The organism is Pseudomonas sp. F220, from assembly GCF_057813935.1.
Genome location: NZ_JBVASJ010000004.1, coordinates 226,674 through 283,213, shown reverse-complemented (window position 1 = coordinate 283,213; position 56,540 = coordinate 226,674). Strand labels below are relative to the sequence as shown.

At 59.2% G+C, this 56,540-nt stretch carries 53 protein-coding genes and 2 pseudogenes (2 of these 55 cut by a window edge); 31 read left to right on the top strand and 24 right to left on the bottom strand.

Annotated elements, in window-relative coordinates:
- The 3 genes and pseudogenes from glcE to ACZYSM_RS06555 all read right to left on the bottom strand — a co-directional run.
- Window positions 1–1,050: the 5' portion of a glycolate oxidase subunit GlcE gene (gene glcE / locus ACZYSM_RS06565; protein WP_489070021.1), read on the bottom strand. It extends 9 nt beyond the left edge of the window; 1,050 of the gene's 1,059 nt are visible here — the first part of the coding sequence; its start codon is at window positions 1,048–1,050; its stop codon lies off the left edge, out of view.
- Entirely contained in the window at window positions 1,050–2,549 is a 1,500-nt protein-coding gene (gene glcD / locus ACZYSM_RS06560; RefSeq protein ID WP_489070020.1) for a glycolate oxidase subunit GlcD, read from the bottom strand. Before glcD ends, glcE begins: the two co-directional genes overlap by 1 nt.
- Before the next feature lie 64 nt (window positions 2,550–2,613).
- Window positions 2,614–2,952, bottom strand: a pseudogene (locus ACZYSM_RS06555) (NAD(P)-binding protein); the annotation flags it as partial.
- Between the two features lie 222 nt (window positions 2,953–3,174).
- Between ACZYSM_RS06555 and ACZYSM_RS06550 the strand changes: the two are divergent.
- Window positions 3,175–4,248 (top strand): diguanylate cyclase, encoded by a 1,074-nt coding sequence (locus tag ACZYSM_RS06550; protein WP_489070019.1) that lies wholly within the window; start codon window positions 3,175–3,177, stop codon window positions 4,246–4,248.
- A 171-nt stretch (window positions 4,249–4,419) separates the two neighbouring features.
- Here ACZYSM_RS06550 and astA read toward each other — a convergent pair whose 3' ends face one another.
- The 3 genes from astA to ACZYSM_RS06535 form a co-directional block, all read right to left on the bottom strand.
- A complete protein-coding gene (gene astA, locus ACZYSM_RS06545) occupies window positions 4,420–5,454 on the bottom strand; it encodes an arginine N-succinyltransferase (RefSeq protein WP_489070018.1) in 1,035 nt (344 codons plus the stop codon).
- A 61-nt stretch (window positions 5,455–5,515) separates the two neighbouring features.
- Window positions 5,516–6,532, bottom strand: a complete 1,017-nt coding sequence (locus ACZYSM_RS06540) for an arginine N-succinyltransferase (protein WP_489070017.1) — start codon at window positions 6,530–6,532, stop codon at window positions 5,516–5,518.
- 156 nt (window positions 6,533–6,688) lie between these two features.
- Window positions 6,689–7,543: a MurR/RpiR family transcriptional regulator gene (locus ACZYSM_RS06535; protein WP_489070016.1), complete on the bottom strand. Its 855-nt coding sequence runs from the start codon at window positions 7,541–7,543 to the stop codon at window positions 6,689–6,691.
- Window positions 7,544–7,845: 302 nt separating this feature from the next.
- Here ACZYSM_RS06535 and ACZYSM_RS06530 point away from each other — a divergent pair, with 302 nt between their 5' ends.
- From ACZYSM_RS06530 to ACZYSM_RS06520, 3 genes are all read left to right on the top strand, one after another.
- Window positions 7,846–8,433: a histidine phosphatase family protein gene (locus ACZYSM_RS06530; protein ID WP_489070015.1), complete on the top strand. Its 588-nt coding sequence runs from the start codon at window positions 7,846–7,848 to the stop codon at window positions 8,431–8,433.
- Window positions 8,430–9,200: a precorrin-6A synthase (deacetylating) gene (cobF, locus tag ACZYSM_RS06525; protein WP_489070014.1), complete on the top strand. Its 771-nt coding sequence runs from the start codon at window positions 8,430–8,432 to the stop codon at window positions 9,198–9,200. Before ACZYSM_RS06530 ends, cobF begins: the two co-directional genes overlap by 4 nt.
- A gap of 186 nt (window positions 9,201–9,386) precedes the next feature.
- Entirely contained in the window at window positions 9,387–9,671 is a 285-nt protein-coding gene (locus ACZYSM_RS06520; protein ID WP_489070013.1) for a hypothetical protein, read from the top strand.
- Here ACZYSM_RS06520 and ACZYSM_RS06515 read toward each other — a convergent pair.
- Window positions 9,665–9,819 (bottom strand): annotated as a pseudogene (locus tag ACZYSM_RS06515) (LysR family transcriptional regulator); the annotation flags it as partial. The gene ACZYSM_RS06520 and the pseudogene ACZYSM_RS06515 sit on opposite strands and share 7 nt — an antisense overlap.
- 70 nt (window positions 9,820–9,889) lie before the next feature.
- Between ACZYSM_RS06515 and ACZYSM_RS06510 the strand changes: the two are divergent.
- Window positions 9,890–10,306, top strand: a complete 417-nt coding sequence (locus ACZYSM_RS06510) for an SRPBCC family protein (protein WP_489070011.1) — start codon at window positions 9,890–9,892, stop codon at window positions 10,304–10,306.
- A 93-nt stretch (window positions 10,307–10,399) separates the two neighbouring features.
- Here ACZYSM_RS06510 and ACZYSM_RS06505 read toward each other — a convergent pair whose 3' ends face one another.
- The 7 genes from ACZYSM_RS06505 to ACZYSM_RS06475 all read right to left on the bottom strand — a co-directional run bounded on the left by ACZYSM_RS06505 (window position 10,400) and on the right by ACZYSM_RS06475 (window position 19,631).
- Complete coding sequence (locus tag ACZYSM_RS06505) at window positions 10,400–13,519, bottom strand: efflux RND transporter permease subunit (protein WP_489070009.1); 3,120 nt, start codon at window positions 13,517–13,519, stop codon at window positions 10,400–10,402.
- The gene (locus ACZYSM_RS06500; RefSeq protein ID WP_489070007.1) at window positions 13,516–14,775 is read right to left on the bottom strand and encodes an efflux RND transporter periplasmic adaptor subunit; all 1,260 of its coding nucleotides are present in this window, start codon (window positions 14,773–14,775) and stop codon (window positions 13,516–13,518) included. The genes ACZYSM_RS06505 and ACZYSM_RS06500 overlap by 4 nt, the downstream gene beginning before the upstream one ends.
- Complete coding sequence (locus ACZYSM_RS06495; protein ID WP_489070005.1) at window positions 14,772–16,034, bottom strand: TolC family protein; 1,263 nt, start codon at window positions 16,032–16,034, stop codon at window positions 14,772–14,774. The genes ACZYSM_RS06500 and ACZYSM_RS06495 overlap by 4 nt, the downstream gene beginning before the upstream one ends.
- 103 nt (window positions 16,035–16,137) lie before the next feature.
- Window positions 16,138–16,464 (bottom strand): hypothetical protein, encoded by a 327-nt coding sequence (locus ACZYSM_RS06490; protein ID WP_489070003.1) that lies wholly within the window; start codon window positions 16,462–16,464, stop codon window positions 16,138–16,140.
- A gap of 245 nt (window positions 16,465–16,709) precedes the next feature.
- A complete protein-coding gene (locus tag ACZYSM_RS06485; RefSeq protein ID WP_489070001.1) occupies window positions 16,710–18,104 on the bottom strand; it encodes a sensor histidine kinase in 1,395 nt (464 codons plus the stop codon).
- Window positions 18,082–18,765: a response regulator transcription factor gene (locus ACZYSM_RS06480; protein ID WP_489069999.1), complete on the bottom strand. Its 684-nt coding sequence runs from the start codon at window positions 18,763–18,765 to the stop codon at window positions 18,082–18,084. The genes ACZYSM_RS06485 and ACZYSM_RS06480 overlap by 23 nt, the downstream gene beginning before the upstream one ends.
- 254 nt (window positions 18,766–19,019) lie before the next feature.
- Window positions 19,020–19,631, bottom strand: a complete 612-nt coding sequence (locus tag ACZYSM_RS06475; protein ID WP_489069997.1) for a glutathione S-transferase — start codon at window positions 19,629–19,631, stop codon at window positions 19,020–19,022.
- A gap of 179 nt (window positions 19,632–19,810) precedes the next feature.
- Between ACZYSM_RS06475 and ACZYSM_RS06470 the strand changes: the two genes are divergently transcribed.
- Entirely contained in the window at window positions 19,811–20,668 is an 858-nt protein-coding gene (locus ACZYSM_RS06470) for a patatin-like phospholipase family protein (protein ID WP_489069995.1), read from the top strand.
- Window positions 20,669–20,686: 18 nt separating this feature from the next.
- Here the strand turns inward: ACZYSM_RS06470 and ACZYSM_RS06465 are convergent, their stop codons facing one another.
- The gene (locus ACZYSM_RS06465; protein ID WP_489069993.1) at window positions 20,687–21,607 is read right to left on the bottom strand and encodes a MurR/RpiR family transcriptional regulator; all 921 of its coding nucleotides are present in this window, start codon (window positions 21,605–21,607) and stop codon (window positions 20,687–20,689) included.
- Window positions 21,608–21,903: 296 nt separating this feature from the next.
- Here ACZYSM_RS06465 and ACZYSM_RS06460 point away from each other — a divergent pair, with 296 nt between their 5' ends.
- The 17 genes from ACZYSM_RS06460 (at window position 21,904) to ACZYSM_RS06380 (ending at window position 41,941) form a co-directional block, all read left to right on the top strand.
- Window positions 21,904–23,841 (top strand): bifunctional 5-dehydro-2-deoxygluconokinase/5-dehydro-2-deoxyphosphogluconate aldolase, encoded by a 1,938-nt coding sequence (locus tag ACZYSM_RS06460; protein WP_489069991.1) that lies wholly within the window; start codon window positions 21,904–21,906, stop codon window positions 23,839–23,841.
- 150 nt (window positions 23,842–23,991) lie between these two features.
- Entirely contained in the window at window positions 23,992–24,900 is a 909-nt protein-coding gene (iolE, locus tag ACZYSM_RS06455; RefSeq protein WP_489069989.1) for a myo-inosose-2 dehydratase, read from the top strand.
- Window positions 24,897–25,706 (top strand): 5-deoxy-glucuronate isomerase, encoded by an 810-nt coding sequence (iolB, locus tag ACZYSM_RS06450; protein WP_489069987.1) that lies wholly within the window; start codon window positions 24,897–24,899, stop codon window positions 25,704–25,706. Before iolE ends, iolB begins: the two co-directional genes overlap by 4 nt.
- A gap of 42 nt (window positions 25,707–25,748) precedes the next feature.
- On the top strand, window positions 25,749–27,251 hold the full coding sequence (locus ACZYSM_RS06445; RefSeq protein WP_489069985.1) for a CoA-acylating methylmalonate-semialdehyde dehydrogenase: 1,503 nt from the start codon (window positions 25,749–25,751) through the stop codon (window positions 27,249–27,251).
- 41 nt (window positions 27,252–27,292) lie between these two features.
- Entirely contained in the window at window positions 27,293–28,114 is an 822-nt protein-coding gene (locus tag ACZYSM_RS06440; protein ID WP_489069983.1) for a TIM barrel protein, read from the top strand.
- Between the two features lie 174 nt (window positions 28,115–28,288).
- Window positions 28,289–30,226, top strand: a complete 1,938-nt coding sequence (iolD, locus tag ACZYSM_RS06435) for a 3D-(3,5/4)-trihydroxycyclohexane-1,2-dione acylhydrolase (decyclizing) (RefSeq protein ID WP_489069981.1) — start codon at window positions 28,289–28,291, stop codon at window positions 30,224–30,226.
- A gap of 43 nt (window positions 30,227–30,269) precedes the next feature.
- Window positions 30,270–31,295 carry a bifunctional inositol 2-dehydrogenase/D-chiro-inositol 1-dehydrogenase gene (gene iolG, locus ACZYSM_RS06430; RefSeq protein WP_489069979.1) on the top strand — a complete coding sequence of 342 codons (1,026 nt, stop codon included), beginning with the start codon at window positions 30,270–30,272 and terminating at the stop codon, window positions 31,293–31,295.
- Between the two features lie 142 nt (window positions 31,296–31,437).
- Window positions 31,438–32,298, top strand: coding sequence for a sugar phosphate isomerase/epimerase family protein (locus ACZYSM_RS06425; protein WP_489069977.1), 861 nt, complete (start codon window positions 31,438–31,440; stop codon window positions 32,296–32,298).
- 149 nt (window positions 32,299–32,447) lie between these two features.
- Window positions 32,448–33,500, top strand: coding sequence for a Gfo/Idh/MocA family protein (locus ACZYSM_RS06420; protein WP_489069975.1), 1,053 nt, complete (start codon window positions 32,448–32,450; stop codon window positions 33,498–33,500).
- Window positions 33,501–33,635: 135 nt separating this feature from the next.
- On the top strand, window positions 33,636–33,818 hold the full coding sequence (locus ACZYSM_RS06415; RefSeq protein ID WP_489069973.1) for a hypothetical protein: 183 nt from the start codon (window positions 33,636–33,638) through the stop codon (window positions 33,816–33,818).
- Window positions 33,819–33,872: 54 nt separating this feature from the next.
- Window positions 33,873–34,799, top strand: a complete 927-nt coding sequence (locus ACZYSM_RS06410; RefSeq protein ID WP_489069971.1) for a sugar ABC transporter substrate-binding protein — start codon at window positions 33,873–33,875, stop codon at window positions 34,797–34,799.
- A gap of 70 nt (window positions 34,800–34,869) precedes the next feature.
- On the top strand, window positions 34,870–36,435 hold the full coding sequence (locus ACZYSM_RS06405; RefSeq protein ID WP_489069969.1) for a sugar ABC transporter ATP-binding protein: 1,566 nt from the start codon (window positions 34,870–34,872) through the stop codon (window positions 36,433–36,435).
- 79 nt (window positions 36,436–36,514) lie between these two features.
- Complete coding sequence (locus ACZYSM_RS06400) at window positions 36,515–37,537, top strand: ABC transporter permease (protein WP_489069967.1); 1,023 nt, start codon at window positions 36,515–36,517, stop codon at window positions 37,535–37,537.
- A 209-nt stretch (window positions 37,538–37,746) separates the two neighbouring features.
- On the top strand, window positions 37,747–39,093 hold the full coding sequence (locus ACZYSM_RS06395) for a carbohydrate porin (protein ID WP_489069965.1): 1,347 nt from the start codon (window positions 37,747–37,749) through the stop codon (window positions 39,091–39,093).
- Between the two features lie 326 nt (window positions 39,094–39,419).
- Window positions 39,420–39,824 carry a TraR/DksA family transcriptional regulator gene (locus tag ACZYSM_RS06390; protein ID WP_489069963.1) on the top strand — a complete coding sequence of 135 codons (405 nt, stop codon included), beginning with the start codon at window positions 39,420–39,422 and terminating at the stop codon, window positions 39,822–39,824.
- A 176-nt stretch (window positions 39,825–40,000) separates the two neighbouring features.
- Window positions 40,001–41,617 (top strand): methyl-accepting chemotaxis protein, encoded by a 1,617-nt coding sequence (locus ACZYSM_RS06385; RefSeq protein ID WP_489069961.1) that lies wholly within the window; start codon window positions 40,001–40,003, stop codon window positions 41,615–41,617.
- Between the two features lie 120 nt (window positions 41,618–41,737).
- Window positions 41,738–41,941: a hypothetical protein gene (locus ACZYSM_RS06380; RefSeq protein ID WP_489069959.1), complete on the top strand. Its 204-nt coding sequence runs from the start codon at window positions 41,738–41,740 to the stop codon at window positions 41,939–41,941.
- 10 nt (window positions 41,942–41,951) lie between these two features.
- Here the strand turns inward: ACZYSM_RS06380 and ACZYSM_RS06375 are convergent, their stop codons facing one another.
- Together ACZYSM_RS06375 and ACZYSM_RS06370 are read right to left on the bottom strand one after the other, a co-directional pair.
- Window positions 41,952–42,191: a DUF2789 domain-containing protein gene (locus tag ACZYSM_RS06375; protein WP_489069957.1), complete on the bottom strand. Its 240-nt coding sequence runs from the start codon at window positions 42,189–42,191 to the stop codon at window positions 41,952–41,954.
- A gap of 270 nt (window positions 42,192–42,461) precedes the next feature.
- Entirely contained in the window at window positions 42,462–42,692 is a 231-nt protein-coding gene (locus ACZYSM_RS06370) for a hypothetical protein (protein ID WP_489070051.1), read from the bottom strand.
- Between the two features lie 835 nt (window positions 42,693–43,527).
- Here ACZYSM_RS06370 and ACZYSM_RS06365 point away from each other — a divergent pair.
- The 4 genes from ACZYSM_RS06365 (at window position 43,528) to ACZYSM_RS06350 (ending at window position 45,912) form a co-directional block, all read left to right on the top strand.
- On the top strand, window positions 43,528–43,974 hold the full coding sequence (locus ACZYSM_RS06365; protein ID WP_489070050.1) for a hypothetical protein: 447 nt from the start codon (window positions 43,528–43,530) through the stop codon (window positions 43,972–43,974).
- Entirely contained in the window at window positions 43,974–44,177 is a 204-nt protein-coding gene (locus ACZYSM_RS06360) for a hypothetical protein (protein WP_489069955.1), read from the top strand. The genes ACZYSM_RS06365 and ACZYSM_RS06360 overlap by 1 nt, the downstream gene beginning before the upstream one ends.
- 117 nt (window positions 44,178–44,294) lie before the next feature.
- On the top strand, window positions 44,295–45,311 hold the full coding sequence (locus ACZYSM_RS06355; RefSeq protein ID WP_489069953.1) for an ABC transporter substrate-binding protein: 1,017 nt from the start codon (window positions 44,295–44,297) through the stop codon (window positions 45,309–45,311).
- A 163-nt stretch (window positions 45,312–45,474) separates the two neighbouring features.
- On the top strand, window positions 45,475–45,912 hold the full coding sequence (locus ACZYSM_RS06350) for a DUF3995 domain-containing protein (protein ID WP_489069951.1): 438 nt from the start codon (window positions 45,475–45,477) through the stop codon (window positions 45,910–45,912).
- Between the two features lie 146 nt (window positions 45,913–46,058).
- Here ACZYSM_RS06350 and ACZYSM_RS06345 read toward each other — a convergent pair whose 3' ends face one another.
- The 7 genes from ACZYSM_RS06345 to ACZYSM_RS06315 form a co-directional block, all read right to left on the bottom strand.
- Complete coding sequence (locus ACZYSM_RS06345; RefSeq protein WP_489069949.1) at window positions 46,059–46,427, bottom strand: Na+/H+ antiporter subunit G; 369 nt, start codon at window positions 46,425–46,427, stop codon at window positions 46,059–46,061.
- On the bottom strand, window positions 46,424–46,702 hold the full coding sequence (locus tag ACZYSM_RS06340) for a K+/H+ antiporter subunit F (RefSeq protein WP_489069947.1): 279 nt from the start codon (window positions 46,700–46,702) through the stop codon (window positions 46,424–46,426). The genes ACZYSM_RS06345 and ACZYSM_RS06340 overlap by 4 nt, the downstream gene beginning before the upstream one ends.
- A complete protein-coding gene (locus ACZYSM_RS06335) occupies window positions 46,699–47,187 on the bottom strand; it encodes a Na+/H+ antiporter subunit E (RefSeq protein ID WP_489069945.1) in 489 nt (162 codons plus the stop codon). The genes ACZYSM_RS06340 and ACZYSM_RS06335 overlap by 4 nt, the downstream gene beginning before the upstream one ends.
- Window positions 47,184–48,869, bottom strand: coding sequence for a monovalent cation/H+ antiporter subunit D (locus ACZYSM_RS06330; protein WP_489069943.1), 1,686 nt, complete (start codon window positions 48,867–48,869; stop codon window positions 47,184–47,186). The genes ACZYSM_RS06335 and ACZYSM_RS06330 overlap by 4 nt, the downstream gene beginning before the upstream one ends.
- The gene (locus ACZYSM_RS06325; protein ID WP_003202835.1) at window positions 48,866–49,210 is read right to left on the bottom strand and encodes a Na+/H+ antiporter subunit C; all 345 of its coding nucleotides are present in this window, start codon (window positions 49,208–49,210) and stop codon (window positions 48,866–48,868) included. Before ACZYSM_RS06325 ends, ACZYSM_RS06330 begins: the two co-directional genes overlap by 4 nt.
- On the bottom strand, window positions 49,210–52,128 hold the full coding sequence (locus tag ACZYSM_RS06320) for a monovalent cation/H+ antiporter subunit A (RefSeq protein ID WP_489069936.1): 2,919 nt from the start codon (window positions 52,126–52,128) through the stop codon (window positions 49,210–49,212). The genes ACZYSM_RS06325 and ACZYSM_RS06320 overlap by 1 nt, the downstream gene beginning before the upstream one ends.
- A gap of 267 nt (window positions 52,129–52,395) precedes the next feature.
- On the bottom strand, window positions 52,396–53,424 hold the full coding sequence (locus tag ACZYSM_RS06315) for a DMT family transporter (protein WP_489069934.1): 1,029 nt from the start codon (window positions 53,422–53,424) through the stop codon (window positions 52,396–52,398).
- Between ACZYSM_RS06315 and ACZYSM_RS06310 the strand changes: the two genes are divergently transcribed.
- From ACZYSM_RS06310 to ACZYSM_RS06295, 4 genes are all read left to right on the top strand, one after another.
- Window positions 53,419–53,982, top strand: a complete 564-nt coding sequence (locus tag ACZYSM_RS06310; RefSeq protein WP_489069932.1) for a helix-turn-helix domain-containing protein — start codon at window positions 53,419–53,421, stop codon at window positions 53,980–53,982. The genes ACZYSM_RS06315 and ACZYSM_RS06310 overlap by 6 nt on opposite strands.
- 187 nt (window positions 53,983–54,169) lie before the next feature.
- Window positions 54,170–55,372, top strand: a complete 1,203-nt coding sequence (locus ACZYSM_RS06305; protein ID WP_489069930.1) for an SfnB family sulfur acquisition oxidoreductase — start codon at window positions 54,170–54,172, stop codon at window positions 55,370–55,372.
- 10 nt (window positions 55,373–55,382) lie between these two features.
- Window positions 55,383–55,847 (top strand): acyl-CoA dehydrogenase, encoded by a 465-nt coding sequence (locus ACZYSM_RS06300; RefSeq protein WP_489069928.1) that lies wholly within the window; start codon window positions 55,383–55,385, stop codon window positions 55,845–55,847.
- Window positions 55,847–56,540, top strand: the 5' portion of a protein-coding gene (locus ACZYSM_RS06295) for an LLM class flavin-dependent oxidoreductase (protein ID WP_489069926.1). 710 nt of this gene lie beyond the right edge of the window; the window shows 694 of its 1,404 coding nt (coding positions 1–694); its start codon is at window positions 55,847–55,849; its stop codon lies beyond the right edge, outside the window. The genes ACZYSM_RS06300 and ACZYSM_RS06295 overlap by 1 nt, the downstream gene beginning before the upstream one ends.

The window sequence follows — 56,540 nt, the reverse complement described above, 5'->3', positions numbered from 1 at the left end:
CGCGTACATCCGGCCCGGGTTGAACAGCCCTTGTGGGTCGAGTTGCGCCTTGAGTTGCTGGTGGTAGCGTAGAAGTGCGGGAGACAACGGCTGAAAAGGGCTGTCGGTAACGCCGTGGCTGTAACAGGTCGCGTGGCCGCCCAGCTCGTGGGCCAGGGATTGAATGCCAGCCGCATCGGATTTCAACCAGCGCTGGGCGCCACCCCAATCGATCAACTGCTCGCCGGGGAGGTTCAGCGGGCCGATGTTGTTGGGTAGCGACAGACGCCACAACGGCAGACCTTCATCAAAAAACCCTAGACGCTGCTCGTTCAGGTCTTGCCAATAGGCCGGATCAAGCCGCTCGCCGCCCAGCCGTTGATGGGCGGCGGTCACCGAACCTTCGCCGCCTTCAAGACGCAGGTGCAACAGGCGTCCGTCATGGCTGGCAGCGCTGATGGGCAAGGGTTGCTGGCCCCATTCGGCGAGTTTGAGCAAGGCTCGGGCGCTGTCCATTTCAAGAGCGATGCTCAGGCACTGGCGCGGTTTTGGCAGGACCTTCAGAGACACCTCGGTCAGCACCCCGAGGCAGCCGTAACTGCCCACCAGCAACCGCGAAAGGTCGTAACCGGCGACGTTCTTCATCACCTCGCCGCCGAAACGCAGTGGGTTGCCGGAGCCGGTGATCAACCGCGTGCCGAGCACAAAGTCGCGCACCGAGCCGGACCAGGGTCGACGCGGCCCGGACAACCCGACGGCGATCATCCCGCCCACGGTCGCGCCGTCGCCGAAGGAGGGTGGTTCGCAGGGCAGCATCTGCCCGGCCGCCTCCAGCGCCGCTGATAGCTCGCTGAGCGGTGTGCCAGCGCGGACGGTGATCACCAGTTCAGTTGGGTCATAATTGACGATGCCACGGTGGGTGCGGGTATCGAGCACTTCACCGGCCACTTCGCGGCCAAGAAAGGCCTTGCTGTTTGAGCCCTGGATCCGCAATGGAGTGGCGTTCTCGCGGGCCTTGTTAACCTGCTCCAGCAGCGTCGCGCTGGCGTCGAGGTCGTGTTCGGCAACCATCAGAAACGCTCCAGGTCAGGGAACGGCAACTGGCCGAGGTGCACATGCATCGCGCCAAATTCGGCGCAGCGTTGCAGGGTCGGAATGTTCTTGCCAGGGTTGAGCAAACCGTTCGGGTCGAACGCGGCTTTTACCCCGTGAAACACCTTCAATTCATCGCTGTTGAACTGCGCGCACATCTGATTGATTTTCTCCCGGCCGACGCCGTGTTCGCCGGTGATGCTGCCGCCGACTTTCACGCAAAGCTCCAGAATCTTCCCGCCCAAGGCCTCGGCGCGATCCAGTTCCTCAGGTTGATTGGCGTCAAACAGGATCAGCGGGTGCATGTTGCCGTCTCCGGCGTGGAACACGTTGGCCACCCGCAAACCGTATTCGCCGGCCAGTGTGGCGATGCCTTTGAGCACCCCTGGCAACTCACGACGGGGGATGGTGCCGTCCATGCAGTAGTAATCCGGCGCCAGGCGCCCGATCGCCGGGAAGGCGTTTTTGCGTCCGGCCCAGAACTTCACCCGTTCGGCTTCGTCGCGGGCCTGACGTACCTCACTGGCACCGGCCTGTTGCAGCACGGCGCGGACCCGCTGACAGTCGGCGTGCACATCGGCTTCAACGCCATCGAGTTCGCAGAGCAGGATGGCCTCGGCGTCCACCGGGTAACCGGCGTGGATGAAATCTTCGGCGGCGCGAATCGCCAGGTTGTCCATCATCTCCAGGCCGCTGGGGATGATGCCGGCGGCAATGATGTCGCCGACCGCACGACCGGCCTTTTCCACGGAATCGAAACTGGCCAGCAGGACTTTGGCCACCTGCGGTTTTGGCAGCAGCTTGACCGTGACTTCGGTGATGATCCCCAGCAAACCTTCGGAGCCGGTGAACAGCGCCAGCAGGTCGAAACCCGGTGAGTCGAGCGCGTCTGAACCGAGGGTCAGGCGTTCACCTTCGATGCTGAGAACCTCGACCTTGAGCAGGTTGTGCACGGTCAGACCGTATTTCAGACAGTGCACGCCACCGGCATTCTCGGCGACATTGCCACCGATGGAGCAGGCGATTTGCGAAGAGGGGTCTGGCGCGTAATACAAACCAAAGGGCGCTGCCGCTTGGGAGATTGCCAGATTGCGCACCCCGGGCTGGACCCGTGCCGTGCGTGCAGCGGGGTCGATCTGGAGGATTTTGTTGAAGCGCGCCATCACCAGCAGTACGCCTTTTTCCAAGGGCAAGGCACCACCGGAAAGCCCGGTGCCGGCACCGCGAGCGACCACGGGCACGTGACGCTCATGGCAGACCTTGAGCAGCTCTTGGACCTGCTTGAGGTGCTTGGGCAACACCACCAGCATCGGCGTGGTGCGGTAAGCGGACAGTCCGTCGCACTCGTAGGGCTTGAGCTCCTCCTGGTGATGCAGTATTTCAAGCTCGGGCAGTCGCTCTTGCAATGCCTTGAGCAGAGCGTCCTTGTCGACGGAGGGTAGGGCACCGTCGACCCGTTCGTCATAGAGGATATTCATCGGGGCTGACCCTCCAGAAACTCACAGTACAGCTGCGCGGTTTTAGCCGGTCGCTCGGCCATCGGCATATGGCCGCTTCGTCCCATTGCACTCGCTCGACATTCGCCTCCCGCTCGACTTTGTTGCGCAGCGCGTAGTCATCCACCACCTGCTGGGTGTAGCGGTGCAGTTCGTCCTGCTCGGCGAACATCTGTGTCCATGGGTACGAGGCAAACGACAGCGAGTACAGCGGCGAGGGCACATCGACCGCGGCGCCCGGGTAGGTGTTCTGGCACCAGGTGCCGCCGAAAAAGTCCCGCCGTTCAAGCAGGCGGAAGTCGCTGATGCCTTCCTTGAGCAAATTGACCGCCGCGCATTGGCCACCAAAGCCACTGCCGATGATCAGTACCTGGTAGGTGTGCATGCGCCCCCTCTCTTGATTTTTTGACTCGCGCGACCGCCGACATCGCGATTGGCTCCCTGTCATTTATAGTCAAACATTCACTTGGGAGGGCTCGCAGGCGCCTTTTTGAGGCGCTGACCGGTGATGGCTATTTGCCGTTGCCCTGATAAACTCCCAGCAAACCCGCACGTAAAAACCGGCGTCTCAGGGTCTGTTCAGCAGCAAAGAGGAGCTTTGGCCCCCATGCGACACACTGGAGGAAAGGGACTTTCACTGGCCAGGAGGCTGTACACCTCGCGAATTTTGGGCTTGGCGCTGGGATTCTTTTGCGTGGACGCTGCCATGTCTCCGCTCGATCCGCCGCGCTGGGTCTGGGTATTCATGGTTTTCAACGGCTTTCTCTGGCCGCATCTGGCCTTCCAATGGGCCCGTTTGTCGAAAGTCCCGTTTCACGCTGAGCACCGCAATCTGTTGATTGATTCGTTTCTCGGCGGTTTCTGGGTCGCCGCCATGCACTTCAATCCATTACCCACGGCGACCACGTTGTCGATGATGGCGATGAACAACGTTGCTATCGGCGGCCTGCGCTTTCTGCTGGCCGGTTGTGTCGCTCAGGTATTGGGTATCGCCACCGCACTGCTGATTTTTTCTCCGGCATTCATCCCCCAAACCAGCCCTCTGCAATTGTACGCCTGCCTGCCGCTATTGACGTTGTACCCCTTGGCACTGGGCTGGATCTGCTTTCGACAAGCACATACTCTGGGGCGGCACAAGCGTGAGTTACTGGCGCTGAGTCGTACCGACAGCCTGACCGGCCTGATGAACCATGGCGCCTGGAAGGATCAACTGGAAGTCGAATTCCAGCGTTGTCAGCGCCGGCAGCAAGGTGGGGCCATCGCACTGATTGACATCGATCACTTCAAATCCATCAACGACACCCACGGCCATGTCGCAGGGGACATCGTGCTGCGCCAGCTGAGCAAGATCCTCAGGCAAAACCTGCGCGCCAGCGATCTGGCCGGGCGTTACGGCGGCGACGAATTCTGTGTGATTCTGCCGGAGGTGCCGCTGGCCAACGCCGCTCAGGCCATGGACGCCCTGCGTGATCGATTCTCCTCGTTGGGCTATGAGCAAAGCCCGACGCTCAAGGTCAGCCTGAGTATTGGTCTGGCCGCATTCAACCCGGCGCACACCGATGCGACCCTTTGGCTCAATGACGCCGACCAGGCGTTGTACGAAGCGAAAACCACCGGCCGTAATCGGGTCATTTGCCGGGCGGATGGGGTGCCGTCTCAGGTCACGTTCGACCCGGTGTGAAGCGGTTTTCGGTTGCCGTATCCGCTGTAGAATTGGCTGGCAAGAAGTCACTCAATAGATCAAAAGATCGTCCGAACGCGGTCATTCTGGAAAATCGCGGTGTGACTTTCACGACAGCTTTGCGATCGAACGCAGGCTTCGCCAGCTGCTACAGGAGCGGCGGTGAGCCTTTTAGGCAACGACAGCCTGCTGCTGATGCGCCGCCAAGCGTACGGCACGGACCGAGTTACCCGGCTGCAGTTGCAGGCGCTTGGCGGTGAGGCGATCCATCACCAGGCTGTTGCCCACTAGCCGGGCCTTGGCGGCGGTGATGCGGCAGTTCTCCAGCCGGCGGTTGTGGATCAGCCAGATCGGCGCCCCGTCGTCCGGTGTGCCGATGGCCAGGGTCAGCGGCTGGCTGTCACGCACTGTTCGGATCTTCGCGACTTGCGCTTCGATGACCGGCCCGCCGTCGAAGATGTCGATATAGCCTTGATGGGAAAAACCTTCGGTGCGCAGGATGTGCAGCGCCCGTTCGGTGTTCTTGTGCACCTTACCGATCACTGCCTGCGCTTGCTCGGTGAGCAGGCAGGTGTAGAGCGGTTGACGCGGCATCAGCTCGGCGATGAAGGACTTGTGGCCCATCCCGGAAAGGTGATCGGCCTGGCTGAAACCCATCTTGAAGAAGTGCCGTCCCAGGCTGTCCCAGAACGGCGAGCAGCCGTATTCGTCGGCGCTGCCGCGCAACTCGGCGATGAGTTTTTCGCCGAACAGGTGCGCAAACTCCGCGACGAACAGCAGGCGTGAGATGGATAACAGCCGACCGTTGTAACCCTTACGCTGATCGGATCGCAGAAACAGCGAGCACACTTCCGATTGGCCGGTCATTTCATTGTTGAGAAACAGCGTCGGTATCTGCCGTTGGATGCCAAGCTCTGGAGCCGAATTGACGGTCAGACCGACCCGGTAGTTGTACCAGGGCTCACGCAGGCCGACGGCGCCGGTCAGCGCGCTGATGCCCACCACTTGCTGATCGTCGTCTTCGAGCACGAACAGGTAATCCGCATCGGCGCGCTCGACCTGTTCGGCAAAGGTTCGCTGTGCCCAGCGCACGCGGTGGGCCAGGCGCTCCTTGTTGGCCGGCAGGGTGGTGAAGCCTGGGCCTGCGCGTTGCGCCAGGTCCAGCAATGCGGGCAGATCGGTGACACGAACCGGGCGTACGATCATGATGCAGCTCCTTCGTCGCGCCGATCCTGGCGCGGTGGTGTTGCACGGGGTAGGGCGCGGCTCAAAGCGCAATCAGCCGGACCTGGCCGCCTTCGCCAAGCTTCAAGGCGGTGAGCATTTCTGTGCTCAGGCTGACCGGCAGACCGAGGGTCCAGTCCAGTTCGGCAACAATCGCCCGATAGTTTTCCAGTGAGTCATTGCTCACCAGGTACTCAGCTCCAATACCCGCTTGCGGGCCCGGGCGAGCGGTTGCCGTTTGGCTGCAGGCGATAGAGCGAATACTTGAGGTCCGGGCATAAAGTGTGGGACCGCCGTCGAAAATATCGACGTAGCTGTTGGGCTCGAAACCCTCGCGCAGGAGCCTATCCATCGCATCCTGGCTCGCCGGGTGAGCCCTGCCAATGCAGTCCTGGGCGCTCTGCGAAAGCATGGGGACATAGATTGGGTATTGCGGCATCAGCCGGGCAAGAAAGGTTCGGCTCTGTAGACCGCAGAGGCGCTCAGCCTCCGCATAGGGCAGCTCGAAAAAAGGCTTGCCGATGGCGTCCCAAAACGGTGATTCACCGTGATCATTGCTGTAACCGACGATCTCGGTAATGGTCGCCTCGGCGAAGCGCCGGGAATGGGCCGCCATGAATAAAAGGCGTCCGCGTGAGCTCAACTCGGCGAAAGGCGTTTGCGCCAACGTCGGATCAACATGAAAACCACGCAGCAAGGTATGCCCGCTCAAGTCATGACACATCGACAGGGTGGGAACTGCGTGCTGGATATTCAGTTCATGTGAGGTACTGGTGAACATCCGGTTGCGCAAGCTGTAAAACGGCTCCGGCAAACCGGTGGTTGCGACGATTTCCGAGCAACCCATCAGGCGCTCGTTGGCCGTGTCCTCCAGAACGAAGAAGTAGCTCTCGTCACCGTGGGTCTGAACATCGCTGGCGAACGAGGTGCAGGACGCGAGAATTTTCTCGTGCAGGCGCTGCGTGTCGTCCGGCAGCGACGTCACACCCACCAGGCTGTCACGTGCGAGCAGTTGCAAGCGAGGCAGGTCGGTTAACTCGACTGGACGTAAGACCAGCATGGATGCACTCCTGTATCAAAGGGTTCATCGAAGTCCCACCCGAGGGCGACGGATTTCGATGAACTTGACTATCACTGTCGGTTTCCACGCGTTACACGGACAGCCGCTGGAACACTTCCTGCGACTGCGCGAGGTGTTTTTGCGCTCCTGCCGGCGCTATTTTCCCTCCAGCCAATGAGTGGTGAATTCGGCCCGTAGCGCATCAATGCCCTCCAGACGATCGCCGAGTTGGGGGCTGCGCAATGTCAGGCAAGCGATCAGTGCCTCAACCTGGGCCAGCGCTGGTACCAGCGTATCGAATGCAGAAACCGACTCCACGGGAGAGGTGATCACCAGGTCGACCATTTCGCGTAACGGTGAGGCGTAAATGTCGGTGAACAGCACCACCCGGGCATGCCGGCTCTTGGCCGCGCTGGCGACGCGTAGCGCCTGGGACTGATAGCGACGGTAGTCGAAGACCAGCACGATGTCCTGACGTTGCACATCGAACAGTCGGTCGGGGAGCTGAGCGTTGTCTTCCAGGGCGAAGCAACCGGAACGCAGCAGGTGCAGGTGGTTGAGCAGGTAGTTGGCCAGGAAACTGCTGAAGCGTCCGCCAAAGCAATGCACGTGATGACGCGAATCGAGCAGCCATTCGACCAGGATACGCACGTCCTCAGGTTGGGTCAGTGCCTGGGTTTCGAGCAAGGCGCGGTGGCTGTCCAGCAGATAATGGGTCCAGGCATCGCCCTGTTTGATGTGTGAGCGGGGTTGCAACAGGGCACTGGGGGAGCGCAGGCGATCATCCATGTCGCTGAGCAAGGCGTCCTGGAACTCGGCATAACTGTTGAAACCCAACTTTTTGACCAGGCGCACAATGGTCGGGTCACTGACGCCGGCATGCTCCGCCAGGCGTGACATCGGACCCAACCCATTACGCGGGTATTGGTCCAGCAATGCGCGAATGACCTTGCGCTCCGAGGGCGTCAGATCAAGGGCGGGATAGGTGATCAACTCTCTGAGAGAGGGCATCCGGGCTCCTGCTGGAAGGGTGTGTTGTTTTTCTTTCATAATCCTTTAAAACAGTATTTGTGTGGCTCACGTTACATGTCTAGTGAATTTTTTTTATGCGTCGAGCAGGCCCGGAAATTGGGCGCAAACCATATCCGAACGGGCCTGCGGACGTTTCGCTTTCTGTTGTAGGTCAGTTCCCTAAAGCCCTACGCACAGCCCGCGATAGGCGTTGCTCAGTTCGACAAAATAGGAAAGTGTCTGCGACAAGTGATACAAACACTTCGATAGCGTATCGATTGTCATAACCCGAGTGATATCCCTTGCAAGCCACCCGCTTGACCCTGATCTGCCATGCCCGAACCGTCGCACAGAAGCTGGCGCGTTTTCCGTTGGACGAATCACTCGAAATGGATTGGCAAGCGGCGAGGGGCGCGCGGGCCGGTGCTTTCAAACGCATACCGCAATTGCTCAGCGCACCGGAGACCCGGACCAGGCAAACCGCCGAGCTGTTTGGGGCACAGATACAGATCGTGTCTGCGCTGCGTGATTACGATGTCGGCCGTTGGCAAGGCCTGCGCATTGATGACCTGCAAAAGAATGAGCCCGAAACACTTCAGGCCTGGCTGACCGATAACACCTGCGCACCCCACGGCGGCGAGTCAGTGGCGCAACTGTGCGAGCGGGTCGCCGATTGGCTCGAGACGTTATGCGGTACCCCAGGGCACGTTGTAGCGATCACTCATCCCTTCGTCATTCGCGCAGCGATTGTGCATGTCATGCAGTGCCCACCTGCGGCCTTTAATGTGATCGATGTCGAGCCGTTGTCGGCGACTGAGTTGCGGTTTAATGGTCGGTGGCGGCTGCGCTTGCAGGAAAACGGGTCAGATGCGGAGACGATCACCCCATGAAAAAGATCCTGATCATCGGCATCGGCGCCGGTAACCCTGAATACATCACCATTCAGGCGGTCAACGCGCTGAATCGGGTCGACGTGTTTTTCATCATGGACAAGGGCCAGAGCAAAGAGAAACTCACCGACCTGCGCCATGATATCTGTGAGCGCTACATCAACGATCACGACTACCGCTTCGTCGAGGCCCACAGCCCAGAACGAGCCCGTGGCGACGTGGATTACAGCGCAAGCGTCCATGATCTGAACCGCGACAAGCAGCAGACCTTCGAGCGGTTGATCACCTTTGAGATGGCGGACGACGAATGTGCGGCGTTTCTGGTGTGGGGCGATCCTGCTCTGTACGACAGCACCATCAGAATTTTGCAGGCGATCCTCGCGAGCGGTCGTTGCTCCTTCGACTTCGAGGTCATACCCGGCATCAGCAGCGTCCAGGCACTGGCGGCGCAGCACAAGGTGCCGTTGAACAGCATCGGCCGATCGGTCGAAATCACCACCGGGCGCAGGCTTGCTGCCGGGTTGGTCAGCGATGCCGATAGCGTCGTGGTGATGCTCGATGCCGAAGATTCCTATCAGCAGGTGACTGATCAGGACCTGGATATCTATTGGGGCGCTTACCTGGGTACGCCGGATGAAATCCTGATTGCCGGCAAGCTGAAGGATGTTGCCGACGAGATCGAGCGGGTGCGTAAAGCGGCGCGTCAGGCCAATGGCTGGATTATGGATACCTATTTGTTGCGTAAGCCTGAGGGGCCGCAGGACTGAGCGGTGTCTAGCCTCGCCGGTGGCGGGTGTGTTGTTGCCTGGCCATGTCATTTGGGCAACTGGCATTGCTCAGTGGCTGAACTATAAGAAATACCAGGGAAAGTTTTTGATGCGACGGGCCCGCAGGCAGGCGGTGCCTTCCAAACGCCGCTTAATCCAGCTCGACACCCATACGCAGGTATCACCATGCAAACCCGTCTCGGATTCGCTCTCGCGCCGTTTCTGCTCGGTCTTTGCGCAGCCGCCACTCTGGGAGGCTGCGCCAGCTCCCAGGATCAATCCGCCAACAGACAAATCGAGCAAAAGGCGCAAAAGGAGCAAAAGGCGCCGTCTGACGCCGAGCCCGCGGTTGCAATCCCGGCCCCGGTCTCGAAAGGGTGCCAGACCACCAAGAGCCCGGAAGTCAAAGGCGTTGCAACACAGGAGGGGCAGACCACCAGCACCTCCTCGACAGTGTGTGTCACTCAGTGACGGTACTGATCACCCTCATAGGGCAGCAGCTTCCTGAAGGTTTCCACCAGCGGCCGCAATTGATCCGATGCCGGGCCGCCCATAATGGCGTGGTAAACGAAATCCACGGCACTTCCCGCAGCACCACGCCGGGTGCATCCTTGCGGGTCGACGATGGTATGGTCGACAGCATGGCGATCTGAAACCTTTATTCTTTTTGATTTTCTGGAGAGCGGTTCATGGCTAACGCATCGGAATTCATCGATATCCCGGCTTCGGCCGAACAGGTTTGGCGATTGATTGGCGGCTTCAATTCGCTGCCGGACTGGTTACCCTTCATCCCGAAAAGTGAACTCAGCGATGGCGGCCGCGTGCGCAGCCTGCAAACGCTGGACGGTTTGGTGATCGTCGAGCGTCTTGAGACCTTCGACAATGCGGCGCGTTCCTACAGCTATTCGATCAGTCAGGCACCGTTTCCGGTAACTGATTACCTGGCCACATTGCGCGTCGAAAACCTGGAAAGCGGGCAGACCTCGCGAGTCACCTGGTCGGGGCGCTTCACACCGGTCGGTGTGAGCGATGCGGCGGCGGTGGAGTTGTTTACCGGCATCTACCGTGAAGGCCTGGAGGCGTTGCGGGCCAATTTTCCGGACTGAACTGTGTGGGGCAGGGCCCCAAAAGATCGAAGGCTGCGCCTACAGGGGCACAGCGTTCGCTTAACTGACTGGCATTAGGCTATAGGCCCGGATTTATTTCTTATGTTTCATTAGCCAGTAAGCAGCAGGCAACACCAGCATCGATAGCAACGGCGCGGTGATCATCCCGCCGACCATTGGCGCGGCGATGCGCTTCATGACTTCTGAACCGGCCCCGCTTCCCCACAAAATTGGCAGTAAACCCGCGATGATCACGGCCACGGTCATCACTTTGGGTCTGACACGCAGCACCGCCCCCTCACGTATTGATTCCAGCAGGCTCTGGTTATCGTCTTGCCCCGCATCCAGTCGCGACATCCAGGCATTTTTCAAATAGAGCAGCATGATCACGCCAAATTCGGCAGAAACCCCGGCCAACGCAATAAAGCCCACCCCGGTGGCAACCGATAGATTGAAGCCAAGTGCGTAGAGCAGCCACACACCGCCTGACAGGGCAAACGGCAACGTGACCATGATCAACAGCGCCTCACTGAATCGACTGAAGGTTAAATAGAGCAACACGAAAATAATCAGCACAGTCGCCGGTACAACCCACGCCAGGCGGGCGTTGGCCCGTTCCAGAAACTCATACTGGCCGGAGTAGGAAACCGTCATGCCGGGTTTGAGGGTTATCTTGCGGGCCACTTGCTGCTGTAAGTCCCGGGCGGTAGACGCCAGATCTCGTCCTCGCACGTCGATGTACACCCAGCCGGAAAGGCGACCGTTTTCACTGCGCAGCATAGGTGGCCCCTCGCTCAAACCGATATCGGCCACCGTTCCCAGCGTCAGTTGCTGACCACTGGCGGTCAATATCGGCAGTTGCCTCAGGGCTTCAGGATTGTCCCGCCATTCCCGGGGATAACGAACGTTGATCGGGAAGCGTGCGACGCCCTCGACCGTCTCCCCAACATTGCTGCCGCCAATCGCGCTGGACACCACTGCCTGTACATCGGCAATGCTCAAGCCATAACGAGCAGCCGCCAGACGGTTGATCTGGATATCCACGTAACTCCCGCCCGTCAGGCGTTCAGCCAAGGCTGAACTGACACCAGGCACTTGTTTGGCCATGGCTTCAATTTCACGAGAAATGCCGTCGATGTCTGACAGCGATGCTCCCGTGACCTTCACCCCAATCGGGCTCTTGATTCCGGTGGCTAGCATGTCGATGCGGTTACGAATGGGGGGTACCCAAAGATTGGAAAGCCCCGGAACCTTGACGGCTCGATCCAGCTCCTCGATCAGCTTTTGCGGCGTCATGCCCGCTCGCCATTGATCGCGCGGCTTGAACCGGACCGTGGTCTCGAACATTTCCAGTGGCGCCGGGTCGGTGGCACTTTCAGCACGGCCAGCCTTGCCGAAGACATGCTCGACCTCCGGCACACTGCGGATCATCCGGTTGGTTTGTTGCAACAGCTGGCCGGCTTTACTGGCAGGTAATCCGGGAAGCGCCGAGGGCATGTACAACACATCGCCTTCGTCCATGGCGGGCATGAACTCGCCGCCCAGCTGACTCAATGGCCAGGCGCTGGACAGAAAAATCAACGCGGCCAGTGCCAGCGTCAATTTTGGCCAGCTCAATACGCGCTCAAGTACTGGCCGGTAAGCGGCAATCAACCAGCGATTCAGTGGGTTCTGCTGCTCATTGGGGATATGCCCGCGAATCCAGTAGCCCATGAGTACCGGCACCAGCGTCACGGACAAACCGGCAGCCGCAGCCATCGCATAGGACTTGGTAAACGCCAGTGGGCCGAACAGGCGCCCCTCCTGAGCTTCAAGGGTGAACACCGGCAGAAAGGACAGCGTAATGATCAGCAGACTGAAGAACAGCGCCGGGCCTACCTCGGCGGCGGCGTCACCGATCACCCGCCAGTGCGCTTCTCCTTGCAGCGGCTGCTGGGGATGTTCGTGCTGCCAGGCTTCAATATGTTTATGGGCATTTTCAATCATGACCACGGCCGCATCGACCATCGCACCGATCGCAATGGCAATGCCGCCCAGCGACATGATGTTGGCGTTGACCCCCTCGATGCGCATGACAATGAACGCCACCAGCACGCCCAGCGGCAGTGTGATGATCGCGACCAGCGATGAGCGCAAATGCCAGAGAAAGATCAGGCACACCAAGGCCACCACGCCGAACTCTTCCAGCAGCTTGAAGCTCAGGTTGTGGATAGCCCGATCGATCAGCTGCGATCGATCATAGGTGGTGACCAGTTCAACCCCGGCAGGCAAGCCTTTGCGTAAGACCTCGAGGCGATCCTTCACCGCCTGAATCGTCTCGCGGGCGTTTTTTCCGGAGCGCAGAATCACCACGCCGCCGACCACTTCACCGTCACCGTCCAGTTCAGCGATCCCGCGGCGCATTTCAGGCCCGATCTGGACTGTCGCAACCTGCCCGAGCAGAACCGGAACGCCTTGTCCGGAAGCCTTCAAGGGGATTGCGCGGAAGTCGTCCAGGGTCTTCAGATAACCTGAAGTGCGGACCATGTACTCACGTTCGGCCAACTCCAGAACCGCTCCGCCGGTTTCCTGATTGGCGCTCTTCAGCGCCTCGATTACCTGTTGCGCGGTGACCCCGTAAGCCACCAGCTTCTGTGGGTCGAGTAGCACTTGATACTGCTTGACCATGCCGCCAATAGTTGCCACTTCCGCGACGTTGGGCACGCTTTTCAATTCGTACTTGAGGAACCAGTCCTGGATCGTCCGCAGTTGCGAAAGGTCATGTTGGCCGCTGCGATCCACTAATGCGTACTGATAGATCCAGCCGACCCCGGTGGCATCCGGGCCCAATGTGCTGGTGACGCCCTTGGGCAAACGCTCCTGAGCCTGATTCAGATACTCCAGTACCCGTGAGCGGGCCCAGTACAGGTCTGTACCGTCCTCAAACAGCACATAGACAAACGAATCACCGAAGAACGAATAGCCGCGAACGGTCTTGGCCCCCGGCACCGAAAGCATGGTGCTGGCCAACGGGTAAGTCACCTGGTTTTCGATGATCTGCGGGGCTTGCCCCGGGAAGCTGGTGCGAATGATCACCTGGGTGTCGGACAGGTCCGGCAGTGCGTCAATTGGCGTGCTGCGCAGCGACCAGATCCCCCAGGCGGTAATGAACAGTGTTGCCAGCAGCACCAGAAAGCGGTTGCCGATGGACCAGTGGATCAGACGCTTGATCATTTCGCCTCTCCCTGCGATGAGGGCGTCGTGGTCATCGGCGGCATCTCCTCAGTACGGCCGGTTATTCCTTGCAAGCTTGCCTCGGAGTCGAGTAGAAACTGCCCTGAAGTCACCACCTGTTGCCCTTCGGTGAGACCGGCAAGCACTTCTGCGCGTCCATCGGACTCGCGTCCCACCTGGATTTCCCTGGGCTGATAACGACCTTCGCTTTCAGCCAGCATCACCAATGTCCGTTTCCCTGTTCTGATGACCGCCTCGCTGGGGATCAGCAGCACCGGCGGTTGATCGGAACCGTTCAGCCGCACGGAGGCGAACATGCCAGGGCGAAGCCTGCCTTGTGGGTTGGGCAGTTCACTGCGCAGCGTCAGCGTGCGGGTTTGTGTATCGGCACTGGGTAGCAGGGCAATGACTCGCCCGCGCAGGGGCTGTCCTGGATAGGCAGAAAGTGTCGCCGTGATGTCTGCGCCGACCGCTACTGATGCGGCCTGGGTTTCGGGTATGGAGGTGTCCAGCCAAACGCTGGACAGCCCATTGATACGAGCGAGGTTCTGCCCCGCGACAACGGCCATGCCAGCGCGTACCTCAAGCGATTGAAGTTCACCGGCAATAGGGGTGACAAGTGTTTGCACCGGTTGGGCTTTGCGGGTTTTTGCCACCTGATCGATCGTCCCTTCGGGCATGCCCAGAAGGCGCAAGCGCTCACGTGTTGCGTCGATCAATCGCGCGTCGCCGCTGTTTAATATGGCGATAAATTCCAGCTGCGCGGCAGACCATTCGGGGATCAGCATATCAACCAACGCTGTGCCTGCCGGGAGCACATCGCCCGGTGCACGCGCATAAACGCGCTCTACGAAGCCCGCTGCGCGCGCTTGAAGGTTTGCCACCTCTCGCTGGTTGTAAGCCAGAGAACCCACAGCTTCGAGCCGATCGGGTAGGCGATCGCGAACCACGTTGCTGGTGCGCATTCCCAGGTTTTGAGTTGCTTGGGCTGAAACCTGGATAGACGACACGTCCTGAGTGGGTTCCGCATATTTGGCCACTAGCGCCATGTCCATGAACGGTGACTTGCCGGGGCTATCGAAATGCTGGGTCGGGTACATCGGGTCGAACCAGTAAAGAACCGCGCGATCATCCTTCATGGCACCTTGCGGTGTGGGCATCGCGGATGATTGATGCCCGAACCAGTAACCACCGACGGTGCCCGCGCCAGCCAACACCACAGTCAGCGCCGTGTATCCCATGATCGAGGTTTTCATTTGAGGCCCTCCACATAGGCGTAGTAGAGGCTGGCTTCGACCTGACTGAGTTTGTTTTGCTGTTCGATCTGACGCAGTTGCGCCTCGATCACGTCGCGCCGCGCCGTAATGACTGAGCTCAATTGGCTCTTTCCGGCCTTGTAGGAAGCCAGTTCCAGCTCACTGCGCTGAGTGGTCAGCGGAATCAGCGAGCGCTCGGTGCGATCCAGAGACTTCTTGAGTTGATCACGTTGTGCCAATCCGCTTTCGAGCTCTGCCTGATGCTCACGCGTCATGACTTCTTTCTCGGCTTCCATCTGTTCGACGCTGTGCTGTCTGGCGTTAATCCGTGGTCCTTGTCGTGAGCCGACGAACATCGGCAGGTCGAAGGTGAACTGCACCGTCACCATGTCGCCAAATTGGCTGTCGCGATTGTTGTAAGCCAGTTCGACGCCCCAATCGGGTGTCTTCTCGGCCACCGCTTCGGCAAGTTCCGCGTTGGCCTCACTGACTCTGGCTGAAGCCGCTTGCAGGTCCGGATGCTGACCCAGTCCATGTTGCGAATGAGGTAACGCCAGACTCAGTGCAGGTGGCCCGCCTGAGAGTGATTCGTTGGCATCATTGCCAATCCAGCGCCGCAGTTTCGCCCTCGCCATGGCGACATCGCGGGTCAGCTCATCGCGCCGATCCTCCAGCGTCAAAGCCTCCTGGTCAGCCATTAGCACATCATTAGCCTGTGCACCGCCACCGGCGATGCGGGACGCCGCCGAGCGGCGAAGCAATGCGATCTGCCGGTCCAACTGATCGAAGAGCGCCACCCTGCGTTCGGCGTAATACACCTCAAGCCAACCCAGAGCGGTCTGGCGCCGGGTCTCCAGCAGGGCCGCCCGCTGCTCTGCTTCTGCACGGCTGGCGGTCGCCTGGGCCAGTGTTTTACGCGCCAGACGTTTATCGCTATTGGGCACTTCTTGCATGATTCCGACCCGGCGCATGGTCATCGAGTCGCGGTTCAGCGAATAGCGGTCCCGACCCTCGATAGGCAGGTTTTCAATGCCGAGTATCAACTTTGGATCAGGCAGGGCATCAGCCGGCCCTATGGAGGCCTGCGCCGATTCAACTTGCGCCATCAGCGCCAGGTTTTCAGGCGCGGTTTTTTCAGCGAGTGCTTGAGCGCGTTCGAAACTCAGCGGCTCAGCCTGTACCGCAAGCACCGGGCTTGCGCCCAGCACGACGACGAACACACCGCAAAACACGCGGGGTGTGGGAAGGAAAGCGAACATGCTTTCGTCTCCAATGCAGATGATCAGCGTCGCCGTCCGAAAATCCGGACAGCAACGATTGCCACGCATCCTGAAAAGGCGCGTGAGTGTTCAGATCACAGCATCAGATGTAACGAGGAGGGCGCCAGAGATTGGCAGGTTCGCGCTTGAGGACCGAAGGTGGGGTCAGGGCTTGGGCAAGAGGGTGCGAAGGCACTTGGGTTTTGACCACCAGGGTTTGCAGTGCGCCCCCGGTCTTGCATTCCTGTCCGGACTTGCAGGGGGATTTAGAGCCTAGGTCGGATTTATGGTCCATATCCTTGCAGCACGGTGCTTGCATCATTTGCCGGTCATGTTGCGACATCGAGAGCATCGGGCACGGTTCAGACGGCGCCACGCCAGAGGCCATGCTGCCGAACGCCGGGAGCATCAGGCTCAGGATGAGCAGCATTATGAAAGGGAGCCTTGGCATGGCGATCGTCGACGATTGAAGTATGCGGTGAACAATAGCAGAAAATATTTATTCACAAACAGACAGCATTGATCGCGGGCAAGCCCTGATGCCAGTCAGTAAAGGAAATTGTAGGAGCGAGCTTGCTCGCGATGGACTCAAGAGCGCCGCGTTTAGCCAGTAAACACGCGTTATCGTTAACGACCATCGCGAGCAAGCTCGCTCCTACAGTGGACCACATTCGCTTAGCTGACTGGCATTATGCTTGGCCTGCAATCAAGCACCAGCCGGGCGCCGCCGCGTTCGCTGGTGCCCACCTCCAGTTTGAATCCGTGCAGATTGACGATCGCCGCGACGATCGATAAACCCAGCCCAAAACCGTTGTGCTGACTGCTGTCATCCAGGCGATAAAAGCGCTGGAACACTGCCGCGCGTTTGTCCGGTGGGATACCGGGGCCGGAGTCGAGCACTTCGATTCGCGTGCTGCCGGCGTCGTTGACCGCCCGCAGGGTGACTTCGCCACCAGGCGGGGTGAATTTGATCGAATTGCTCAACAGGTTCGCCAGCGCTTCGAACAACAATGCCCGGTCGCCGGTCAGGCGTGGCAGCGAGTTGGGTACTTGCAGGCTCAAGCTAAGCTGGCCTTCTTCGGCCAGCGGCAGGTAGAAGTCGTGCAGCTCATGCAGCAGTGGCAGCGGATCAAGTAACACGAACCCGGAGCGGCGTTGATGATCTTCCAGCTCGGAAATCCGCAGCAGTCCGCGAAAACGTGCCATCAAGGTGTCGGCCTCGGCAATCACTTGATCCATTTGCGAGGCTTCGGGCGAACCCTCGCTGGCTTGCTGTTGAATCCGGTACAGCTGCGCTCGCAACCGGGTCAACGGTGTGCGCAGATCATGGGCAATGTTGTCGCAAACACCTTTGACCTCGTTCATCAGCCGCTCGATGCGGTCGAGCATGGCGTTGACAATGGCGGCCAACATGTCCAGCTCGTCTCGGCGATTCGACAGCGGCAGACGATGGGTCAGGTCACCGGCGACGATGGCTTCGGCGCTGGCCTGAATACTGCGCAGTCGCCGCAAGGGTCGCCTGCGCAACAGGTACCAACCGACGACACCGGGAATGATGGTCAAGGAAACGCCCCAGAACAGCGCATGCAGAATGATCCGGGTGACGGCGAACAACGAGCCGTTGTCGCGCACCAAAACCAGCCAGCGACCATTCTGGGTGTGGGTCGCCACGGCGTCACAGCTGTTGCTTGGTAACGCGGGGTCGTCGGGATCGATGCAGTCGCCCAACTCATGGATTTGTCCGTCCAGTGGCAGGTCTGCCGGGATCTCGCGGAGGGGGCCGCTGAGGTGCCGGTGTTGCTCGTCGAACAGCCCGTAAGCGTCAATGCCGCGGATGTCGTAAGTCATGCTGGTGGTCAGTGCTTCCACCAGTTGATCGCCCTCAAAGCGCGAGAACAGGTGCTGACGCTGCATCAGCGAGTGCTTGGCCAGGTTGTCCAGATAACTGGAAACTTCGTAATAGAGGCCTCCCAGGAGGATGCAGCTCCAGATCACGAACAGCGCGCTGTACAGCGCCAGAAAGCGGCTGCTGGAGGAGCGCCAGCCCTTAGAGGGGTTCAGCAATGACATAGCCCGAGCCTCGCACGGTCCGAATCAGCGGCGCCAGGCCCGGCGGGTCGACCTTCTTGCGCAGGCGGCCGATGTGCACGTCGATCAGGTTGGTGCCTGGGTCGAAGTGGTAACCCCAGACTTCCTCGAAAATCATCATCCGCGAAAGAATCTGCCCGGTATTGCGCATCAAGAATTCCAGCAGCTTGTACTCGGTGGGCAGCAGGTTCAGCAACTGCTCGGCGCGAGTCGCTTCGCGGCTGATCAGGTTGAGCTCCAGATCGGCCACCCGCAGGGAGGTTTCGAATGCCTTGAGCGTATTTTTGCGCCGCAGCAGCACTTCGACCCGGGCGGACATTTCATCAGAGGCGAAAGGTTTGGTCAGGTAATCGTCGCCGCCGGCGCGCAGGCCGCGGACTCGCTCGTCGACATCGGAAAGGGCGCTGATCATCAGAATCGGTGTGGACACGCCAATGGTCCGTAGCGTGGTGACAATCGCCAGGCCATCCAGCTCGGGGAGCATGCGGTCGAGGGTGATCAGGTCGTAGTTGCCACTCACCGCTCGCTCCAGGCCTTCGCGGCCATTGTCGACCCAGTCCACTACCAGCCCGCGACTGCTCAGCTCGGCGACGATTTCCCGGGCCGTTACGGCATCGTCTTCGATGGTCAAAATGCGGGGCATAGGGGCTTACCTGAAAAAGAGTTCATGTCACAGGACCGCATTTTGCTCACAAAAGTGCATGGGGTTTCTAAAAAATTTCATGTTGGGCAAAGGTGGGTGTGGGAAATCGTGGGTAAACCGGGCTCCCACAAGGACCGCGCAAAGCCTGTAGGAGCAGCCGGTCGACGCTCGATTGCTCGCGATGAACGATGGCGCGGTGGGCCTGATGCGCCGCGTCGCCTGCATCGCGAGCAAGCTCGGCTCCTACATCTGACTTATGTTGCTGGTGTCGAAGCGAACGCCTCTAGCTGTTCGGCGTAGGCAGTAAAGGCTCTGATCAGTGGGTACTGCGCAGCATCGACCTGATCGGCGATCACCAGTTGGGTAAAGCTCCAGGCGACGGCGAGGGTGATGCCGTCCTGGGCGATCGAGCCGTCCATTGTCAGCGGCTGTCTGGCCAACTCTCGTTCCAGCTCCGAATACGCCGCCAGCAACTGCCCGTGAACACGCTCCAGCCACGGTGCATGTTGTTTCTCGGCAGGTCGCAGGTTCCTTTCGTAATAGATCTGAACCGACTTTTCGTTGGCCGCCATTGCCAGCCCGATCAGCCGCAGGGAGCGCACGCGCTGATTCAGCTCGACGGGCATCAGGCTTTTTTCAGGGCCGGCCAACGCCTCCAGATACTCGATGATCAAGTTCGAGTCCATCAGCACTTCGCCGTCGTCCAGGACCAACGTCGGAGCCTTCACCACCGGGTTGATCTGCTGGAATTCTTCGAACCCCCGGAACACCGAAATCGACGCATGTTCGAAAGGGATATCCAGGCATTTCAGGGAAATGGCAACACGTCGAACGTAAGGTGAATCCAGCATTCCGATCAGCTTCATGTACAACTCCTTGTGATAAGCAACGGGGCGTTGATGGGGACTGGCAGTGCGCTGCTAATTTAGCGGTAAAGGTTTGGGGTTGACCATCCTCTTGAGCGCGATACTCATGCCCGGCTTGGGCACCCATCCGCCAGCTATGCTTGTTAGTCCAAGGGTCGAGTTGAAGCCGGAGGCCTGAAATGCCCGTCGTTAAAACTGCACTGGTGCTGGCCGGTGGTGGCAGTCTCGGCGCTGTTCAGGTCGGTATGTTGCGGGCGCTGGTCGAGGCCGGTGTGGCGTTCGATCTGGTGATCGGCGCGTCGGTGGGGGCCATCAATGGCGCGTATTTCGCGGCCAAACCCAATGCCCAGGGCGTCGCCGAGCTGGCAGACTTCTGGCGAGGCTTGCGCAAGGCGGACGTGTTCCCGTTTTCGCTGATCGACACCGTGGCCGCGATCCTGCGACGTCGAGGTTTTTTGCTGCAGTCTTCGGCGCTGGAGCATTTGGTGCGCCGCGCGCTGCCGGTCAAGTTGATCGAAGACACCGAACTGCCGCTGTACATCGTCACCACCAACTTGCTCACCGGCGCCGAAGAGTTGTTATCGAGCGGCAGTGCCGAACAGGCCTTGCTGGCCAGCGCGGCTATCCCGTTGGTGTTTCCTTGCGTGCAAATCGGCGACAAATGGCTGGTTGATGGCGGCGTGGCTAGCAACACACCGATTGCCAGTGCGGTAGCTCTTGGGTCGACCCGTGTTGTGGTGGTGCCGACCGGGTTCGGTTGCGCCTGCCCATGCCCGCCGGCCGGTTTGGCGTTACACACCCTGAATCTGATGAGCATGGGGCAACTGGTGCGGGACATTGAACTGTATTCGTCGCGGGCCGACATCCATGTGGTCGCGCCGCTGTGTCCTTTGGGGATTTCGGTGTTCGACTTCAGCCAGACTGATCAGCTGCTGCAACGGGCCTATCAGCAAACCCTGTCCTGGATCGAGAAGGGCGGGCTGGTGCGCACCGGGGTTCCGGGTTCATTGCAGGCTCACACCCACCACGCAACGTAAGACATCTTGGGTTCAGGCCTAATCCTCAAACCCCACCTGCTCGTGAATCTCATCCACCTTCAATTCCAGTCGATACGCCACGGCGATAAACAGCGCCTGGCACAAGCACAAGGTCGCACTCAACGAACGGAAGGCGAACGAGCTGCCCTCGTTGACCAGCAGCACCGTATTGGCCCGCTTGGCCAGGGGCGAAAGGTTGCTGTCGGTGATGATCAGGGTTTTCGCTTGATGCAGTTGGGCGATACGCAGGCAGTGTTGGGTTTCCTTGCCGTACGGCGTGAAGCTGATGGCGATCACCAGATCGTTGGCGCGCACGCTGCGCATCTGTTCGCGATAACTGCCGCCCAGGCCCGAGACCAGGTGAATGCGCTTGTTGGTGTGCTGCAGGTTGTAGACCAGGTAATCGGCCACCGCGAATGAGCGGCGCACGCCGACCACGTAGATGTTGTCGGCATTCACCACCAGATCCACGGCTTTGTCGAACGCCTGATCGTCCAGTTCCAGGCCCAGACGCTCGATGCCTGACAGCGTAGCGTTGATGCATTCGCGTGCCAGGTCGCCGCCGCTGGCCTTCTGCGATTTGTTGGCAATCATGCTGCGAATGCGCTGCTGGTAGTTCTGTACTGGCGTGGTTTTGTGGGTGTAGGCCTCGCGGAACAAGGCCTGCATCTCACTGAAACCGCTGAAGCCGAAGCGCTGGGAGAACCGCACGATGGCCGACGGATGCACTTCGCATTCACGGGCGATATCGCTGATGCGGTCGACCATGATCCGGTCGCTTTGCTGGCTCATGTAGCTGGCGATGCGTTTGAGCTGGCGCGGCAGGCTTTCGTATTCGTCGGTGATCAGCTGCAGCAGACGCTCGGCATTGATCGGAGGGCTGACGACGTCGCTCTCGGGCGAGCTCTCGGGCGTAGCCGGCTGATCGGTGCGGGACATAACAAATCCTTCTGGCTTGTTCTTATGGGCGTCGGTGATGAATAGGTTGGCTGTGCGCAGTCTACAGGGTAGGCACAAATAAAATCTTGAGCGTGAAGTCAGGTGAATCATTGCTGAATCGATCCACTGTGTCTGGATCAGTCTCGGAGCAGTTTATTGGAAAAAATATTCCACGTAAAAAATTTATAGAATAAATATTGATTGGCGCCGCGAGACGTTCTAGTCTGGCCTCACACCAAAAGTGTTCGCGCTTGCACCGCGGCGAACGCAGGCTGATAAAAATAACAGGAGCCAGCATGGGCCAGACTCGTTTTGCCAGTGGGCGTCAATTGGATCTGATCTGCCTCGGACGCCTTGGCGTCGACCTCTATGCACAGCAAGTCGGTGCGCGGTTGGAGGATGTCAGCAGTTTCGCCAAATACCTGGGCGGTTCATCGGCGAACATTGCCTTTGGCACTGCACGCCTGGGCCTTAAGTCCGCGATGTTGAGCCGGGTAGGGGACGACCACATGGGCCGCTTCCTGCTCGAATCTCTGGCCCGCGAAGGCTGCGACGTCAGCGGTATCAAGGTCGATCCGGAACGTCTGACCGCCATGGTTTTGCTGGGTCTCAAAGACCGCGAAACCTTTCCATTGGTCTTCTATCGCGAAAACTGCGCCGACATGGCGTTGCGCGCTGAAGACATCAAAGAATCCTTTATCGCTTCCAGCAAAGCCTTGCTGATCACCGGCACGCACTTCTCCACCGACGGTGTGTACAAGGCGAGCACCCAGGCGCTGGACTACGCCGAGAAGCACAACGTCAAACGTGTGCTCGACATCGATTACCGCCCGGTGCTCTGGGGCCTTGCCGGCAAGGCTGACGGCGAAACCCGTTTCGTCGCCGATCAGAAGGTCAGCCAGCATGTGCAGAAAATCCTGCCGCGCTTTGACCTGATTGTCGGCACTGAAGAAGAGTTTCTGATTGCCGGCGGCAGCGAAGACTTGCTCACCGCGTTGCGTAAAGTGCGTTCACTGACTGCTGCGACCCTGGTGGTCAAGCTTGGCCCGCAAGGTTGCACGGTGATTCATGGGGTGATTCCGGTTCGTCTCGAAGACGGCGCGATCTATCCCGGTGTGCGGGTCGAAGTGCTCAACGTGCTGGGGGCCGGTGATGCCTTTATGTCGGGCTTCCTCAGTGGTTGGCTGGAGGACGCGAGCGACGAGCGTTGCAGCCAGCTGGCCAATGCCTGCGGCGGTCTGGTGGTGTCGCGCCACGCCTGTGCCCCGGCGATGCCGACCCGTGCCGAACTGGACTATCTGTTCAACAGCCCGGTGCCGATTACCCGACCCGATCAGGACATGGTGCTGCAACGTCTGCATCAGGTCAGCGTGCCGCGCAAAGCCTGGAAGCAACTGTTTATCTTTGCCTTCGACCATCGCGGGCAACTGGTCGAACTGGCGCAAAAGGGCGGCCGTGACCTCAACAGCATTGGTGAACTCAAGCAGTTGTTCATCAAAGCCGTGGAGCGGGTCGAGACCGATTTGCGCAAACAGGGCATCGAAGCGGATGTCGGTCTGTTGGCCGATCAGCGCTTTGGCCAGGATTCATTGAACGCCGCCACCGGTCGCGGCTGGTGGGTCGCGCGTCCGGTAGAAGTCCAGGGGTCTCGGCCGCTGGCCTTCGAGCATGGTCGCTCGATCGGTAGCAACCTGATCGCCTGGCCCCAGGAACAGATCATCAAATGCCTGGTGCAATTCCACCCGGATGACGAGCCACTGCTGCGCCTGGAGCAGGAAGCGCAGATCAAGGGCCTGTATCAGGCGGCGCAAGTCAGCGGTCATGAATTGCTGCTGGAAATCATCCCGCCCAAGGATCACCCGTCAACCCATCCGGACGTGCTCTATCGCGCCATCAAGCGCCTGTACAACCTCGGCATCTTCCCGGCGTGGTGGAAGATCGAAGCGCAAAACGCCGCCGAATGGGAGCAACTCGACCAACTGATTCAAGAACGCGACCCGTATTGCCGGGGCGTAGTGCTGCTGGGCCTGAACGCGCCGGCCGCGACCCTTGCGCAAGGTTTCCAGCAGGCCAGTCAGAGCAAAACCTGCCGTGGCTTTGCTGTCGGCCGGACGATTTTTCAGGAACCCAGCCGGGCCTGGATGGCCGGTGAAATTGATGACGAAGCGTTGATCCGCCAAGTCCAGGGCACGTTCGTCGAACTGATCAATGCCTGGCGTGCAGCCCGGAGTTGATATTTTCAATGTGTGAACACTGAACCTGTGGGAGCGAGCCTGCTCGCGATGGGGCCTTCAGAGGCGCCAAAAGCATCGCGAGCAGGCTCGCTCCCACAAGGGGTCCGTGTTGTTCTTACTGATTTGTGTAAAACAATAAAAGGTGCAGCCATGCCCGCTATCCGAATTGGCATCAACCCGATTTCCTGGAGCAACGACGACCTGCCATCTCTGGGCGGTGAAACGCCGCTGAGCACCGCGTTGAGCGAGGGCAAAGAGATCGGCTACGAAGGTTTCGAGCTTAACGGCAAGTTTCCCAAGGACGCCAAAGGCGTCGGCGATGTACTGCGGCCTTACGACTTGGCACTGGTTTCCGGTTGGTACTCCAGCCGTCTGGCACGGCGTTCAGTGGCCGAGGAAATCGACGCCATCGGCAGCCATGTGGAGCTGCTGGCCAAGAACGGCGCCAAGGTCCTGGTCTACGGCGAAGTCGCCGATTCGATTCAGGGGCAGCGCATTCCACTGGTTGAGCGCCCACGTTTCCACACCGAGCAGGCCTGGCAGGAATACGCCGACAAGCTCACGGAGCTTTCGCGCTTCACCTTGTCCCAAGGCGTGCGTCTGGCCTATCACCACCATATGGGCGCCTACGTCGAATCCCCGGCGGACATCGACACACTGATGAGCCTGACCGGCAGCGAAGTCGGCCTGCTGTTCGATTCGGGTCACTGCTACATGGGCGGCGGCGAACCTCTTGAGGTGCTGCGCAAACATATCGACCGCGTTTGCCATGTGCATTTCAAGGACGTGCGCAAACCGGTGGTGCAACTCGCGCGCAACAACCTCTGGAGCTTCCCGGACTGCATCATCAACGGCACCTTCACCGTGCCCGGCGACGGTGATATCGACTTTGCCGCGCTGCTGGATGTGTTGCTGGCCGCCGATTATCACGGTTGGCTGGTGGTCGAGGCCGAACAGGACCCGGCCGTTGCGCCAAGTTATGTCTACGCGAAAAAGGGCTTCGACACGCTGCGTGGTCTGCTCAATGCCGCCTTGGCTAATCGGAGCACCAGACAATGAGCCTTTTGGTCAAAAGCAAAGCGCACGGCCAGACCATGGTCGAACTGGGTGCCGGTGAGCTGGAATACGTCGGTTTCGCCGCCTATCGTCTGAGTCTCGGCGAAACACTGCCAGTCAGTGCCGGTGATAAAGAGCTGTGCCTGGTGTTACTCAGTGGCCGGGTCACGATTCAGGGCGAAGCCCCAGGGCAGGGCGCCTTCAACTGGGACAACATCGGCGACCGGCAATCGGTGTTCGAAGACAAGTCTCCGTTCGCCGCCTATTTGCCACCTGGCAGTCAGGCCCTGGTTGTGGCCTTGAGCGATGTGCAGATCGCCGTCTGCGCCGCGCCCGGCTCGACCACCAACGGCCTCGGCCCACGGCTGATCAAACCGCAAAACATGAAACGCAGCGTGCGCGGCAAAGGCGCCAACACCCGTTATGTCTGCGACATCCTGCCAGACACCGAGCCAGCCCACTCGCTGCTGGTGGTGGAAGTGCGCACGCCGTCCGGGCATTCGTCGAGCTACCCGCCGCACAAGCACGACACCGATGACTTGCCGCACCAGAGCTTTCTCGAAGAGACCTATTACCACCAGATTAATCCGCCTCAGGGCTTCGTCTTTCAGCGGGTCTACACCGACGACCGCAGTATCGACCAGGCCATGGCCGTGGAAAACAGCGATTTGGTGGTGGTGCCCAAGGGGTATCACCCGGTCAGCGTGCCCTACGGCTACGAGTCGTATTACCTGAACGTGATGGCCGGGCCCAAACGCGTCTGGCAATTCCATAACGACCCGCAGCACAGCTGGCTGTTGGATCTGTAGGCCCCGCAGCGTTTTTAATTTTCAACGTGGAGAACAAGAACAATGAGTGACGCCAAGGTTGTAGGCCATTACATCAACGGCCAGGTGCAGGACAGTGGCAGCGAACGTTTCAGCAACGTCTTCAATCCAGCCACCGGCAGCGTTCAAGCGCGAGTCGGGCTGGCCAGCCAGAAGACCGTCGATGAAGCCGTCGCATCGGCCTTGAAAGCGTTCCCGGCCTGGTCCGAGCAATCGTCCCTGCGTCGCTCGCGCGTGATGTTCAAGTTCAAGGAATTACTGGATAAACACCACGACGAACTGGCAGAAATCATCAGCCGCGAACACGGCAAAGTCTTTTCCGACGCCAAGGGCGAAGTGACCCGCGGCATCGAGATTGTCGAGTACGCCTGTGGCGCGCCGAACCTGCTCAAGACCGAATTCAGCGACAACATTGGTGGCGGCATCGACAACTGGAACCTGCGTCAACCGCTGGGCGTTTGCGCTGGCGTCACGCCGTTCAACTTCCCGGTGATGGTGCCGTTGTGGATGATTCCGATAGCGTTGGTCACCGGTAACTGCTTCATCCTCAAACCTTCCGAGCGCGACCCTTCGGCCAGTTTGCTGATGGCGCGGTTGCTCACCGAAGCCGGGTTGCCGGACGGTGTATTCAACGTCGTTCAGGGCGACAAGGGTGCGGTTGACGGTCTGCTGCAACACCCGGACATCGAGGCGATTTCCTTTGTCGGCTCGACGCCGATCGCCGAGTACATCCACCAGCAAGCGACCCAGCGCGGCAAACGCGTGCAGGCACTGGGTGGGGCGAAGAACCACATGATCGTCATGCCCGACGCGGACCTGGATCAGGCCGCCGATGCACTGATCGGCGCCGCTTACGGCTCGGCCGGCGAACGCTGCATGGCGATCTCGATTGCCGTCGCGGTGGGCGACGTCGCTGACAAGCTGATCGCAAAACTGCTGCCGCGCATCGACCAGTTGAAGGTCGGCAACGGTATGCAGGGCGATAGCGACATGGGGCCGCTGGTCACCGCCGAGCACAAAGCCAAGGTCGAAGGGTTCATCGATGAAGGCGTGGCCCAGGGCGCGCAGCTGATTGTCGACGGCCGCAACTTCAAGGTGCCGGGCGCGGAGAACGGCTTCTTTGTCGGCGCGACGCTGTTCGACAAGGTCACGACTGAAATGAGCATCTACCAGCAGGAAATTTTCGGTCCGGTGCTGGGCATTGTTCGGGTCGCGGATTTTGCCAGCGCGGTGGCACTGATCAACGCTCACGAGTTCGGCAACGGTGTGTCCTGCTTCACCAGCGACGGCGGCATCGCCCGGGCTTTCGCACGCACCATCAAGGTTGGCATGGTCGGCATCAACGTACCGATCCCGGTACCGATGGCCTGGCATTCCTTCGGTGGCTGGAAGCGTTCGTTGTTCGGTGATCACCACGCTTACGGCGAAGAAGGTATCCGCTTCTACAGCCGCTACAAAAGCGTGATGCAGCGCTGGCCTGACAGCATCGCCAAAGGCGCTGAATTCAGCATGCCGACTGCCAAGTAAGCCAACTTTCTGATCAACCTTGAGAGCGGAGAACAAGAATAATGAGCCAGCCCCTGCGTTTCGCCCTGAACCGTATGGTCGCCCCACGTTTATCACTGCCGGATTTCATTGACCTGGCAGTGACCTTGAAAGCCGATGCCATCGAGATCCGCAACGACCTCAAAGGTGTCGAAATTGAAGACGGTACGCCACCGACACGGGTCCGTGAGTTATGCGAGGCCCAAGGGATCAAGGTGTTGTCGATCAACGCGCTGTATCCCTTCGACGTGTGGAACGACGAGCGCCGGGCGCACACCCTCAAGCTGGCCGCCTATGCCCGCGATTGCGGTGCAGAGGGGCTGGTGATGTGCCCGCTGAATGATCGCGCCGACCCTCGCACAGAAGCCGAACGCAACGCCGGGTTACGCACGGCGCTCAGCGAACTGGCGCCGATCCTGCGCGAATACGGGATTCTCGGTTTTATTGAGCCGTTGGGTTTTGAGGAGTGCTCGCTGCGGCGCAAACGCACGGCGGTGGATGCGATCAAGGCGATTGGTGGGCTGGATGTGTTCCGCTTGGTGCATGACACCTTTCACCATCACCTGGCCAGCGAACATGAGTTCTTCCCCGAGCTGACCGGGTTGGTGCACATATCCGGTGTCGAAGACGCGCAAGCGCCGCTGGCGACCATTCGTGATGGTCATCGGGTGCTGGTGGGCGAGGCGGACATTCTCGGCAATGCCGCGCAGATCGATACCTTGCTCAGCACCGGCTATACGGGCTACCTGTCGTTCGAACCGTTTGCCGAAAGCGTGCATGAGTTGGTGGATATCGAGCAGGCGATTGGCGCGAGCATGGATCACTTACAAAAATCCCTGGCCTGATCTATTGCTGAGACCAAAGCAGATCAAATGTGGGAGCGAGTCTGTTCCGGGCGGCGTTCCGACGATGATGGCGGCACATTCAACATCGATGTTGCCTGATGCACCGCAATCGCGAGCAGTCGAGCGACGACCGGCTGCTCCCACAGGGTTTCTTCGTATATTGAAGGATCGGACATGACTACTACACGATTGACCATGGCTCAGGCCCTGGTGAAATTCCTCGATAACCAGTACGTCGAGGTGGATGGGGTCGAAAGCAAATTCGTCGCCGGGATCTTTACTATTTTTGGTCACGGCAACGTATTGGGCCTCGGCCAGGCACTGGAGCAAGACAGCGGTGATCTGGTGGTGCATCAGGGCCGCAACGAGCAGGGCATGGCCCACGCGGCCATCGGTTTCGCCAAGCAACACCTGCGGCGCAAGATTTACGCCTGCACCTCTTCGGTCGGCCCGGGCGCTGCGAATATGCTGACCGCTGCAGCCACTGCGACCGCCAACCGGATACCGTTGCTGCTGTTACCCGGCGATGTCTACGCCAGCCGCCAACCGGACCCGGTGCTGCAACAGATCGAACAATTCCACGACCTGAGCATCAGCACCAACGATGCGTTCAAAGCCGTGAGTAAATACTGGGACCGCATCAACCGCCCTGAGCAGTTGATGAGCGCGGCAATCCACGCCATGCGTGTGCTTACCGATCCGGCTGAAACCGGCGCGGTGACCTTGACCTTGCCACAAGACGTGCAGGGTGAGGCTTACGATTACCCGGATTATTTCCTGCAAAAACGTGTACACCGCATCGACCGCCGACTGGCCACCGAAGCGATGCTCGGCGATGCTCTGGCCTTGCTCAAAGGCAAGCGCAAGCCACTGATCATCTGCGGCGGCGGGGTCAAGTACTCTGGGGCGAACGCTGCGCTGCAGGCGTTTGCCGAACGTTTCGATATTCCGTTCGCGGAAACCCAGGCCGGCAAAAGTGCGGTGATCTCGGCCCATCCGCTGAACGTTGGCGGCATCGGCGAAACCGGTTGCCTGGCGGCGAATCTGCTGGCCAGGGAAGCCGATCTGATCATCGGTATCGGCACCCGTTACACCGATTTCACCACCTCGTCGAAATCGCTGTTCCAGCATCCTGAGGTGGAATTTCTCAACCTGAACATCAGCCCCTTCGACGCGCTGAAACTCGATGGCGTGCAGCTGCTGGCTGACGCTAAATCCGGCCTGAAAGCCTTGTCCGATGCGTTGGCGCGAACCGTTTATCGCTCCGCGTGGGGCGATCAACCGCGCCAAGCCAAAGCGCAACTGGATGCTGAGGTTGACCGTGTTTATCAGGTCGAATACCAGACTGAGAATTTCGTCCCGGAAATCAATGACCAAATGGACCCGGCGGTATTGCGCGAGTTCATCGAGCTGACCGGCTCTTGCCTGACCCAGAGCCGGGTGCTCGGTGTGCTCAACGAAACCTTGCCGAGCGACGCCATAATTGTTGCCGCTGCTGGCAGTCTGCCGGGTGATTTGCAGCGCAGTTGGCGCAGCAAAGGTGTGAACACCTATCACGTCGAGTACGGCTATTCCTGCATGGGCTACGAGGTGAATGCCGCCCTCGGTGTGAAGCTCGCCGAGCCTGAACGTGAGGTCTATGCGCTGGTGGGGGATGGTTCTTACCTGATGCTGCACTCGGAGCTGGTTACCTCGATTCAGGAACGACGCAAGATCAACGTGGTTCTACTCGACAACATGACCTTCGGTTGTATCAACAACCTGCAGATGGAACACGGCATGGACAGCTTCGGCACCGAGTTCCGCTTCCGCAACCCGGAAACCGGCAAGCTCGATGGCGGCTTTGTGCCGGTGGACTTCGCCATGAGTGCGGCGGCCTACGGCTGCAAAACCTACAAAGTGAACACGGTCGATGAGCTGCACGCAGCGCTGGCCGATGCGCGTTTGCAGACAGTGTCGACGCTGATCGATATCAAGGTTCTGCCCAAAACCATGATTCACAAATACCTGTCCTGGTGGCGCGTCGGCGTGGCGCAAGTCTCCACCAGCGCCCGCACTGACGCGGTGGCGAAAACCCTGAATGAACGACTGGCCAAGGCCCGTCAGTACTGATTGCTCTGGATACAACAACAAACATTCCAACGGGAGAACAGACATGTCTTTGCTTTTTAATTCGTTGCGGATCGGCGTCATCGGCACCGGTGCCATCGGTCAGGACCATATCCGTCGTTGCAGCCAGACCTTGCTTAACAGCCAGGTAGTGGCCGTTACCGATATCAATCTTGAGCAGGCAGCCAAGGTTGTCGCCGACTTGAAATTGACCGCCGAGGTCTACCCGGATGGCCATGCGCTGATCAAGGCGGGGGAAGTCGAAGCGATTTTGGTGACGTCCTGGGGCCCGAGCCATGAGGAGTTCGTGCTCGCGGCGATTGCCGCCGGCAAACCGGTGTTCTGTGAGAAGCCGCTGGCGGTGACCGCAGAAGGCTGCCGCAAGATCGTCGAGGCCGAAGTGGCCCATGGCAAGCGGCTGGTGCAGGTTGGTTTCATGCGCCCGTACGATCAGGGCTATCAGGCACTCAAAGCGGTGATCGACAGCGGCCAGATCGGCGAGCCGTTGATGCTGCATTGCGCTCACCGCAATCCGACTGTGGGCGAGAACTACAAGACCGACATGGCGATCACCGACACGCTGATCCATGAACTGGACGTGTTGCGCTGGCTGTTGGCCGATGACTATGTGTCGGTGCAAGTGGTGTTCCCGCGTAAAACCAGCAAGGCCCATGCGCACTTGAAGGACCCGCAGATCGTCCTGCTGGAAACCGCCAAGGGCACCCGCATCGACGTCGAGATTTTCGTCAATTGCCAGTACGGCTATGACATCCAGTGCGAAGTGGTCGGTGAGACCGGTATCGCCAAACTGCCAGAACCGTCCCAGGTGCAACTGCGCAGCGGCGCCAAACTCTCCAATGCGATTTTGATGGATTGGAAGGATCGCTTTATCGCCGCCTATGACGTCGAGTTGCAGGCGTTTATCGATGGCGTGCGGGCCGGGCAAGTTGGCGGGCCGTCGGCGTGGGATGGTTTTGCGGCGGCGGTGGCGGCGGATGCTTGCATTGAGGCCCAGCAGAGCGGGGCGATCGTGAAAGTAGGGTTGCCTGACCGGCCACATTTCTACGGCTAACCACCCACCAATGTGGGAGCGAGCCTGCTCGCGATAGCGATCTGACAGTCACATTGATGTTGAGTGTGCCGACATCATCGCGAGCAGGCTCGCTCCCACAGGTTTCAGCGCCATGCTTGAGACTTGACCAAGGAGAACAACAATGCGCATCGCACTAGACCCCTACATGTACCGCAACCTGTCTCTGGGCAAGATGGTCGATAAGGTCGCCGAGCTCGGTTACGAACACATCGAACTGTCTCCGCGGGAGGACTTCCTGCCGTTTTACAAGGCGCCGCGGGTCGACAAGGCACGGATCAAGGAGTTTCGCAAAGCCCTCAGCGACACCGGCGTGAAACTCTCGTCGCTGTTGCCGATGTACCACTGGGCCGCTGCCGACGAAGGCTTGCGCCAGGCTGCATTGCGCAACTGGAAGCGCGCGATCCAGATCGCCGTGGAGATGGACTGCGAGCTGGTCAACACCGAGTTCACCGGCCAGTCGGACAACCCGCTGGTTTGTGAGAACCAGTTCATGCGCTCCATGGACGAGCTGATGCCAGTGTTCGAGCGTGAAGGCATCAAGCTGGATATCCAGGCGCATCCCTATGACTTCTGCGAACGCAACAACGAGTCAGTGGACATCATTCGCGGGCTGGATCGCGACTGGATCAACTACCTCTACGCAGCGCCCCACACGTTCTTCTACGACGACGGCAAAGGCGACATCGCCTCAATGCTCAAGTACGCCGGCGACAAGCTGACCCACCTGATCATCGCCGACACCTATAACCACAAGGCCTCGTCGGGCCTGCGCTATATCGTCAACCCACCCGGTGTGACCGCCACCGTGCACCAGCATCTGGACATTGGTCAGGGCGAAGTGGACTGGGAAGCGTTTTTCAGCACCCTGCGCGAGATCAAGTTCGACGGTATTGCCACGGTCTCGGTGTTCGCCTGGGAAGACCGGCCGGATGAGTCCAACCGGATGATGCTGGAGCGGGTGACCCGCGAACTGCGCCGCTGACCTGTGTACGCAAAACCTGTGGGAGCGAGCCTGCTCGCGATAGCGGTCTGACAGTCACATAGATGTTGAATGTGCTGCCGCCATCGCGAGCAGGCTCGCTCCCACAAGGGCAGTCAGCGGTTCACATAACAATAAGGAGGAGTTGACTCATGCGAATCGGACTTGTCGGTTACGGCCATGGCGGCCGTTTTTTTCATGCTCCGCTGATCAGCAGTTTGCCCGCCGCGACATTTGTCGGTGTGGTGACGTGTTCGGCCGAGCGACGCCAATGGTTGGCGACGGACCATCCAGGCGTGCCGGCTTTCGACACTATCGGCCAACTGGTAGAGGCCGGGGTCGATGTGCTGGTGGTCTCAACCCCCCTTGAAGGACGTGCGGCACTGATTCTGCAAGCCATCAAGCACGGTGTGGCGGTGGTCAGCGACAAGCCTTTTGCGGTTGATGCGCAGCAAGCGGCAGCCCTGATCGCGGCTGCCGAACGGCAAAAAGTGCCATTGAGCGTCTATCAGAACCGTCGCTGGGATTCGGACTTTTTGACCGTGCGCAAACTGCTGGAGGCCGGAGCGCTGGGGCAGGTCACCCGCTTCGAATCCCGGGTCGAGCGCTATGCACCCAAATCGGTGGGTGATGGCAGCGGCGGCGGTTTCCTGCGCGATCTGGGCAGCCATCTGGTGGATCAGGCCATGCAACTGTTCGGACCAGTGGCACGGGTCTACGCCGAGCTGCATTACGCCCATTCAGGGCAAGCGTTCGATAACGGTTTCTTCGTTTCGCTGACCCATGCCAATGGCGTGATTTCGCATGTGTCGGGCAGTTGCCTGCAAAACAACCCGGCACCGCGTTTTCGCGTAAATGGCACTGCGGGTTGCTACACCGTCGAGGGGCTGGACGGGCAGGAGGCTTCGGCACTGGCCGGTCTGTCACCCAAGTCCGAGGGTGAGCGCTGGGGTGTTGAGGAGCATCGGCGCTGGGGTTGGTTCGAACAAGGCGAAGAACGCGAACGGATTCCCTCTGAGCGAGGCTGCTGGAACCAGTTCTATTTACAGCTGAAAGCCGCGTTGCAGAGCGGTGGCCCACTGCCGGTCGACCCCCGTGATGCACTGGCGACCACCCGCGTCCTGGACGCTGCGCGCCTCAGCTCGCAACGGCATCAGGTGGTCGAACTGAGTGCGGTTTCAATCGATGGAACAAAAACAGAATAAAATTCTAAAATGAGTTGATATAGAAATTATTTTCCAATAAAGTCATTTCCAGGTTGCCGACATCAACGTCCCGATCTGCCTCAAGTCACTTGAAGCAGTAGAGGACGAACCAACAAAAACAAACAGGTACCGTCGATGAAAACCTTCAGCACTGCTCTGCGAGTTTTACGTACCGCGCTCCACCTGCACCGCGACCTGCCTCGCGGTCCGCGCCTGTCTCTTCCTCTTTCCAGACTCCTGTGCGTCGAACGCAAGGGCGCTGTGGTGTGCTGCATTCCCGGCGCGCCGATCGTTCGTTTGCCTGCACAGGCCAGTTGATCCCGGTCCAACGCTTTATCCATAAAACCAACAAGAATGTGGAGACAGAGTTTCATGAAGACCAAGATCCGTTTCACCTCACTTGCCTTGTCCCTGATGCTCGCCAGCGGCGCGGCGTTTGCTGATATGAAGATCGGCGTCAGCATGTCGCAGTTCGATGACACCTGGCTGACCTACCTGCGTGAATCCATGGACCAGCAAGCCAAGTCCATGCCCGACGGCGTAAAGCTGCAATTCGAAGACGCGCGCAGCGACGTGGTCAAGCAGCTGAGTCAGGTTGAAAGCTTTATCAGCCAGAAAGTCGACGCCATCGTGGTCAACCCGGTGGATACCGCGGCGACCAAAAAAATCACTGAAGCGGCGGTCAAGGCCGGTATCCCGCTGGTGTACGTCAACCGTCGCCCGGACGACCTGAAACTGCCCAAGGGCGTGATCACCGTGGCGTCCAACGACCAGGAAGCCGGCCAGATGCAGATGCAATACCTGGCCGAAAAAATGAACGGCAAGGGCGACATCGTCATCTTGCTCGGCGACCTGGCGAACAACTCCACCACCAATCGCACCAAAGGCGTCAAAGAGGTGCTGGCCAAGTACCCAAACATCAAGATCGATCAGGAGCAGACTGGCACCTGGCTGCGTGACAAAGGCATGACCTTGGTGAATGACTGGTTGACCCAGGGCCGTAAATTCGATGCCATCGTGTCCAACAACGACGAGATGGCCATCGGTGCCGCCATGGCCCTGAAACAGGCCGGGGTTGAAAAGGGTAGTGTGTTGATCGCAGGCGTTGACGGCACGCCCGACGGCTTGCGTGCGGTGAAGAAAGGCGATCTGGCGGTGTCGGTGTTCCAGGATGCCAAAGGCCAGGCCGTGGGCTCCATCGATGCAGCGGTGAAAATGGCCAAGAACGAACCGGTTGACCAGGCCGTGTGGGTGCCTTACCGCTTGATCACCCCGGAAAACGTCGATCAGTTCAAATAGCCGGTCCGTTCAATAACAACAATAAGCACGCAAGGTGGCTACGGCGGCCTTGCTGATGGAGTACCTGATCATGTTCGCTTCAGCGACTGCTTCGAGCACCCCGTTGGTGGGTATCCAGCCAACTGCCACACCCGTCGATGAGCCGTACCTGCTGGAGATCATCAATGTCAGCAAGGGTTTTCCCGGTGTGGTGGCCTTGTCCAATGTGCAACTGCGAGTGCGCCCGGGCTCTGTTCTGGCCTTGATGGGCGAGAACGGCGCCGGCAAATCGACCCTGATGAAAATCATCGCCGGCATCTACCAGCCGGACGCCGGTGAGCTGCGTCTTCGCGGCAAGCCAGTGAGCTTCGACACACCGCTGGCGGCGCTGCAGGCCGGGATCGCGATGATCCACCAGGAACTCAACCTGATGCCGCACATGAGCATTGCCGAGAACATCTGGATCGGCCGTGAGCAACTCAACGGTTTCCACATGATCGATCACCGGGAAATGCATCGCTGCACAGCGAAACTGCTGGATCGGCTGCGGATCAACCTCGATCCCCAGGAGCATGTCGGCAACCTGAGCATCGCCGAGCGGCAGATGGTCGAGATCGCCAAAGCGGTGTCCTACGACTCCGACATCTTGATCATGGACGAACCGACCTCGGCGATTACCGATAAGGAAGTCGCCCACCTGTTCTCGATCATTGCCGACCTCAAGGCTCAGGGTAAGGGCATCATCTACATCACCCATAAAATGAATGAAGTGTTCAGCATCGCGGATGAAGTGGCGGTGTTCCGTGACGGCGCCTACATCGGCCTGCAACGGGCCGACAGCATGGACGGCGACAGCCTGATTTCAATGATGGTCGGTCGTGAGCTGAGCCAGTTGTTCCCGGTGCGCGAGAAACCCATCGGCGATCTATTGATGTCGGTGCGCGACTTGCGTCTGGACGGGATTTTCAAGGGCGTGTCCTTCGACCTGCATGCTGGCGAGATTCTCGGCATCGCTGGGCTGATGGGTTCGGGCCGCACCAACGTCGCCGAAGCTATTTTCGGCATTACCCCAAGCGACGGTGGCGAAATCAAGCTCGACGGCAAGACCGTGCGCATCAGCGATCCGCACATGGCCATCGAAAAAGGTTTTGCGCTATTGACTGAGGATCGCAAGCTCAGCGGCTTGTTCCCGTGCCTGTCAGTGCTGGAAAACATGGAAATGGCCGTGCTGCCGCATTACGTCGGCAATGGCTTTATCCAGCAGAAAGCCCTGCGCGCCTTGTGCGAAGACATGTGCAAGAAACTGCGGGTGAAAACCCCGTCCCTGGAGCAGTGCATCGACACCTTGTCCGGCGGCAATCAACAGAAAGCCTTGCTGGCTCGTTGGCTGATGACCAATCCGCGAATCCTGATTCTCGACGAACCGACCCGCGGCATCGACGTCGGCGCCAAAGCCGAGATCTACCGACTGATTTCCTACCTCGCCAGCGAAGGCATGGCGGTGATCATGATTTCTTCGGAACTGCCGGAAGTGCTCGGCATGAGCGACCGGGTCATGGTCATGCACGAGGGCGACCTGATGGGCACTCTCGACCGCAGCGAAGCGACCCAGGAGCGGGTCATGCAACTGGCTTCGGGAATGTCCGCGGTTCATTGACGGTTCAATGCATTTAAACGGTTTTCTGTGGGTGACGAGGGTGCTCGTCGCCGGCAACGCAATAGAAGGGTGAGTAGCTATGAACGCGATACTGGAAAACAAACCCGCTACAGCGCCGGTCAAAACGCGCCGGCGTCTCCCGACCGAGTTGAGCATCTTCCTGGTGCTGATCGGCATCGGGCTGGTCTTCGAAGTGTTTGGCTGGATCGTTCGCGACCAAAGCTTTTTGATGAACTCGCAACGTCTGGTGCTGATGATTCTGCAAGTGTCGATCATCGGCTTGCTGGCGATTGGCGTGACTCAGGTGATTATCACCACGGGTATTGATCTGTCCTCTGGATCGGTGCTGGCGTTGTCGGCGATGATCGCCGCGAGCCTGGCGCAGACCTCCGACTTTACCCGGGCAGTCTTTCCATCGCTGACAGACTTGCCGGTGTGGATTCCGGTGATCGTCGGCCTCGGGGTCGGATTGCTGGCGGGGGCGATTAACGGCAGCATCATTGCCATCACTGGAATCCCACCGTTTATTGCGACCCTCGGCATGATGGTCTCGGCCCGGGGGCTGGCGCGTTTCTACACCGAAGGCCAGCCGGTGAGCATGCTCTCCGACTCGTACACGGCCATCGGCCACGGCGCGATGCCGGTGATCATCTTCCTGGTGGTGGCGGTGATCTTCCACATCGCCCTGCGCTACACCAAGTACGGCAAATACACCTACGCCATCGGCGGCAACATGCAGGCGGCGCGCACCTCGGGGATCAACGTCAAGCGCCACCTGGTGATCGTCTACAGCATCGCCGGGCTGCTGGCCGGATTGGCTGGCGTGGTGGCTTCGGCTCGCGCCGCGACCGGACAGGCCGGGATGGGCATGTCCTATGAGCTGGATGCGATTGCTGCAGCAGTGATCGGCGGCACCAGCCTGGCTGGCGGAGTAGGGCGCATCACCGGCACGGTGATCGGCGCACTGATCCTTGGGGTCATGGCCAGCGGCTTCACCTTCGTGGGGGTCGATGCTTACATTCAGGACATCATCAAAGGCCTGATCATCGTGGTCGCAGTGGTCATCGACCAGTACCGCAACAAGCGCAAACTCAAACGCTGAAGACTCCTCTATCTGGCATCTGTAGGAGCGAGCTTGCTCGCGATGAACGATAACGCGGTGCAACAGATGAACCGCGGCGGTCGAGCGCGACCCCGGTCCATCATCGCGAGCAATCGAGCGTCGACCGGCTGCTCCTACAGTTGTCGCGCAGTAAGACATCTCTCAACCTCGATAAAAACATCCTGATAACAATAAAGGGGAGCTTTGCCATGGGCGTTCGAAACACAAAATACCTTCCACCCTGCCTGCTACTGGCCGCCATGGGGTGTGCCGGCCAGAGTCTGGCGGCGGATGCATTCTCCGCTGACTCGAAATGGCTAACCGGCGACTGGGGCGGTCTGCGTACCGACTTGCTGGACAAGGGCTATGACTTCCAGCTGGAGCATGGTGGAGAGTTCGCCAGCAACCTCAAGGGCGGCTACAACGACGACAAAACCGCACGCTGGACCGAGCAGTTCGTGTTTGGCTTGAAAGTCGATCTGCAAAAAACCATGGGCTGGGAAAACGCTAAATTCAAAGTCGCGATCACTGAGCGTGACGGCCGCAGCCTGACCAACGACCGGATCACCGATCCGCGAGTCGGCGGCTACAACTCGTCCCAGGAAGTCTATGGTCGCGGCCAGACCTGGCGCCTGACGCAGTTGTGGTTGAGCAAAGGCTTCCTGGAAGATGGCGCGCTGGACGTGAAAGTCGGCCGCTTTGGTCCGGGCGAGGACTTCAACAGCTTCCCCTGCGATTTCCAGAGCCTGACCTTCTGCGGCTCCCAGGTCGGGAACTGGGCCGGCAGCATCTGGTACAACTGGCCGGTCAGCCAATTGGCCGGGCGGGTCAAGTACAACCTCAATCCCGAAGTCTTCGTGCAGGTCGGCGCCTACAACCAGAACCCGTCGAACCTGGAGGTTGGCAACGGCTTCAAACTCGACGGCAGCGGCACCAAGGGCACGATCTTTCCGGTGGAGCTGGTCTGGTCGCCTAAAGTCCAAGGCCTGCCGGGCGAGTACCGCGCCGGCTATTACTACAGCACTGCGAGCGCCGACGATGTGCTCAAGGACGTCAACGGCCAGCCGCAACCTTTGAGCGGTGGGGAGTTCCGTTCCCACAGCGGCAAGTCCGGCTACTGGCTGGTGGCGCAGCAGCAGATCACCAGTCACGGCGGTGATACCAGCCGCGGTCTGTCGCTGTTTGCCAACCTGACGGTGCACGACAAGGACACCAATCAGGTCGACAACTTCATCCAGGCGGGGTTGGTCTACACCGGGCCGTTCGATTCCCGGCCCAAAGATGCAATCGGCTTCGGCGTGGCACGCGGCCACACCAACAGCGATTTCCGTGAGCGGGCCGAGCTGCAGAACCAGGTCACGGGTGCGACCGATTACAACGACCCGGCGAGCATCCCGTTGCAGCACAGCGAGTACAGCGCCGAGGTGTACTACGGCTTCCATGTCACCAACTGGCTGACCGTGCGGCCGAACCTGCAGTACGTGCGTGACCCCGGTGGGGTTCAAGAAGTTGATTCGGCAATCATTGGCGGGGTGAAGGTCGAAACGGTGTTCTAAGGTCTCAAAAGTTCAAAATGCGCCACGCCAAACAGGTGTGGCGCAGCCGTTTGTCTTCTATATAGAGCCCCTCGATTGAATTTCTTGCTATAAACGCACTCCGATTACCACCCGCAAGCCTGCCATAGAGCACTTTCGGGGCTTTACCGGACAAATTCGCTGTCATTTCAGTTGCTGAGCCCTCAAGTCGGCCTTAGACTGCCGCCCCTCGTAAATTGAGTGCCGGGTGGCGCTTGGAATGTATGGCGCCTTTCCGATGACCTACAAGGGTCGACCGGATCGCTCCCTTATTCGCCTTAATGCACGTATTTTTTATAGAGAAATCAATGACAAAGGAAAAGTTGCTGGCCATGCCGGCGGATGACTACATGAATGCCGAGCAACTGGCGTTCTTCACTGAGCTGCTGCAAGCCATGAAGGTCGAAACCCACGACCGTATTGAGCAGAGCCGTGTAGCCATTGAAAGCCTGGACACCCCTGCCGATCCTGCCGATGCAGCGTCCGTCGAAGAAGAGCGCCACTGGCTGGTCAACGTCATCGATCGCGATCAGCGTATGCTCCCTCAGCTGGAAATGGCTCTGGGCCGTATCGCTGAAGACACCTTCGGCTGGTGCGATGACAGCGGCGAGGCCATCGGCCTGAAACGCCTGCTGATCAGCCCGACCACCAAGTACTGCATCGAAGCTCAAGAGCGTCACGAGCAAATCGACAAGCACCAGCGTCAGGCCTGATAGGCGTTTGTGGCTAGGGAGCAAGCTCCCTCGCCACAGGATTCAGCGCTCCTTCCAATCCCCCCCGCACTTCTATTGATCTGCTGCACCCCCACGACTAAGGGACCATAGATAATGGCCTAGTAGTGGCGTTAAATGCAGACACAATAAATAGAAGCAGCAGTGGGGTGACGAACATGACGAGGGACGGATCTCTGGCTGGCGCAGTGCTGCAACCTGTGGCAGCACCCAAAGCCACGGTGCGCTGGCTGGCACCTACTGTGCAAAGCATCGCCCTGATGTTGGTGCTCAGTGGCATGGCATTCGGCGGCTGGTCGCTTTACCTTTGCCTGCCGCTGGCGGTGCTGACTATCTGGCTTCCCCGGCTGCGTTCGCGGCCCAACATCGACTTAATCCCTGTGGACACCAGCAGTGCCATCGCTGAGTTGACCCGCGACCTTTCCTATACCACCAGTCACAATGCGCTATCCGCCGCCGGCGTGGCCTTCTCGGTCAAGCAACTGGCCGGAAAGCTGCAGTCGCAACTGGATGCTGCTGCGCGGATCGTCAGCAGCGCCGAGGTGATGATCGACACCGAGAAAGCCACTTCACAACTCAGCCGACAAGCTCTCAGTGCGGCCAGTGAAGCCCATCAGAGCAGTGCCGAAGGGCGCAGGGTGCTCGCCGAATCCATTACCCGCATGCATCAGCTCAGTCAGCGCGCCAATGACAGTCGCCAACTGATAGAAGCCCTGAGTGTGCGCAGTGAAGAAATCCAGCGCGTGACTCTGGTGATTCAGTCAATCGCCAGCCAAACCAACCTGTTGGCACTGAATGCGGCCATTGAAGCGGCGCGCGCGGGTGAGCATGGGCGAGGCTTTGCTGTGGTTGCCGACGAAGTTCGCGGTCTGGCCGGGCGCACCGCGACGGCCACCGACGAGGTCGGGGTGATGGTCGCTGATATTCAGCAACGCACGGCGCAGGTGGTGGAGCAGATTCGCCAACTGTCCAGCGACCTGAATACCGGGGTCGAGCAGGTGGAACACACCGGCCAGTCGTTGGAGAACATCGCCAGGCTGGCGGCGGGAGTCGAGAGCCAGGTGGGTGACATCGCCAAAGGTACAGAAACCAATCGCGAACAACTCGACAGTTTGTTTCACGCCGTCGAACAGATGCGCAGTGACCTGGCTGCAAGCGATCAGCAGACCCAGCGTCTGGCTGAAGCAGCGGTGCAGATGGAAGGCCAGGCCGAGACCATCAGCGAACGCCTTGCTGAAGTGGGGCTGGACGATTATCACCAGCGGATCTATGACCTTGCCCGGGAAGGCGCGAGCCAGATCGCGGCGCGATTCGAGTCGGATATCGATCAGGGCCGCGTCAGTCTGGACGACCTGTTCGACCGCAACTATCAGGCTATCCCCAATACCACGCCGGGCAAATTCCGGACCCGTTTTGATCGCTACGCCGACCAGGTATTACCAGGGATTCAGGAACCACTGCTGCCTCGTCATGAAGGCCTGGTGTTCGCTATTGCCTGCACCCAACAGGGATATGTGCCGACCCACAATAAAATATTCAGCCAGCCACTGACCGGCGATGCGCAAGTCGATACGTTGCAAAACCGCACCAAACGAAAATTCGCCGACAGAACGGGAATCCGCTGCGGTAGTCATCAGCAGGCAGTTTTGTTACAGACCTATACCCGCGACACGGGTGAGTTGATGCATGACTTGTCGGTACCGATCATGCTCAAGGGCCGGCATTGGGGTGGGCTGCGCTTGGGTTACAAACCCGAGAACGCACCACAGGTCTGACGGCACGATTGTTACCTCTCATGCAAAGAACCTGTGCAGGGCGATAGCTTTTTCCCTCCGTGTTAAGTCATTAATATGCCAATATTGTTAGGCAGCTAATGAAATATCCGGAGAGCCCTCATGCAAAGCAAAGTCGATGTCGCGGTGATGATTGGCAGCGGGGTGCCAGCCACTCTGCGGGCTTTGGGTCAAAGTGTCTGCTGGGTCGTGCTGCTCAATGGCGAGCAGCGGGGCACGGCGTTTTCCAGTCGTGACGAAGCCGAGGAGTGCAAGGCTGCCTGGTTGGCTCAATTGAATGTTGAAAAAACCGACAGCCTGCATTGAGTCGTTCGCGCTAGTGCGTTTTATGCATGCGCAGGTTCAGATCGTCGACCACTCCTGCCCAATCGGCGTCTTCACGCAGCTGTTCTTTCAAAAAAACCGCCTGCTGCGGTGTCCAGAATTCGGCTTCTATCAGTTTTTGATTGTTGGCCAGCGGCGAGTGGCTGGCAATGAAATCGTCGATAGCCGTCTGGGTGGAGTCCAGCCCAAGCTGATCGAATAAACCTTTCAGGTCATGCGTTGGCGAATCCATTGTTATCTCCATGCAGATTGGCAACCCAAGCATCCAAGGGTTGAGGTCATTGCGACACTGTAGCTGAGGGAGATGGTGGCAGGCGTTCGATTGGCAGTATTGGGCACGTCAGGCTGAGGTATCGACCATGCCGATAATGCTGATTTATGCCTGGTACAGGGCGGTTCCAGGCGAGTGGGCGGATTTAAGTTAATCATCATGATGCTCTTAAATGGATTCTCGCCTCTGTATTGGTCAGGCAGCCTGATCCTTTATGGCCGCAAGGGATCTTCAGGCGTTCAGCGCCCCCTCATCGACGGCAGCTTTGAGAGACCTGGCTGCTTCTTTGGCGGCCATTTCGGCAACGTCTGAAGTCTTGAACCAGCGGTCTTTTTCGACCTGATGGAAGGTGACGGTGGTTAGCGGCGGCTTGGCGCGCATCACGATCACTGCTTGAAACTCGCCTTCTACTTCCCTGGCCTCGCCATGGATGAAAAACTCGCCTATATCAAATTCCGTCACGTAACGCCTTCCCTTGGAGATTATTGTGCTTTTTAAGTACAGCCGCGCAGGCTGCTTTTCAATGGTCGGGCCAGTATGGCAGTTGTTGCCTGCCGGTGGCTGGGTTAAGTCATCGGTGTGACGAAACGACTGCATCGGCAAATGCGGGTCGGCGTGTAAAATGTTCGTTTCCAGGGCCTTTGCCAGAGCACAGGCCTGGTTGTGATTGCCGCGCAATTCTCTTATACGTTCGGTAGGAATTTCTTTGATGTGAAAAAAATCTTACCCCCAGTGCCACTGAGTAGCGGACCAACGGTATATATTCGGGCTCTGACTTCAGTGGGTAGAATGGCTCCTTGCGCAGCAGCGCCGGGCGGTTCAGGTAGCAACCCGTATCCTGAGCAGGGGTGGACGTGTACGCATATGAAATCCCTTTCTATGGTTTGCCGACGTGTGTCCGTCGCTTATAGGTAGTCTCAACGAGCATGGCTGCTCTAGAATTACCTCCGACGCTCGAAGGTTCAGGCGTATCTAAAGCATTTTTTCTGGCTATATGCCGAGAAAGTGCTTTTTTTAAAGAGTTTTTTCCCTAAAGTTGATACTCCAGTATTCTCTGGTGGTTAGCAGGGCGATTTTCTTCAAGGGTTGACGACGGCATGGGGAGACAGCGTGAGCATCGCTCCACCAGTCTTCGCCCGCCGTGTGTTGAAGGAGCGTTTAACTTTGTTCAGGGATTTGAGCGTTAGTCATTGTCGTGACAATACCGACATAGTCGTTTTTTGTGCTGTCTGCTTTTCGTGCAGGCAGAGTCATTTTTAGATTCGGGGACGTTTCCTTGGCAGTAAGTAATCTCGATATGCATGCTTTGTTCGTGCTTGGTGATTTGCGCGCAAAGCTGGTCAAACAGTTTCAATCACGTTTCATCTACATCACCGAACAGACTGCTGAAGGCATCTACATCGCCGAGATCGATACCGAAACGGCATTGGTCGTCGATGACAAACCGCGCCTGGAACTCAAAGTAGGTGACCACTTCAGGGCTGCGGTCTTGCCCAGCCGTGAAGGCGGCAAGTTTGAAATCAAGTTTCGCGAGATCAAACTCACGGTCTATGGTCTGGGCGAATATGCGTTTGTTACCACGGCCGATGGACACGCTATTTTGTTCAAGGAAGGGCAGACCGTCTTGACGGTGTTTGCCGCCAACCAGCAGTTGGAGGGCGGATTGACCAAGACCTTGAAAGCGGTGACTGGCAAAGCGGCGAAATGGCGCAAAGGCGAGCTCACGTTCAAGGCCAGTGAGTAATGACGCTGACCCGCGCCGATTTCCATGAGCAGAACCTGGAGAGTGCCCGCGCGCAAGCCCTTCGCCTTTTCACACAGAAGGCCGTTCTGCAAAGCGCCTGGTTGGGGTGGGTAGCCTCAGAGATCTACAGCTTGCGCCCTGCGGAGTACGCCAGCATGGTTCGACGCGAACTGAAGCGTTTGCAGGAACCCGGCGAAAAGTAACCGTCATACCTCGAATGCAGGAACCTCTACTACAGTCAGTTGACTGACTACGAAGGTTGCGGTCTTCCTCTGGAAGATCATCCTGCTATTGCTGTGAAAAGCACGAGGTGCAAAAGCATGAAAGGATTTCGAGTGCTGCTGGCCAGCACATTGACCACACTCAGCTTGTTGACCGCTCCCATCCCGGCATCTGCTGCCTTGGCGCCCATTCATTTTGCCGACCTCAACTGGGAAAGCGGCAGCCTGATCACCGATATCCTGCGGATTATTGTCGAGAAGGGTTATGGACTGCCCACCGATATGCTTCCGGGCACTACCATCACGCTGGAAACCGCGTTGGCCAACAATGACATTCAGGTCATCGGCGAAGAATGGGCCGGACGCAGCCCTGTATGGGTCAAGGCTGAGGCCGAGGGCAAAGTGGCGAGCCTTGGCGATACGGTCAAAGGTGCGACCGAAGGCTGGTGGGTTCCGGAGTATGTGATCAAGGGTGATCCGGCCAAAGGAATCAAACCCATGGCGCCGGACTTGCGTAGCGTGTCCGATCTGCCGCGATACAAGGATGTTTTCAGTGATCCTGAAAGTCCGGGCAAAGGGCGCTTCCTCAACAGCCCGATCGGCTGGACCTCGGAAGTGGTCAACAAGCAGAAGCTCAAGGCCTATGGTCTGAATGACAGTTATGTGAATTTTCGCAGTGGCTCCGGCGCGGCGCTGGACGCAGAAATCAGTTCGTCAATTCGCCGTGGCAAACCGATCCTGTTTTATTACTGGTCGCCCACGCCGTTACTGGGTCGTTTCAAGCTGATTCAACTGCAAGAACCGCCTTTCGATGCCGAGGCGTGGAAAACCCTGACCGACGCCGACAACCCTGATCCTAAACCAACGCGCTCCCTGGCTTCAAAGCTGTCCATTGGCGTGTCCACGCCGTTCCAGAAGCAATACCCGCAACTTGTTGAGTTCTTCACAAAGGTCGACTTACCGATCGGTCCTTTGAACAAGGCATTGGCCGACATGAGCGAGAAACACACGGCGCCGCATCAGGCCGCCGAAGCGTTCTTGAAGGCGCATCCGGATGTGTGGCAGGCGTGGGTGCCCAAGGATGTGGCTGACAAGGTGTCAGCTGCTTTGAAGTAATTGACCTCTGCCGTAGGAGCTGCCGCAGTCTGCGATCTTTTGATCTTTTGATCTTTTGATCTTTTGATCTTTTGATCTTCAAAGAAAAGATCGCAAGCTGTGCCAGCTCCACACGTGCCACGGACGTTCATTCTTTGGCACACCCCATCAAGGAAGTCTGGCCATGATGCTTTTGGTTGCCCAAGGGATTGCCGGTATTTTTGCGCTGATCAGTCTGATCCATCTGTACTGGGCACTGGGCGGCAAGACGGGCAGTGACGCGGCGGTGCCGCAGGTGCCGGGCAAGTCTGGCGGGGAGTTGAAACCAGCGTTCAAACCTTCAGCGCTCGGTACGTTGCTGGTGGCCGTCGCGTTACTGGTGATTGCGGTTCTGGTGTGTCTGCGAGCCGGTGTGTTCCTGCCGGTTGTTACGTCCGAGACGCTGCAATGGTCGCTCACCGCGATTGCGCTGGTGATGTTCTTGCGGGCTATCGGTGACTTCAAGGCCGTGGGGTTTTTCAAGCGGATCGGCGGGTCGAAGTTTGCTCGTTTGGATAGCTGGGCCTTTTCGCCGCTGTGTGTGGTGTTGGGGCTGGGATTGTTGATCATTGCCTGGTTTTGAGTCGCCGCTACTATTGCATTCGCGAGCAAGCCCGCTCCCACACTAGCTCTCTGCTGATCAAACCATCGCGGGCTGACGCAGATTTGTAGGAGCCGAGCTTGCTCGCGATGACGGCTATTCAGACGATACAAACTCTCCGGACCACCTCAGCTCCCACCCTCAGTTCTCCGACTACTCACTTCAGCCGGCACATCATCCCCCGCCATACGCTTGCGGAACAACGCCGCCCGAGCCAGCAGCAAGGTGGTCACTGGCATGGTGATCGACAGCAGAATCGGGACCAGCCATGCATGCAGTACCGGACTGGACTTGAGTGCCGAAAAATAGATGATCGAAGCCAACGCCACGCACCAGGCGCCCAATGTCGACGCCAGTGCCGGTGGGTGCATGCGCTGGAAGTAGTCCTTCATCCGCACCAGGCCGAAAGCGCCAATCAGTGCAAACAGGCTGCTGAGCACCAAGAGGATGGCCACTGGAATCTCTATCCAGAGTGACAACTCGCTGAGAGGGTTCATTCGATTACCTCGCCACGCAGCAGGAATTTCGCCAGCGCAAAGGAGCCGACAAAGCCAAACAAGGCAATCAGCAGTGCAGCTTCGAAGTAGGTGTCACTGGCATAGCGGATGCCTAGCGCCAGCATCATCAGCATGGCGAGGATATACAGATAGTCCAGCGCCAAAACCCGGTCCTGGGCCGACGGGCCTTTGAACAGGCGGATCAGGGTCAGGACCATGGCCACCGAGAAAAGGAACAGGCTCAGCAAAATCGCATTCGAGAGCAGGGCGCTCATTCGAAGATCTCCATCAACGGGCGCTCATAGGTCGCCTTGAAGTGCTGGATGAATTGCGCGTCGTCATCCAGATCGAACACATGCAGCAGCAAAACGCTGCGGTCCAGTGCCAGCTCTGACCAGACAGTGCCGGGAATCACGGTGGTGATCATCGACAGCGCGGCCAGGCCATTGGCATCACGCAGGTCCAGCGGCACCTTGATGAACCGGGAGCGCGGCGCTCGTCGCCCGGCGTTCAATACGCCCCAGGCGACGGCGATGTTGGACACCAGCACATCGCGACCCACCTGGAAGAACAACCGCACAATCACCCCGGGCCGGCGAATGCGGATCGGCAGCGGTCGCAACGGCTTCATCATCAGCGGCGCGGCAACTCCGAGCACCGCACCGAGCAGCAGGTTGCCGGGGCTGACAGACAGGTTCAGCACCAGCCACAACAGCCAGAGCGCCAACGACAACCAGGGCGCAGGGAACAGACGTTTCATGGTTGGACCTCCAGCCGCGCGGCTTTGGCTTCCGGGCTCGGTACTGCGCGCGTGCCCAGCACCGCCATGACGTATTGCTGCGGGTCATTCAGGGTGTCGGCAGCGGCCTGGGTATAGCGCAGCAGCGGTTCGGCCTTGAACGTCAACAGGATGCTTAGCCCCAGCAGGACAATGATCGGCACGCATTCGAAGTGCCGCAGCAGCGGTGAAGGGCGCTCCTCGGGTTTCCAGAACCGCTGGATGCCCAGGCGCGAGAAGGCAATCAGCGAAGCCAGTCCGGAAAGGATCAACAACGCCAGCAAGCCCCAGGCGGCATTCGAAATTGGCTCATCAGCACCGTTGCCCAGGCCTAGCGGGTTGAGCAGGGCGCTGAGCAAGCTGAGCTTGCCAATGAACCCGGACAGCGGCGGCATGCCGATGATCAGCAGGGCGCAGGCAATGAAGCTCAAACCGAGAAAGGCCATGGTCCAGGGAATCACCTGGCCGACCACGGCTTTCTGTTCGTCATCGAGGTTGATGCCTTTGGGGGGCTGCAAGGATTCCCGTGGTCGCGGGATGATCTCGCCTTCATAGTCCAGCAGCATTTCAGTGGCCGAGCGCGAGCGCTCGATCAGTTCCGCCAGCAGGAACAGTGCGCTCAACGCCAGGGTCGAACTGACCAGATAGAACAGCGCGCCAGCGGTGAGGCTCGGTTGGGCAAAACCGACGGCCGACAGCAGAATCCCTGCCGACACCAGAATGCTCAGGCTCGCCATGCGTTCCAGCCGTTGCGCGGCGAGAATGGCCAGCGCCGCGCAGACGATCGTCGCCATGCCACCGTAGACCAGCCAGTCGCCGCCAAAGTACGCCGAAGCGCCGGCTTGCCCGGAGAACAGCAAGGTCCACAAGCGCAGCAAGGTATACACGCCGACCTTGGTCATGATCGCGAACATCGCCGCCACCGGCGCGCTGGCCGAGGAGTAGGCCGGCACCAGCCAGAAATTCAGCGGCCACATGCCAGCCTTGGCCAGAAACGCCACGGCGAGAATCGCCGCGCCGGCGTGCAGCAGGCCGCGATCGGCTTGCGGCACCAGCGGGATTTTCAGCGCCAGGTCAGCCATGTTCAGGGTGCCGGTGACGCCGTAGATCAGCGCCGCGCCAATCAGGAATAGCGAGGAGGCCAGCAGGTTGATCGAAATGTAATGCAGGCCCGAAGACACCCGCGCCCGACCCGAACCGTGCAGGATCAGCCCGTAGGAGGCGGCCAGCAGCACTTCGAAGAACACGAACAGGTTGAACAGGTCTGCGGTCAGGAAGGCACCGTAAAGACCCATCAACTGGATCTGGAACAGCGCGTGAAAACTCGCACCGGCACGATCCCAGCGGGCCATGGCGAACAGCAGGGCGCAGACGCCAATGATTCCGGTCAGCACCAGCATCAATGCAGAAAGGCGATCGACCACCAGCACGATACCGAACGGCACTTGCCAGTTGCCCGGCAGGTACACGCCGATGGAGCCGGGCACACCTGTTTGCTGGGTCCACTGCAACAGCAGCACCGAAATCCCAAGACCCAGCACGCTCGAGAACAGGTTGATCCGGGCTTTGAGCGGTCGGTGTTTTTCACCGAGCATCAGCATCAGGGCGGCCGTCAGCAACGGCAGCAGAATCGGCGCAGCGATCAGATGGGGCATCCAGTTCATTCTTTAGGCTCCCGGCCATCCACATGGTCGGTACCGGTCAGGCCCCGGGATGCCAGCAGCACCACCAGAAACAACGCGGTCATGGCGAAACTGATGACGATGGCGGTCAGCACCAGAGCCTGCGGCAGCGGGTCGGTGTAGTGCAGCAAGTCCTGGGGTACGCCGTCCTTGATGATCGGCTCCTTGCCGATAAACAGGCTGCCCATGCTGAAAATGAACAGGTTGACCCCGTAGGACAACAGGCACAGGCCCATGACTACCTGAAAAGTCCGTGGGCGCAGCACCAGCCAGACCCCGGAGGCCGCCAGAACCCCAATGGCAATTGCGATGACTTCTTCCATCAGATTGCTCCTGGCCTGGCAATAGGTTTGGGCTGGCTGCTCGGTTTATGGCCGCGCACCGATTGGTGAGCCAGCGCGGTGAGGATCAGCAGCGTCGAACCAACCACCACGGCGTACACGCCGATGTCGAAGAACAGTGCGCTGGCGATATGGATGTCGCCCACTATCGGCAGCTCGAAGTGCCAGGTGTGGGTGGTCAGGAACGGATAATCCACGGCCATCGCACCCAACCCGGTAACGGTGGCGAACAGCAGCCCGGTACCCATCCAGCGCACCGGCCGCAGGCTCATCTGCGCCTCGACCCACTGGGTGCCGGCGACCATGTATTGCAGGATGAACGCCACCGACATCACCAGCCCGGCAACGAAACCGCCGCCCGGTTGGTTATGCCCACGCATGAACAGGTAGAACGACACCACCAGGGCAATCGGCAGCAATAACCGCACCAGCACCGCCGGAACCATCATGAAGCCCAGCGCGGTATCGCTGGCGTGTCGTGGGTTGACCAGATCGGTCACCACGTCGGGCGCCAGCAGACGCTGTTGAGCCGGCAGCTGCATGCTTTCCTTGGGCGGTCGGAAGCGTCGCAGCAGGGCGAAAACGGTCAGCGCCACAGCAGCGAGGACGGTGATTTCGCCGAGGGTGTCGAAGCCGCGAAAATCTACCAGCATCACGTTGACCACGTTGCTGCCACCCCCTTCCGGCAGCGCGCGGCTGAGGTAGAAGGAGGAGATGTCGTTGGGCGTCTGACGGGTCAGCATCGCGTAGGACAACAACGCCATGCCACCACCGACCACCGTCGACAGCAGTAAGTCGCGCAGACGGCGAATTCGCGCCTTGGGCAGGCTGCTTGGCAATGGCGAAACGTCTTCGATCCTCCGTGGCAACCAGCGCAGACCCAGCAGGATCAACACCGTAGTCACCACTTCGACCACCAGTTGGGTCAAGGCCAGGTCCGGCGCCGAGAACCAGACGAAGGTCACGCAAGTCATCAAGCCGCAGACGCTGACCATGGTCAGGGCCGCAAGCCGGTGATACTTGGCTTGCCAGGCGGCGCCGAGGGCACAGGCAATCGCCAACAGCCAGAGGGTAACGAACACGATCGACCCTGGAATTTTCGGCCGATCACCCCAACTCAGGCTGCTGTGGAGCATCGGGATCAACCCGGCGAGCACCGCCATCAGCACCAACAGGAACAATTGGGTCTGCAGGCGCTTAGTGCTGACTCGTCGCTCGATGCGCCGGGCCACACGCATCATGATCACCAGGCTGCGCTCGAACATCCGTTTGCCATTGAAGTAACTAATGATCGGCGGGTATTTGAAACGTCCGCGCTTGAGCTGATTGCGCAACAGCAGATAGAGCACGATGCCGCCAGACATGGCGATCAGGCTCATGATCATCGGCGCGTTCCAGCCGTGCCAGATGGCCAGGCTGTACTCGGGCAGGGTGCCGCCGACCACTGGCAAAGCGGCCGCCGCCAGCAACGGACCGATCACCTGGGCCGGGAAAATACCCACCACCAGGCACGTGAATACCAGCAATTCGACCGGCGCGCGCATCCAGCGTGGCGGTTCGTGCGGTGTGTGGGGAAGGTCAGTGGCCGTTGGGCCGAAAAACACGTCGACGGTGAATCGTAGGGAATAGGCGACGCTGAAAGTGCCTGCGATGGTGGCGATCACCGGCAGGGCCATTTCGACCCAGGCGGTGGCGGAAATGAACACGGTTTCGGCGAAGAACATTTCTTTGGACAGGAAGCCGTTGAGCAGCGGCACGCCGGCCATCGAGGCGCTGGCGACCATGGCCAGTGTGGCGGTGAACGGAATCAGCCGGATCAAACCACTGAGTTTGCGGATGTCGCGGGTGCCGCTTTCGTGGTCGATGATGCCGGCGGCCATGAACAGCGAGGCCTTGAAGGTGGCGTGGTTGAGAATGTGGAACACCGCGGCGACGGCGGCCAGCGGGCTGTTGAGGCCCAGCAGCAAGGTGATCAGGCCCAGGTGGCTGATGGTCGAATAGGCGAGCAGACCTTTGAGGTCGTTCTGGAACATCGCGCAATAGGCGCCCAGCAACAGGGTGCAGGCACCGGCACCGCCGACGATATAGAACCATTCTTCGCTGCCGGAAAGTGACGGCCAGAGCCGCGCCAGAAGAAACACCCCGGCTTTGACCATGGTTGCCGAGTGCAGGTAGGCCGAGACCGGTGTCGGTGCGGCCATGGCGTGGGGAAGCCAGAAGTGGAAGGGGAATTGCGCGCTTTTGCTCAAGGCGCCGATCAGGATCAGTGGCAGTAGAATCGGGTAAAGGGCATGGGCGCGGATCAGGTCACCGGCAGCGAGCACCTTGTCCAGGTCGTAGCTGCCGACGACATGGCCGAGCAGCATGACCCCCGCCAGCAGGCACAAACCACCGGCGCCAGTCACCATCAACGCCATATAGGCGCCACGGCGGGCGTCGGCGCGGTGGTGCCAATAGCCGATCAACAGGAACGAGAACAGACTGGTCAGTTCCCAGAAAAATACGATTTGGATCAGATTGCCGGAGATTACCAGCCCGAGCATGGCACCCATAAAGGCCAGGAAAAACGCAAAGAAGCGCGGCACCGGATCTTCCGGTGACATGTAATAGCGCGCGTAGAGCGACACCAGCGTACCGATGCCTAGCACCAGTAACGAGAACAGCCAGGCGAAACCGTCCATGCGCAGGACGAAGTTCAAGCCCAGGCTGGGCAGCCAGAGGAACTCTTCGCGAATGACGCCGCCGTGGGCGATCTGCGGATAGAGCATGGCGACTTGTATGGTGCCGATCAGTGCAACCAGACCGGCCAGCAGGGATTCAGTGTTACGTGCGTTGTGCGGCAGCAAGGCCGCCAGACCGCTGCCGATAAAAGGCAAAAGCAGTAGAACTATCAGGGACATAGGCTTCTAATCTGCGGAAGTTTGTGATGGATCATACGTGCCGGGCCCCGGATCACCAACTGCCAAGCTGTGGCAGGATCCTACAAGGTAGGCGGAAAACGGCTGGATTTCCTGATATGGGTGAGCTTAAACGTCCGCATGTATGCCCTAAAAGATCGCAGCCTATCGGCAGCTCCTACACCGACCGAGTACACCCACGATGTTGCGGGTGCATGCAATCCCCCTGTAGGAGCTGCCGATAGGCTGCGATCTTTTGACTTTGAGGGCTTAAACGTCGGTTTCGCGCTCCAGATCGTCCAACGTCTCAACGCTGGCGTTGCCCTTGGTCTTCAACTCGCTGACGATCACCGCTACCACGATTAACCCTGCGCCCAGCAAGGCGATGGCGGGCAACCGTTCGCCAGCGATGCGCCCGACGATCCCGGCCCACACCGGCTCACCGGCATAGATCAGCGTCGCGCGGGTCGGTGAAATACTTTTCTGCGCCCAGTTCATCGCCACCTGAATCGCCGCACTGGTCGCGCCCAGGCCCAAAGCGCTGGCCAGTAGCAGCCAGGAAAATTCAGGAATGACTTCCTGCGTCGGCACCACCATCAGAAACGCCAGCACTGACGTAACGACCAGTTGCACGACGGTGACCCGCCGTACATCGACCTGCCCGGCATAGGTGCTGATCAAAATGATTTCGGCAGCAATCGCAATGGTGCTGATCAACGTAGCAATTTCCCCCGGACTGAAATTCAGCGATGCGCCACTCGGGCCGGAGAGCAGCATGAGGCCGGTGAACGCCAGCATGATGCCAATACTGGGCATCAATCCCGGCCGACGCCCGAATACCAGCCATTGCAGCAAGGGCACAAAAGGGACGTAGAGCGCAGTAATGAACGCCGACTGACTGCTGGGAATGGTCTGCAAACCCATAGTCTGCAGACCATAACCGAGCATGATCGACATACCGATGAAGGCACCGGCCTTGAACTCGAACAGGGTCAAATGGCGCAGGCTGCGGTAAGAGAACAGCGCCACGATGCATGCCGCTGCGGCGAACCGCAGACCGACAAAAAACATCGGCCCACTGACGGTCATCGCCTGCTTCACCAGCAGAAATGTCCCGCCCCAGATTATGGTGATCAGCACCAACACGCACTCGGCTTTGCTGAACCGTGAGAACAGAGGAGAAGACTGGGGAGATTTCACCGACGTCATGGCCTTGCGCGCTACCTGAGTGGGACGCACAATGCGTCGGAAGTTGGGCAGTATACTGCGCAAATCAGTCAAGTGAGCAATATAGTGCACAAAGATCCTACACAGCGCGCCTCCGTCCTTCAGCACGTCAGCCAGAACGTACGTCGCCTGCGACATGCCGCGCAGTTGAGCCAGACGGCTCTGGCGGAAAAATCCGGCGTCAGTCGGCGAATGCTGGTGGCCATCGAAGCCGGCGAGAAGAACGTCAGCCTGACGACTCTGGATCGGGTCGCCGAAGCCCTGGACGTTGCTTTCAGCGACCTGATCCAGGCCCCCGACGCTCGTGACCCGAGCCGCATCAACGAACTCGCCTGGGCTGGGGCGATCCCCGGCAGTAAAGCGGTGTTGCTGGCCAAGGCGACGGCCTGTCGTGAGGTCGAGTTGTGGGAGTGGCGGCTGGAGCCAGGCGAGCAGTATTTATCCGAACCGGATGCCGATGGCTGGAGCGAACAGCTTTATGTGTTCGAAGGCTGCCTGACGCTGATGCTCGGCGACGAGGAGCGAAAGCTTGAAACCGGGGAGTTCTTCATGTTTGCCAGCAATCAGCCCCATGCCTATCGCAACGATGGGCCGGTGGCAGCACGGTTTGTGCGTAATGTGGTGATTTGATTCGGGCAACCGACAGCCACTGTTTATGGAACAACACTGGATAAACAGTTTGCTGGGTTCTTGTTGTTGTAGTTTCTGCATTGATTTTGTAACTATCTGAATTTGATACCTATTATTTATCGGCACGACTTCTGCAATGAGCTCTGGGCGGATTCTTCGCATCTACCCGGAACCACGGAGTCGGCCTATGACAGCCTCTGCCTCACCCCCGCGTAACGCCCATATCATCGGTTCGGATGCCGAAGCGATCATCGTTGCCAAAAGATTGGCCCAGCGCTTCGCTGAGGAAGCCGGCGTGCGTGATCGCGAGCGGCGCTTGCCGGTTGCCGAACTGGATGAATTCTCTGCCAGCGGCTTGTGGGGTATCACCATTCCCAAGGCCTACGGCGGCGCTGGCGTGTCCTACGTCACGGTCGCTGAAGTGATCAAGATCATTTCCGCTGCGGACTCGTCTCTCGGGCAGATTCCGCAGAACCACCTGGGTGTGCTGGATATCCTGCTGCAAACCGCCACCGAAGAGCAGAAGCGCTACTACTTCGACAAGGTCCTGCAGGGCTATCGCTTTGGCAACGCTTTCTCCGAAGCCAAAAGCAAAAACGCCGGCGCTTTTGAAACCCGTATTCGTTTCGACGGCGAGACCGCGCAGATCGACGGCGAGAAGTTCTACTGCACCGGCGCCTTGTTTGCCCACATTGTCCCGGCGGTGGCGGTTGATGAAGAGAACAAGGCCTTCATCGCTTTTATCGAACGCGACAATCCCGGGTTGACGGTCATCGACAGCTGGGATGGCTTCGGTCAGCGCACCACCGCCAGTGGCGGCGTGACGTTGAACGCGGTGCGCGTGCCGCTAAGCAGTGTGATTCCCGCTCACAAGGCCTTCGATGAGCCCACCGCTGACGGGCCAATTTCGCAAATCATTCAAGCCGCAGTCGATACCGGGATCGCCCTCGGCGCTCTGGAAGAAACCAAACGCTACGCCCGTCAAGCGCGGCCATGGATCGACAGCCAGCAGGATCACGGATGGCAGGACCCGTTCACCATTGCCGCCATTGGCGATCTTGAATGGCGGGTCCATGGCACCGAAGCGATTCTGCAAAAGGCCGGGCGCGCAGTCGACCAGGCCTTGGCCAATCCCAACGAAGACACCGTGGCCCATGCCTCGGTGGTAGTTGCCCAAGCCAAGGTGTTGTCCGCCGAAATCGCTTTGCTCGCCAGCAGCAAACTGTTCGAACTGGCCGGCACCCGCTCGGTGCTTGGCAAATACAACCTTGATCGCCATTGGCGCAATGCGCGCACCCACACCCTGCACGACCCGGCGCGCTGGAAATACCACCTGATCGGTAATTTCCTGCTCAACGGTGTCAAGCCAGCCCGGCATGCCTGGAACTAAGGAGTTCGTGATGAATGCATTGACCCAACCGGTGGCAGTCGAGCAGCCACTGAGCCAACGCCAGTCCGATCTGCACAGCGCCCGTCATGTGCTGGAACTGACCCTGCGCTTTATTCGCGAACAGGCGCAGCCATGGCCCGCCAGCGGCCTGAACAAGGCGACCGATGATCCTTATGTCATCAGCAAATTCGGCGATTTGCAGATCCGCATCGAAGTCGCCGCCGCATTGCTGGAACGCGCCGAGCATTTTTTGGCGGTATCCGACGATGGCGCCGAAATCAGTGTGGCACTGGCCGAGGCGGACATTGCCAGCGCTGACGCCTTGTTGGCAGTGAGCAATGCCGAGCTTGAACTCACCGGCCAGCGCACGCCGTTGCCCGGTTCGTTCCACGACCCGTTGCGCTGGAAATACCAGGTGATCGGCAACTACCGCCTTAACGGCGTGTTGCCGCCCAGCTACAGGAGTGCCGTTTGATGTCCCGTGAAATTCGTCTCAATGCTTTCGACATGAACTGCGTCGGCCACCAGTCACCCGGCCTGTGGGCCCATCCGCGGGATCGCTCCTGGCAGTACAAGGACCTGGAGTACTGGACCGATCTGGCGAAGATTCTCGAACGCGGCAAGTTCGACGGGCTGTTTATTGCCGATGTGCTGGGCATCTATGATGTCTACAACGGTAATGGCGATGCGGCGATTCGTCAGGCGGCGCAAGTGCCGGTCAACGACCCGTTGCAGCTGATCCCGCCGATGGCGCTGGTGACCGAACACCTCGGCTTTGGCCTTACCGCCTCGCTGTCGTTTGAACATCCGTATCCGTTCGCCCGACGGCTGTCGACCCTCGATCATCTGACCAAGGGCCGCGCCGGCTGGAACATCGTCACCTCGTACCTGGAGAGCGGCGCGAAGAACCTTGGGCAGACCGCGCAGGCCGAACACGACGCCCGTTACGACTTCGCCGAAGAGTATCTGCAGGTTTGCTACAAGCTTTGGGAAGGCAGCTGGGAAGAGGGCGCGATTCTTCGTGATCGTGAACGGCGGATTTTCAGCGACCCGAGCAAGATTCACGAGATCCAGCATGTCGGCAAACACTTTCAGGTGCCGGGTATTCACCTCTGCGAGCCGTCACCGCAGCGCACACCAGTGCTGTATCAGGCCGGCGCTTCCAGCC

Bases quoted from the DNA above. Each gene is read 5' to 3' on its own strand.
- glcD (WP_489070020.1), bottom strand. From the start codon at position 2,549: ATGAATATCCTCTATGACGAACGGGTCGACGGTGCCCTACCCTCCGTC.
- ACZYSM_RS06550 (WP_489070019.1), top strand. From the start codon at position 3,175: ATGCGACACACTGGAGGAAAGGGACTTTCACTGGCCAGGAGGCTGTAC.
- astA (WP_489070018.1), bottom strand. From the start codon at position 5,454: ATGATCGTACGCCCGGTTCGTGTCACCGATCTGCCCGCATTGCTGGAC.
- ACZYSM_RS06540 (WP_489070017.1), bottom strand. From the start codon at position 6,532: ATGCTGGTCTTACGTCCAGTCGAGTTAACCGACCTGCCTCGCTTGCAA.
- ACZYSM_RS06535 (WP_489070016.1), bottom strand. From the start codon at position 7,543: ATGCCCTCTCTCAGAGAGTTGATCACCTATCCCGCCCTTGATCTGACG.
- cobF (WP_489070014.1), top strand. From the start codon at position 8,430: ATGAAAAAGATCCTGATCATCGGCATCGGCGCCGGTAACCCTGAATAC.
- ACZYSM_RS06520 (WP_489070013.1), top strand. From the start codon at position 9,387: ATGCAAACCCGTCTCGGATTCGCTCTCGCGCCGTTTCTGCTCGGTCTT.
- ACZYSM_RS06510 (WP_489070011.1), top strand. From the start codon at position 9,890: ATGGCTAACGCATCGGAATTCATCGATATCCCGGCTTCGGCCGAACAG.
- ACZYSM_RS06505 (WP_489070009.1), bottom strand. From the start codon at position 13,519: ATGATCAAGCGTCTGATCCACTGGTCCATCGGCAACCGCTTTCTGGTG.
- ACZYSM_RS06500 (WP_489070007.1), bottom strand. From the start codon at position 14,775: ATGAAAACCTCGATCATGGGATACACGGCGCTGACTGTGGTGTTGGCT.
- ACZYSM_RS06495 (WP_489070005.1), bottom strand. From the start codon at position 16,034: ATGTTCGCTTTCCTTCCCACACCCCGCGTGTTTTGCGGTGTGTTCGTC.
- ACZYSM_RS06490 (WP_489070003.1), bottom strand. From the start codon at position 16,464: ATGCTGCTCATCCTGAGCCTGATGCTCCCGGCGTTCGGCAGCATGGCC.
- ACZYSM_RS06485 (WP_489070001.1), bottom strand. From the start codon at position 18,104: ATGTCATTGCTGAACCCCTCTAAGGGCTGGCGCTCCTCCAGCAGCCGC.
- ACZYSM_RS06480 (WP_489069999.1), bottom strand. From the start codon at position 18,765: ATGCCCCGCATTTTGACCATCGAAGACGATGCCGTAACGGCCCGGGAA.
- ACZYSM_RS06475 (WP_489069997.1), bottom strand. From the start codon at position 19,631: ATGAAGCTGATCGGAATGCTGGATTCACCTTACGTTCGACGTGTTGCC.
- ACZYSM_RS06470 (WP_489069995.1), top strand. From the start codon at position 19,811: ATGCCCGTCGTTAAAACTGCACTGGTGCTGGCCGGTGGTGGCAGTCTC.
- ACZYSM_RS06465 (WP_489069993.1), bottom strand. From the start codon at position 21,607: ATGTCCCGCACCGATCAGCCGGCTACGCCCGAGAGCTCGCCCGAGAGC.
- ACZYSM_RS06460 (WP_489069991.1), top strand. From the start codon at position 21,904: ATGGGCCAGACTCGTTTTGCCAGTGGGCGTCAATTGGATCTGATCTGC.
- iolE (WP_489069989.1), top strand. From the start codon at position 23,992: ATGCCCGCTATCCGAATTGGCATCAACCCGATTTCCTGGAGCAACGAC.
- iolB (WP_489069987.1), top strand. From the start codon at position 24,897: ATGAGCCTTTTGGTCAAAAGCAAAGCGCACGGCCAGACCATGGTCGAA.
- ACZYSM_RS06445 (WP_489069985.1), top strand. From the start codon at position 25,749: ATGAGTGACGCCAAGGTTGTAGGCCATTACATCAACGGCCAGGTGCAG.
- ACZYSM_RS06440 (WP_489069983.1), top strand. From the start codon at position 27,293: ATGAGCCAGCCCCTGCGTTTCGCCCTGAACCGTATGGTCGCCCCACGT.
- iolD (WP_489069981.1), top strand. From the start codon at position 28,289: ATGACTACTACACGATTGACCATGGCTCAGGCCCTGGTGAAATTCCTC.
- iolG (WP_489069979.1), top strand. From the start codon at position 30,270: ATGTCTTTGCTTTTTAATTCGTTGCGGATCGGCGTCATCGGCACCGGT.
- ACZYSM_RS06425 (WP_489069977.1), top strand. From the start codon at position 31,438: ATGCGCATCGCACTAGACCCCTACATGTACCGCAACCTGTCTCTGGGC.
- ACZYSM_RS06420 (WP_489069975.1), top strand. From the start codon at position 32,448: ATGCGAATCGGACTTGTCGGTTACGGCCATGGCGGCCGTTTTTTTCAT.
- ACZYSM_RS06415 (WP_489069973.1), top strand. From the start codon at position 33,636: ATGAAAACCTTCAGCACTGCTCTGCGAGTTTTACGTACCGCGCTCCAC.
- ACZYSM_RS06410 (WP_489069971.1), top strand. From the start codon at position 33,873: ATGAAGACCAAGATCCGTTTCACCTCACTTGCCTTGTCCCTGATGCTC.
- ACZYSM_RS06405 (WP_489069969.1), top strand. From the start codon at position 34,870: ATGTTCGCTTCAGCGACTGCTTCGAGCACCCCGTTGGTGGGTATCCAG.
- ACZYSM_RS06400 (WP_489069967.1), top strand. From the start codon at position 36,515: ATGAACGCGATACTGGAAAACAAACCCGCTACAGCGCCGGTCAAAACG.
- ACZYSM_RS06395 (WP_489069965.1), top strand. From the start codon at position 37,747: ATGGGCGTTCGAAACACAAAATACCTTCCACCCTGCCTGCTACTGGCC.
- ACZYSM_RS06390 (WP_489069963.1), top strand. From the start codon at position 39,420: ATGACAAAGGAAAAGTTGCTGGCCATGCCGGCGGATGACTACATGAAT.
- ACZYSM_RS06385 (WP_489069961.1), top strand. From the start codon at position 40,001: ATGACGAGGGACGGATCTCTGGCTGGCGCAGTGCTGCAACCTGTGGCA.
- ACZYSM_RS06380 (WP_489069959.1), top strand. From the start codon at position 41,738: ATGCAAAGCAAAGTCGATGTCGCGGTGATGATTGGCAGCGGGGTGCCA.
- ACZYSM_RS06375 (WP_489069957.1), bottom strand. From the start codon at position 42,191: ATGGATTCGCCAACGCATGACCTGAAAGGTTTATTCGATCAGCTTGGG.
- ACZYSM_RS06365 (WP_489070050.1), top strand. From the start codon at position 43,528: ATGCATGCTTTGTTCGTGCTTGGTGATTTGCGCGCAAAGCTGGTCAAA.
- ACZYSM_RS06360 (WP_489069955.1), top strand. From the start codon at position 43,974: ATGACGCTGACCCGCGCCGATTTCCATGAGCAGAACCTGGAGAGTGCC.
- ACZYSM_RS06355 (WP_489069953.1), top strand. From the start codon at position 44,295: ATGAAAGGATTTCGAGTGCTGCTGGCCAGCACATTGACCACACTCAGC.
- ACZYSM_RS06350 (WP_489069951.1), top strand. From the start codon at position 45,475: ATGATGCTTTTGGTTGCCCAAGGGATTGCCGGTATTTTTGCGCTGATC.
- ACZYSM_RS06345 (WP_489069949.1), bottom strand. From the start codon at position 46,427: ATGAACCCTCTCAGCGAGTTGTCACTCTGGATAGAGATTCCAGTGGCC.
- ACZYSM_RS06340 (WP_489069947.1), bottom strand. From the start codon at position 46,702: ATGAGCGCCCTGCTCTCGAATGCGATTTTGCTGAGCCTGTTCCTTTTC.
- ACZYSM_RS06335 (WP_489069945.1), bottom strand. From the start codon at position 47,187: ATGAAACGTCTGTTCCCTGCGCCCTGGTTGTCGTTGGCGCTCTGGCTG.
- ACZYSM_RS06330 (WP_489069943.1), bottom strand. From the start codon at position 48,869: ATGAACTGGATGCCCCATCTGATCGCTGCGCCGATTCTGCTGCCGTTG.
- ACZYSM_RS06325 (WP_003202835.1), bottom strand. From the start codon at position 49,210: ATGGAAGAAGTCATCGCAATTGCCATTGGGGTTCTGGCGGCCTCCGGG.
- ACZYSM_RS06320 (WP_489069936.1), bottom strand. From the start codon at position 52,128: ATGTCCCTGATAGTTCTACTGCTTTTGCCTTTTATCGGCAGCGGTCTG.
- ACZYSM_RS06305 (WP_489069930.1), top strand. From the start codon at position 54,170: ATGACAGCCTCTGCCTCACCCCCGCGTAACGCCCATATCATCGGTTCG.
- ACZYSM_RS06300 (WP_489069928.1), top strand. From the start codon at position 55,383: ATGAATGCATTGACCCAACCGGTGGCAGTCGAGCAGCCACTGAGCCAA.